This is a genomic window from Kribbella sp. NPDC003557, from assembly GCF_040610805.1.
In the GTDB taxonomy this organism is placed as follows: domain Bacteria; phylum Actinomycetota; class Actinomycetes; order Propionibacteriales; family Kribbellaceae; genus Kribbella.
Genome location: NZ_JBEXMY010000009.1, coordinates 225920 through 278188 on the forward strand (window position 1 = coordinate 225920; position 52269 = coordinate 278188).

General features: G+C 69.5%; 48 protein-coding genes and 2 tRNA genes. 30 read left to right on the plus strand and 20 right to left on the minus strand.

The window, feature by feature from the left end; translation table 11 throughout:
- Positions 1 to 38: 38 nt before the first annotated feature.
- Positions 39 to 112: transfer RNA gene (locus tag ABZW60_RS34660), tRNA-Arg, on the plus strand.
- Between the two features lie 151 nt (positions 113 to 263).
- Here the strand turns inward: ABZW60_RS34660 and ABZW60_RS34665 are convergent.
- A complete protein-coding gene (locus tag ABZW60_RS34665) occupies positions 264 to 1013 on the minus strand; it encodes an alpha/beta fold hydrolase (protein ID WP_355484267.1) in 750 nt (249 codons plus the stop codon).
- A 381-nt stretch (positions 1014 to 1394) separates the two neighbouring features.
- Here ABZW60_RS34665 and ABZW60_RS34670 point away from each other — a divergent pair, with 381 nt between their 5' ends.
- The 5 genes from ABZW60_RS34670 (at position 1395) to ABZW60_RS34690 (ending at position 7480) form a co-directional block, all read left to right on the plus strand.
- Positions 1395 to 2900, plus strand: a complete 1506-nt coding sequence (locus ABZW60_RS34670) for an MFS transporter (protein WP_355484175.1) — start codon at positions 1395 to 1397, stop codon at positions 2898 to 2900.
- 20 nt (positions 2901 to 2920) lie between these two features.
- On the plus strand, positions 2921 to 4057 hold the full coding sequence (locus ABZW60_RS34675) for a Xaa-Pro peptidase family protein (protein WP_355484177.1): 1137 nt from the start codon (positions 2921 to 2923) through the stop codon (positions 4055 to 4057).
- Positions 4058 to 4222: 165 nt separating this feature from the next.
- Complete coding sequence (locus tag ABZW60_RS34680) at positions 4223 to 5686, plus strand: APC family permease (RefSeq protein WP_355484179.1); 1464 nt, start codon at positions 4223 to 4225, stop codon at positions 5684 to 5686.
- Positions 5683 to 6129 (plus strand): hypothetical protein, encoded by a 447-nt coding sequence (locus ABZW60_RS34685; protein WP_355484181.1) that lies wholly within the window; start codon positions 5683 to 5685, stop codon positions 6127 to 6129. Before ABZW60_RS34680 ends, ABZW60_RS34685 begins: the two co-directional genes overlap by 4 nt.
- 1 nt (position 6130) lies before the next feature.
- Entirely contained in the window at positions 6131 to 7480 is a 1350-nt protein-coding gene (locus ABZW60_RS34690) for a dipeptidase (protein WP_355484182.1), read from the plus strand.
- A gap of 6 nt (positions 7481 to 7486) precedes the next feature.
- Here the strand turns inward: ABZW60_RS34690 and ABZW60_RS34695 are convergent, their stop codons facing one another.
- The 3 genes from ABZW60_RS34695 to ABZW60_RS34705 form a co-directional block, all read right to left on the minus strand.
- The gene (locus ABZW60_RS34695; RefSeq protein ID WP_355484269.1) at positions 7487 to 8071 is read right to left on the minus strand and encodes a threonine/serine exporter family protein; all 585 of its coding nucleotides are present in this window, start codon (positions 8069 to 8071) and stop codon (positions 7487 to 7489) included.
- Entirely contained in the window at positions 7954 to 8463 is a 510-nt protein-coding gene (locus ABZW60_RS34700) for a threonine/serine exporter family protein (RefSeq protein WP_355484183.1), read from the minus strand. The genes ABZW60_RS34695 and ABZW60_RS34700 overlap by 118 nt, the downstream gene beginning before the upstream one ends.
- A 112-nt stretch (positions 8464 to 8575) precedes the next feature.
- The gene (locus tag ABZW60_RS34705) at positions 8576 to 10918 is read right to left on the minus strand and encodes a molybdopterin-dependent oxidoreductase (RefSeq protein ID WP_355484185.1); all 2343 of its coding nucleotides are present in this window, start codon (positions 10916 to 10918) and stop codon (positions 8576 to 8578) included.
- A 241-nt stretch (positions 10919 to 11159) separates the two neighbouring features.
- Here ABZW60_RS34705 and ABZW60_RS34710 point away from each other — a divergent pair, with 241 nt between their 5' ends.
- The 7 genes from ABZW60_RS34710 (at position 11160) to ABZW60_RS34740 (ending at position 18179) form a co-directional block, all read left to right on the plus strand.
- Positions 11160 to 12767 (plus strand): ABC-F family ATP-binding cassette domain-containing protein, encoded by a 1608-nt coding sequence (locus ABZW60_RS34710; protein WP_355484187.1) that lies wholly within the window; start codon positions 11160 to 11162, stop codon positions 12765 to 12767.
- Positions 12768 to 12898: 131 nt separating this feature from the next.
- On the plus strand, positions 12899 to 13387 hold the full coding sequence (locus tag ABZW60_RS34715) for a DUF1269 domain-containing protein (protein WP_355484188.1): 489 nt from the start codon (positions 12899 to 12901) through the stop codon (positions 13385 to 13387).
- Between the two features lie 112 nt (positions 13388 to 13499).
- On the plus strand, positions 13500 to 14108 hold the full coding sequence (locus ABZW60_RS34720; RefSeq protein WP_355484190.1) for an AAA family ATPase: 609 nt from the start codon (positions 13500 to 13502) through the stop codon (positions 14106 to 14108).
- A gap of 107 nt (positions 14109 to 14215) precedes the next feature.
- Positions 14216 to 15058: a S1 family peptidase gene (locus ABZW60_RS34725; RefSeq protein WP_355484192.1), complete on the plus strand. Its 843-nt coding sequence runs from the start codon at positions 14216 to 14218 to the stop codon at positions 15056 to 15058.
- Positions 15059 to 15152: 94 nt separating this feature from the next.
- The gene (gene dnaN / locus ABZW60_RS34730) at positions 15153 to 16286 is read left to right on the plus strand and encodes a DNA polymerase III subunit beta (protein ID WP_355484194.1); all 1134 of its coding nucleotides are present in this window, start codon (positions 15153 to 15155) and stop codon (positions 16284 to 16286) included.
- A 40-nt stretch (positions 16287 to 16326) separates the two neighbouring features.
- A complete protein-coding gene (locus ABZW60_RS34735) occupies positions 16327 to 17022 on the plus strand; it encodes a YdcF family protein (RefSeq protein ID WP_355484196.1) in 696 nt (231 codons plus the stop codon).
- Between the two features lie 83 nt (positions 17023 to 17105).
- On the plus strand, positions 17106 to 18179 hold the full coding sequence (locus ABZW60_RS34740) for an acyltransferase (protein ID WP_355484197.1): 1074 nt from the start codon (positions 17106 to 17108) through the stop codon (positions 18177 to 18179).
- Here ABZW60_RS34740 and ABZW60_RS34745 read toward each other — a convergent pair.
- On the minus strand, positions 18161 to 18928 hold the full coding sequence (locus ABZW60_RS34745) for an alpha/beta hydrolase (RefSeq protein WP_355484198.1): 768 nt from the start codon (positions 18926 to 18928) through the stop codon (positions 18161 to 18163). The two genes, ABZW60_RS34740 and ABZW60_RS34745, sit on opposite strands and share 19 nt — an antisense overlap.
- A gap of 167 nt (positions 18929 to 19095) precedes the next feature.
- On the opposite strand from ABZW60_RS34745, the gene ABZW60_RS34750 reads away from it, so the two are divergent.
- The 5 genes from ABZW60_RS34750 (at position 19096) to zwf (ending at position 23096) form a co-directional block, all read left to right on the plus strand.
- Positions 19096 to 20067 carry a LysR family transcriptional regulator gene (locus tag ABZW60_RS34750; RefSeq protein WP_355484200.1) on the plus strand — a complete coding sequence of 324 codons (972 nt, stop codon included), beginning with the start codon at positions 19096 to 19098 and terminating at the stop codon, positions 20065 to 20067.
- 153 nt (positions 20068 to 20220) lie between these two features.
- The gene (locus ABZW60_RS34755; protein WP_355484202.1) at positions 20221 to 20400 is read left to right on the plus strand and encodes a hypothetical protein; all 180 of its coding nucleotides are present in this window, start codon (positions 20221 to 20223) and stop codon (positions 20398 to 20400) included.
- 99 nt (positions 20401 to 20499) lie between these two features.
- A complete protein-coding gene (locus ABZW60_RS34760) occupies positions 20500 to 21255 on the plus strand; it encodes a GntR family transcriptional regulator (RefSeq protein ID WP_355484204.1) in 756 nt (251 codons plus the stop codon).
- Positions 21256 to 21376: 121 nt separating this feature from the next.
- On the plus strand, positions 21377 to 21673 hold the full coding sequence (locus ABZW60_RS34765; protein WP_355484206.1) for a hypothetical protein: 297 nt from the start codon (positions 21377 to 21379) through the stop codon (positions 21671 to 21673).
- A gap of 19 nt (positions 21674 to 21692) precedes the next feature.
- Complete coding sequence (zwf, locus tag ABZW60_RS34770; protein ID WP_355484208.1) at positions 21693 to 23096, plus strand: glucose-6-phosphate dehydrogenase; 1404 nt, start codon at positions 21693 to 21695, stop codon at positions 23094 to 23096.
- 21 nt (positions 23097 to 23117) lie between these two features.
- Here zwf and ABZW60_RS34775 read toward each other — a convergent pair whose 3' ends face one another.
- From ABZW60_RS34775 to ABZW60_RS34820, 10 genes are all read right to left on the minus strand, one after another.
- A complete protein-coding gene (locus ABZW60_RS34775) occupies positions 23118 to 24671 on the minus strand; it encodes a GMC family oxidoreductase (protein ID WP_355484209.1) in 1554 nt (517 codons plus the stop codon).
- 11 nt (positions 24672 to 24682) lie between these two features.
- Positions 24683 to 26026: an NAD(P)/FAD-dependent oxidoreductase gene (locus tag ABZW60_RS34780; RefSeq protein WP_355484211.1), complete on the minus strand. Its 1344-nt coding sequence runs from the start codon at positions 26024 to 26026 to the stop codon at positions 24683 to 24685.
- On the minus strand, positions 26023 to 27879 hold the full coding sequence (locus ABZW60_RS34785) for a glycoside hydrolase family 15 protein (protein WP_355484213.1): 1857 nt from the start codon (positions 27877 to 27879) through the stop codon (positions 26023 to 26025). Before ABZW60_RS34785 ends, ABZW60_RS34780 begins: the two co-directional genes overlap by 4 nt.
- Positions 27880 to 27953: 74 nt before the next feature.
- Entirely contained in the window at positions 27954 to 28994 is a 1041-nt protein-coding gene (locus ABZW60_RS34790; protein WP_355484215.1) for a cytochrome d ubiquinol oxidase subunit II, read from the minus strand.
- A complete protein-coding gene (locus tag ABZW60_RS34795) occupies positions 28991 to 30448 on the minus strand; it encodes a cytochrome ubiquinol oxidase subunit I (RefSeq protein WP_355484217.1) in 1458 nt (485 codons plus the stop codon). Before ABZW60_RS34795 ends, ABZW60_RS34790 begins: the two co-directional genes overlap by 4 nt.
- 133 nt (positions 30449 to 30581) lie before the next feature.
- On the minus strand, positions 30582 to 31115 hold the full coding sequence (locus ABZW60_RS34800) for a hypothetical protein (protein WP_355484219.1): 534 nt from the start codon (positions 31113 to 31115) through the stop codon (positions 30582 to 30584).
- Position 31116: 1 nt separating this feature from the next.
- Entirely contained in the window at positions 31117 to 32613 is a 1497-nt protein-coding gene (locus ABZW60_RS34805; protein ID WP_355484221.1) for an Nramp family divalent metal transporter, read from the minus strand.
- A gap of 64 nt (positions 32614 to 32677) precedes the next feature.
- Complete coding sequence (locus ABZW60_RS34810) at positions 32678 to 34825, minus strand: acetate--CoA ligase family protein (protein ID WP_355484223.1); 2148 nt, start codon at positions 34823 to 34825, stop codon at positions 32678 to 32680.
- A gap of 15 nt (positions 34826 to 34840) precedes the next feature.
- Positions 34841 to 36067 (minus strand): formyl-CoA transferase, encoded by a 1227-nt coding sequence (frc, locus tag ABZW60_RS34815; protein WP_355484225.1) that lies wholly within the window; start codon positions 36065 to 36067, stop codon positions 34841 to 34843.
- A 12-nt stretch (positions 36068 to 36079) separates the two neighbouring features.
- Positions 36080 to 37789, minus strand: a complete 1710-nt coding sequence (locus ABZW60_RS34820; RefSeq protein WP_355484227.1) for a thiamine pyrophosphate-binding protein — start codon at positions 37787 to 37789, stop codon at positions 36080 to 36082.
- A 122-nt stretch (positions 37790 to 37911) separates the two neighbouring features.
- On the opposite strand from ABZW60_RS34820, the gene ABZW60_RS34825 reads away from it, so the two are divergent.
- Complete coding sequence (locus ABZW60_RS34825) at positions 37912 to 38169, plus strand: hypothetical protein (protein ID WP_355484228.1); 258 nt, start codon at positions 37912 to 37914, stop codon at positions 38167 to 38169.
- On the opposite strand, the gene ABZW60_RS34830 is transcribed toward ABZW60_RS34825, so the two are convergent.
- Together ABZW60_RS34830 and ABZW60_RS34835 are read right to left on the minus strand one after the other, a co-directional pair.
- Complete coding sequence (locus tag ABZW60_RS34830; RefSeq protein ID WP_355484230.1) at positions 38121 to 38687, minus strand: hypothetical protein; 567 nt, start codon at positions 38685 to 38687, stop codon at positions 38121 to 38123. The two genes, ABZW60_RS34825 and ABZW60_RS34830, sit on opposite strands and share 49 nt — an antisense overlap.
- Positions 38684 to 40033, minus strand: coding sequence for an MFS transporter (locus ABZW60_RS34835; protein ID WP_355484232.1), 1350 nt, complete (start codon positions 40031 to 40033; stop codon positions 38684 to 38686). The genes ABZW60_RS34830 and ABZW60_RS34835 overlap by 4 nt, the downstream gene beginning before the upstream one ends.
- A 133-nt stretch (positions 40034 to 40166) precedes the next feature.
- Here ABZW60_RS34835 and sucC point away from each other — a divergent pair, with 133 nt between their 5' ends.
- Both sucC and sucD read left to right on the plus strand, forming a co-directional pair.
- Positions 40167 to 41324, plus strand: coding sequence for an ADP-forming succinate--CoA ligase subunit beta (gene sucC, locus ABZW60_RS34840; protein ID WP_355484234.1), 1158 nt, complete (start codon positions 40167 to 40169; stop codon positions 41322 to 41324).
- Between the two features lies 1 nt (position 41325).
- A complete protein-coding gene (gene sucD / locus ABZW60_RS34845) occupies positions 41326 to 42219 on the plus strand; it encodes a succinate--CoA ligase subunit alpha (RefSeq protein ID WP_355484236.1) in 894 nt (297 codons plus the stop codon).
- 67 nt (positions 42220 to 42286) lie between these two features.
- Here sucD and ABZW60_RS34850 read toward each other — a convergent pair whose 3' ends face one another.
- Positions 42287 to 43321, minus strand: a complete 1035-nt coding sequence (locus tag ABZW60_RS34850) for a LacI family DNA-binding transcriptional regulator (RefSeq protein WP_355484238.1) — start codon at positions 43319 to 43321, stop codon at positions 42287 to 42289.
- Positions 43322 to 43454: 133 nt separating this feature from the next.
- Between ABZW60_RS34850 and ABZW60_RS34855 the strand changes: the two genes are divergently transcribed.
- The 3 genes from ABZW60_RS34855 to ABZW60_RS34865 are packed head-to-tail and all read left to right on the plus strand — an operon-like array spanning position 43455 to position 46611.
- Positions 43455 to 44387, plus strand: coding sequence for a sugar ABC transporter permease (locus ABZW60_RS34855; protein WP_355484240.1), 933 nt, complete (start codon positions 43455 to 43457; stop codon positions 44385 to 44387).
- The gene (locus ABZW60_RS34860; protein WP_355484242.1) at positions 44384 to 45247 is read left to right on the plus strand and encodes a carbohydrate ABC transporter permease; all 864 of its coding nucleotides are present in this window, start codon (positions 44384 to 44386) and stop codon (positions 45245 to 45247) included. Before ABZW60_RS34855 ends, ABZW60_RS34860 begins: the two co-directional genes overlap by 4 nt.
- Positions 45248 to 45258: 11 nt before the next feature.
- Positions 45259 to 46611, plus strand: coding sequence for a sugar ABC transporter substrate-binding protein (locus ABZW60_RS34865; protein WP_355484244.1), 1353 nt, complete (start codon positions 45259 to 45261; stop codon positions 46609 to 46611).
- A gap of 53 nt (positions 46612 to 46664) precedes the next feature.
- On the opposite strand, the gene ABZW60_RS34870 is transcribed toward ABZW60_RS34865, so the two are convergent.
- Positions 46665 to 47636: a 2-dehydropantoate 2-reductase gene (locus tag ABZW60_RS34870; RefSeq protein WP_355484246.1), complete on the minus strand. Its 972-nt coding sequence runs from the start codon at positions 47634 to 47636 to the stop codon at positions 46665 to 46667.
- 201 nt (positions 47637 to 47837) lie between these two features.
- On the opposite strand from ABZW60_RS34870, the gene ABZW60_RS34875 reads away from it, so the two are divergent.
- The 3 genes from ABZW60_RS34875 to ABZW60_RS34885 all read left to right on the plus strand — a co-directional run bounded on the left by ABZW60_RS34875 (position 47838) and on the right by ABZW60_RS34885 (position 49498).
- Positions 47838 to 48392: a dihydrofolate reductase family protein gene (locus ABZW60_RS34875; protein ID WP_355484247.1), complete on the plus strand. Its 555-nt coding sequence runs from the start codon at positions 47838 to 47840 to the stop codon at positions 48390 to 48392.
- A 12-nt stretch (positions 48393 to 48404) separates the two neighbouring features.
- Complete coding sequence (locus ABZW60_RS34880; protein WP_355484249.1) at positions 48405 to 49199, plus strand: hypothetical protein; 795 nt, start codon at positions 48405 to 48407, stop codon at positions 49197 to 49199.
- 95 nt (positions 49200 to 49294) lie between these two features.
- The gene (locus ABZW60_RS34885; protein ID WP_184835013.1) at positions 49295 to 49498 is read left to right on the plus strand and encodes a cold-shock protein; all 204 of its coding nucleotides are present in this window, start codon (positions 49295 to 49297) and stop codon (positions 49496 to 49498) included.
- A gap of 24 nt (positions 49499 to 49522) precedes the next feature.
- Here ABZW60_RS34885 and ABZW60_RS34890 read toward each other — a convergent pair whose 3' ends face one another.
- Positions 49523 to 50002 carry a GNAT family N-acetyltransferase gene (locus ABZW60_RS34890; protein WP_355484251.1) on the minus strand — a complete coding sequence of 160 codons (480 nt, stop codon included), beginning with the start codon at positions 50000 to 50002 and terminating at the stop codon, positions 49523 to 49525.
- Between the two features lie 77 nt (positions 50003 to 50079).
- On the opposite strand from ABZW60_RS34890, the gene ABZW60_RS34895 reads away from it, so the two are divergent.
- The 3 genes from ABZW60_RS34895 to ABZW60_RS34905 all read left to right on the plus strand — a co-directional run bounded on the left by ABZW60_RS34895 (position 50080) and on the right by ABZW60_RS34905 (position 51968).
- On the plus strand, positions 50080 to 51129 hold the full coding sequence (locus tag ABZW60_RS34895) for a class I SAM-dependent methyltransferase (RefSeq protein ID WP_355484253.1): 1050 nt from the start codon (positions 50080 to 50082) through the stop codon (positions 51127 to 51129).
- 51 nt (positions 51130 to 51180) lie between these two features.
- Positions 51181 to 51816: an oligoribonuclease gene (gene orn / locus ABZW60_RS34900; protein ID WP_355484255.1), complete on the plus strand. Its 636-nt coding sequence runs from the start codon at positions 51181 to 51183 to the stop codon at positions 51814 to 51816.
- A 79-nt stretch (positions 51817 to 51895) separates the two neighbouring features.
- Positions 51896 to 51968 (plus strand) — tRNA-His (locus tag ABZW60_RS34905).
- Positions 51969 to 52269: the final 301 nt, after the last annotated feature.

Below are 52269 nucleotides of genomic sequence, written 5' to 3' on the forward strand. Positions count from 1 at the left end.
GAGATCACCCGCCGATCTGAGACACTCTTCCGTGCCACGCGCCCGTAGCTCAGCTGGATAGAGCGTCGGACTTCTAATCCGTTGGTCGCAGGTTCGAATCCTGCCGGGCGCGCCGCTCCTGACCAGGGCAGATGCTTCGATCAGCATCTGCCCTGGCCGACGTTCGGAACCAAATTTGGAACACCACCGCGCGGGAGGCCTCATATGCCCGGGCATGGCTGGGGCTCAGCGATAGATTGCCACCGTCGAAGCCAGGGGGACGATCAAGAGGGTGTGCCTGCAAGCCAAGCGATCAATCGCTCTTCGGCCGCCGTGTGGTTTGCGATGTGGCCACCGGGTGACCAGACCGGCTCGGCGTCAGGTATCCCTGCGACAAGCCACTCGGTGTGCTGACGGGGAATGCCTTCGTCTTCGGTTCCGGCCATCACCTTGGTCGGAGCTTTCACCTCGCCGAGCGTGAAGCCCCACGGGACCGACAGCGAGATCAGATCGTCGACGAAGCCACCCGGCCCGTATGCGATGCCCTCTCGAAACGCCTGCAGGAGCATGTCGTGCAGCTCCCCTGACAACTCAGGCACTGGGTCGGGTTCGTTCAACCAGGCGACCAGATCACGAAAGTCATGCTCGGCGAGCCAGTCCGCGTCGTGAGCAGCAGACCGCTCCCATTCGGCCACCTCCGCTTCGGGCATGCCTGCGAAGAAGTCCAGATCGGATGCGGCGTACTCGGCCGGGCAGAGTTCGGTCACACATCGAGTGACCCGCTCGGGCAGCCTGGCAGCCACAGCGAGCGCCCTCGGCCCGCCCGCCGATATGCCCAGTACGGCAAACTCGTCGATCCCGAGCTGGTCCGCGATCAGCGCCACGTCCTCAGCGGCGTCCACGACCCGATGGCCCGGGCGACGCGTCGACAGCCCGTATCCAGGCAAGTCGTAGGTGATCCCGCGCACCTGATGCCGCTCGTAGATACCGCCGATGTGCCGCAGGTACCGACTGCCGGGGCAGCCGTGCAGCACGAACAACGGCCATCCACCAGGCACCCCCCACTGCGCGTACGCAATCGTTCTTCCGTCCGGTGCTGTCACACATTCCGTGTCCACCATCGGTCCCACCCCCGACCTCACGATACGGTCAGATCGCCGTGAGGAGGTCTCCAACCTCGGAGGGCCCGACGATGCCGGCCGCCCGCGACCTCAGGCGTCAGCAACGTATGACTGTCTCGCCATGTCGGCTGGCAACCTGGGCAGTTTCGGATCACCCGTGAATCGCTGCACGAACCGGTGTCCTGCCGGGCGCGCCGCATCACGTCCTCGTGGGCTCGTCCGTGGCGGGTGAGGCTGCTGTGGGGTGCGCGCCCCTACCGTTGGCCCGGTCTCGGTCGGCTGGGGAGGGCGCGTATGAGCGACACCGCGAAGGTCAGGAGCCGGGCGGGAGGGGTGCTCGCGGCTACCTGTATCTCGACGCTCGTGGTGAACGCGAACACCTCGGCGGTCAGCATTCTGCTGCCCGCCATCTCGGAGGACACCGGTACGTCGGTCACGACGCTGCAGTGGGCCGTGACCGGCTACTCGCTGGTCGGCGCCGCGGTCATCGTCACGTCGGGCTCGCTGGGTGACGTGTTCGGCCGCAGGCGGGTCTTCCAGCTGGGCCTCCTGCTGTTCGTGGCGTCGTGTGTGCTCATCGCGCTCGCTCAGACGGGCGGGATGGTGATCGCCGGCCGGCTCATCCAGGGCGCCGCCGGGGCAACCATTCTCGCGTGCGGCCTGAGTCTGCTCACGGTCGCCAACGAGGGTGCCGAGCAACTGCGGGCGGTGTCGTTGTGGGGCGCGGCGGCGGCCGTCGGCGCGGCCGCGGGTCCGTTGGCGGGCGGCGCGCTCGTCGGGGTCACCGGGTGGCAGGGGCTGTTCTGGATCGACGCCGCTGTGGCGGTGCTCTGCATGCTGCTGACCGCGGCGACCGTGAGCGAGTCGAGGGATCCGGATCGGCCGAGGACGATCGATTACGCGGGCACCGTGCTCGTCGCGCTGACCCTGACTCCGCTCATCCTCGGGGTCAGCAAGAGCGGCGACTGGGGATGGATCTCCGTGGCCACACTGGCCTGCTTCGCGATCTCGATCGCGGCCGGGTACGCGTTCATCGCCGTCGAGCGGCGCGTCGCCGTGCCGTTGCTGGACCTCGCGCTGCTGCGCAACCGCGTCCTGGTGGGCTCAACCATCGCGATTCTCATCGGCGCCGGCACGATCAACGCGCTGATGTACCTCCTCAGCCTGTATTTCCAGGATCCCGCTGTCCTGGACTTCAGCCCGCTCCAGGCCGGCTTGGCGACGCTGCCGGCGACGATCGGTCTCGTCGTCGTGGCGCCGCTCGTACCGAAGCTGGCGGCGAAGCTCGGCGGCCGGCAGACGATCGGCGCCGGGTTCGCCCTGACCACGCTGGGATTCGTCATCGTGGGCTTCGTGGACGCTTCGTGGAAGTACGCCGCGTTCCTGGTGCCGCTGATCGCGATCGCGGTGGGGATGGGCCTGTCCAACGGTCCAGCGTCCTCCGCGTCGACGGCGTCGGTGCCGGAGAACCAGGTCGGCGGGGCTTCCGGCGTCTCCAACATGGCCCGGTACGTCGGCGCCGCGGTCGCCACCGCGCTGGCGGCCACCATCTACGGCACGGTGATCGGCAACCGGACCGCCGACGGCGCGTCGCAGGGTGACGCGCTCGCCTCCGGTCTGGCGGCGGCCTCCTGGATGATGGCGATCTTCAGCTTCCTCGGCGTGCTGATGGCGTTCGTGATCGGCCGGCACCGCGAAGCGACCGGAACGCTGAACGACGCCGCCGCGGCAGCGGCCGCGCACACCCACACGCTGCCGACCACGGCAACTACCGGACGAGCGGTCCCCGAGAAGAGCTGACGAGGCTCCGGGAGGAAGCGATGACCACGACCCGGCCGACACCACCGGCCCCCTTCACGACCGAGGACTACGCGGCACGGATGCGACGTGTCGTCGCCGACGCCGTAGCCGCAGGGCTGGACGGGCTCCTGATCACCCCCGGACCGGACCTGGTCTGGCTCACCGGATACCGGCCCACCGCCATCACCGAGCGCCTGACCATGCTTGTCCTGGCACCGGATCAGGAGCCGACGCTGCTGGTACCGACCCTGGAACGGCCGGACGCGGAAGCGGCCCCGGGCGCGCCGGGTCTGGCGATCGTGGACTGGGCCGACGGCGAGGACCCGTTCGCGAGGGCCGCCGGCTATCTTCGTGCGACCGGAACCCTGGGCATCGCGGACTCGGCCTGGGCGATGCATCTGCTCGGCCTGCAGGAGGCGGTGCCCGGATCCTCGTACCGATCGCTCACGCACAGCCTGCCGATGCTCCGCGCGGTCAAGGACGCCAACGAACTCGCCCGGATGGAAGCGGCGGGGGCCGCCGCGGACGCGACGTACGAGCAGATCCTGGAGGTGCGGTTCTCCGGCCGGAAGGAGACCGACGTCGCGGCCGATCTGGCCGCGCTGCTGCGGGAGTTCGGGCACGAGCAGGTCGACTTCACCGTCGTCGGCTCAGGTCCCAACGGCGCCAACCCGCACCACGAGGCCGGTGACCGAACCATCGAGATCGGCGACGCGGTGGTCCTCGACTTCGGCGGCCTGATGGGCGGATACGGATCGGACACCAGCCGGACGGTGTGCGTGGGCGAGCCGTCCGCCGAGATCCGGGAGGTGCACGAGATCGTCCGCCTGGCCCAGCAGGCAGGCGTCGACGCGGTCCGGCCGGGCGTCGCGTGCCAGGAGATCGACCGGGCGGCCCGGAAGGTGATCACGGACGCCGGGTACGGCGAGCGGTTCATCCACCGCACCGGCCACGGCATCGGCACCACGACCCACGAACCGCCGTACATGATCGAGGGCGAGGAGCAGCCGCTGGTGCCCGGGATGTGCTTCTCCGTCGAGCCGGGCATCTACCTCGCCGGGAACTTCGGGGTCCGGATCGAGGACATCGTGACCGTCACCGGGACGGGCGGTCGCCGGTTCAACAACACCGGGCATGACCTCCGCATCGTCCGGTAAAAGTCCCTGCCAGAGGGCAGAGTGAGGTATCCCGGCTACACGTCATCCGGCCAGGATGAGGACCCGGCGGCTGACCCGCTTCCAGACTGTGACGAATGGCCTACCTACTGGGGCCCGCGGGGCGGAGGCTCTGATGCGTGCACGGGCAACACTTCGAGGACGATCATGACGGCCGCGGATCTGCCGGCGGACGGTGCCGAAGCCGCTGCCGCCGGGCGCTCCCGCGCCACCACCACCCAATGGATCTCGTGGGTGGCGCTGGCCATGATGACGACCAGTTCGGTCGCCAGCCTCCGGGCGGCGCCGACGATGGCCGTCTACGGACTGGCCTGCGTCTTCTTGTACCTGCTCCCGGCCATCGTGTTCCTGCTGCCCACTTCGCTGGTTTCCGCGGAGCTGGCGTCTGGTTGGGAGGGCGGGATCTACAACTGGGTGTCGGAAGGCCTCTCCAAGCCGATGGGCTTCCTGGCGGTGTGGTGCCAGTTCGCGATGACGATCTTCTACTACCCGAGCCTGCTGGGCTTCGTGGCGAGCACCCTGGCGTATGTCTTCAATCCCGAGCTGGCCACCAGTGGTGTGTGGACCGCGGCGGTCATCATCGTCGTCTACTGGTCAGGCGTCTGGGTCTCCTCGCGCGGTACGAAGGGCGTGGCCGGGCTCGCCAGCGGCGGCCTGATCATCGGCACGCTCATTCCGGGCGTCGTCCTGGTCACCCTCGGCATCGTCTTCCTCGGCCAGGGCAACCCGTCCGCCGCACCGATGACCGCCGACAACATCTTCCCCGCGTGGGCAGGGCTCTCGAGCCTCGTGCTGATCGTCAACAACTTCCTGTCCTACTCCGGCATGGAGATGAACGCCGTGCACGTGTCCTCGCTCCGGAAGCCTGCCAAGGAGTTCCCGCGAGCGATGTTCCTTGCCATGGGCATGGTGCTGGCGATCTTCATCCTGCCCGCGCTGGCGATCAGCTGGATCGTGCCGGCCGAGGAACTGTCCCTCACCGCCGGTGTGATGCAGGCCTTCGACGCCGTGTTCGCCAACTTCGGCTGGCAATGGCTGACCCCGATCATCGGGATCATGCTGGTCACCGCCTCGCTCGGCGGCATGCTGACCTGGCTGGCCGGGCCGTCCAAGGGCCTGTTGCTGATCTCCCGCAAGGAGGGCTACCTCCCGCCGTACCTGCAGCGCCTCAACAAGAACGGTGTGCAGCAGAACATCCTGGTCGTCCAGGGCCTGCTCACCACCGTGATCGGTCTCGCGTACGCGTTGATCCCGGACGTGTCGAGCGCCTACTGGATCTTCTCGGTGATCACGACGCAGGTGTACCTGATCATGTACCTGCTGATGTTCCTGGCCGCGATCCAGCTGCGTCGCAAGGATCCGGACCACGCTCGTGGCTACCGGGCGCCGATGCTGTTCGGCCTGTGTGGCGTCGGCTTCGCGGCCTCGCTGGCGGCGTTGCTGGTCGGGTTCATCCCGCCCTCGCAGTTCGAGTCGGGCAACTCCGGCGTGTACCTGCTGATCGTCGGCGGCGGCGCGCTCGGTCTCGGCCTGCTCGTACCGTTCCTCTTCTACCGGTTGCGCAAGCCCTCGTGGAAGCAGCCTGAGCCGGAGGAGGTGACTCCGTCATGAGCACGCCTTCCGAGACCGAGCCCCGACGCGAACGTACGTGGATCTACATCACCGCCTGCGTCATCCTCGCCGTACTGCTGCTCGTCAGCCTGCTCACCTTCAGCTCCCACCGGCAGACGAACGAGGCCAACCAGAAAGCCGACCAGCTGATCGCGGCGCTCGCGGCCGCCGGCGCCCGAACTCCCGACAGGGACCAGATCGTGCGCGTGCTCGGTACCGACGGTGGCGCGACCTGCGAGAACCCGAACGATGCGCTGGGCCGCGCGGTGCTGTTCACCCAGCTCGCCAACGGTGCCGCGGGCCCGGGGGCCAGGCCGGTCATCGTCGACAGCAAGGTTCTCAAGGGTCAGCTGCTCATCATCCAGATCTACTGCCCCAACGAGCTGAACGACTTCAAACAGCTCGTGGAGGACCTCAAGACCGACGACGTGGCGAGCGACTGACATGGACGACCTGCAACAGCGCATCGCGGACCTGATGCCGATGGCGCGCGACGAACTCGCCGAGCTCGTCGCGCTGCGATCGGTGGCCGACGCACGCCAGTATCCCGCCGAGGAGTGCGAGCGCACCGCGCGGTGGGTGCTCGAGCGCTTCGCGGACGCCGGGTTCACCGACGCCCATCTCGAAGAGACCAGCGACGGCAGCATGGCGGTCGTCGGATCCAGGAAGTGCTCCCGGGCCGACGCGCCGACCGTGCTGCTCTACGCCCACTACGACGTCCAGCCGCCGCTCGACGAGGCCGCCTGGCGCACTCCCCCGTTCGAGCTGACCGAGGCCGACGGACGCTGGTACGGCCGCGGGTCGGCCGACTGCAAAGGCAACATCGTCATGCACCTGGCGGCCCTGCGTGCGCTCGGGGAGGACGTCCCGGTCGACCTGCGGCTGGTGGTCGAGGGCTCCGAGGAGCAGGGCACCGGCGGTCTCGAGGCGTTCGTCCCCGAGCACGCCGACCTGCTCCGCGCCGATGCGATCCTCGTCTGCGACACCGGCAACGCCGCGGTCGGCCACCCGGCCGCCACCGTGAGCCTGCGCGGCATGGTCAACGTCGTCGTCACGGTCGAGGCTCTCGCCTCGGAGGTCCACTCCGGCATGTTCGGCGGCCCCGCTCCCGACGCCCTCGCCGCCCTGGTGGCGATGCTGGCCTCACTACGTGACGCGAAGGGAAACACCACCATCAACGGGCTGGACAACACCCGTAGCTGGTCGGGCGCGCCGTACCCGACCGACCAGTTCACCGCGGACGCGGGGGTTCTGGACGGAGTCTCGCTGCTCGGGGACGGCAGCGTGTCGGACATGCTGTGGGCCCGGCCGGCGGTCACCATCCTGGGCATCGACTGCCCGCCGGTCGTCGGCTCGGCCGCGGCCGTGGTCCCCAGGACCGCGGCGCGATTGAACCTGCGGATCCCGCCCGGCCTGTCGCCCGAGACCGCCCAGCGGGCCCTCACCGACCACCTGAAGGCGGCCGCGCCCTGGGGTGTGCACGTCACAGTCGACATCGAGGCGGCCGGCGCCCCGTTCGAGGCGGCCACCGACGGCCCGGCGTACCGGGCGATGGCCCAGGCCATGCAGGAGGCGTACGGCCGGCCGATGACCAGTCTCGGACAGGGCGGGTCGATTCCGCTGTGCAACGTGTTCGAGGAGACCTACCCCGACGCCGAGCTCATCCTGATCGGCGTCGAGGAGCCCTTGGCCCTCATCCACGCCCCCAACGAGAGCGTGGATCCTGCCGAGATCGAAGCCATGGCGCTGACCGAGGCCCTGTTCCTCCGGAACTACGCCTCGATGAGCAGCTGAGACAACCTACCTGTTGCCGGCACGGCGATGCCGGAACGCGCCGACCATGCGTGGGCCCGCGAGCCTGGTCTCCAGCCGACGTGCCTCGCGCTTGAGCGGCCGCGCGAGGTACTGACCGAGGATCACGCCGGCCGCGAGCGCGAGTGCGGTGGCGAGCGCCGAACCCCACGTCCGGCCGACCTCGGAGCTGTCGACCGCCAGCAGGACCGCCTGTCCGAGCGCCGCTACGAGGGCCACCGCCACCAGCGAGCGCGGCGGCGCGTACGACGCGAACGCGAAGGCCCCGGCAGCCATTGCGGCACCGAACACGGTGACCCCTACCTCCGCCAGGCCGGCCGCACCGGGTGTGAAGGCGGTCAGGCCGACCCCTAGCAGCTCGCCGACCGTGAGCCCGGCGGCCACCCCCGCGATGATGCCGGCCGTGTTCAGCACGCCGCCGATCAAGCGGGCGCTGGCCGTGACCGGGAAGCCGGTCAGGGCGTCCTGGGTGGCGCCCATGATGCCGACTCCCGCCAGCAGCATGACGATCCCCGCGGTGACGACTCGCGACGGATCCACCTCGAGCTCCGTGGCCGAGGCGAGGACCGCGATGAGCGTGGCCACGAAGCCGCCCGCCGCCTGCTGGTAGAACGTCCGGTGGACACGATCCGGGCGACCTGGTCACGAGCCTCGCGCCGGGTGATGTCCCCGGCGACGAGGCTGTTCACCGTCTCGTCGACCTCGATCAGCTCGGCGTAGTCCACCGGGCGCCAGGTCACCCGGCGGACCTGCAGTGCGGCGGGCACGTCAATGGCCGGTTGGTGGCGCAGCGTCAGATCCACGAACGTCACGTCCGCGCTGACGTTGTGCACCCCGCAGGCGTCGGTCACCGCGAGCATGGCGGCCGTCACATCGGCCGCGCCGGCCCCGGACAGCAGGAGCACCTCGCCGATCCGCAGCGCCAGGTCGAGCGCCTCGTAGACCTCTCCGCGTCGCTCCGTCATGTCCCTGTCCGATCACGGCGTCCTGAGTCACGCGGACGACACTTGTCAGAGGGCCATCGTCGGAGCCTCAGCTCCCTGCGTCATCGTCCGGCACGGGTGAATGGCCTAGGCCTCACAGGCGCGTGATCTCGCAGAGGGATGAGCGGAGTGGGGAGCTGTCGCTGATCGGGTCGCTGGGGTTTTGGGACAGGATGAGGTTGAGGTTGGCGCTGTCGGGGCCCTGGATCGGGTAGGCGGGGAGGTCTAGCTCAGGGCAGGCCTGCCACCAGCCGTGCTGGCCGCAGACGACTGACGGGTCGAGGTTGGCGTTGAACTTCGCTCGGGCCCGGACGCTGCCGGTGGGAGTGGAGATACGGACCCAGTCGCCGGGGCCGATCCCGCGGGCTGCGGCTGTTTCGGGGTGCAGTTCGACCTGCGGGTCCGGTGTGGACTTGCGGAGGGCCGCGATGCCGCGATGCTGCGACTCGCAGAACCACAGCGACTTCGCGCAGGTGAGGACGAGCGGGAACTTCGCGGCGAGGTCGGGTCGCGACCGCGGGCTGGTGGCAGGCTCGGCGTACGTCGGGAGCGGCGGCACGCCTGCGTCGCCGAGCGTCTCGGAGTACAGCTCGACCTTGCGTGTCGGCGTGCGGAAGCCGGTGTCGCGGTACTTGCGGTACGTCGTGGTGAGCGGGACACGGACCCCCGCCGGGTTGTCGCGCAGCTGCTCCAAGGTGACACCCGCCGGCTCGAGCTGGTGCCGGAACGCGGCCTCGATGTCCCCGCCGAAGAACTGGTCCCCGCCCCCGAGGCGCTCGGCCAGGGCGAAGATGATCTGCAGGTCGGACCGGGCCTCGCCGCGCGGCGCTGCGAGCGGAGTACGCAACTGGACGAGCGACTGGGCGTCCTGGCTGGTCTCGAAGCCGATGCGCAGCGCCTCCGCCTCGAACGCGGCGGCGACCGGCAGGACGATGTCGGCGAGTTCGGCGGTCGGGTTCAGGAAGAGGTCCGCGTGCGCCACGAAATCGACCGCAGCGAGCGCCTCCCGGCCGCGCGCGGTGTCGCCGTGCGCCATCACCAGGTTCGCGCCGAAGGTCAGCAGCGCCCGGACGCGACCGTCGAGCGCGGCGCTGTAGAGGGCCGATCCGGTGAGGAAGTCGAACTGCGCCGGGCCGAGCGGGTGATCGCTGAACCCGAGAGCGCGCACACGGTCGCCCGGGGCAACCATCGGCGCCACCGGATTGGCCGGGACCGCGGAGAACAACACATTCCCACCCGGAGCGTCGAGACAGCCGGTCAGCGCATAAAGCACGTCAATGGCACGGACGGTCTGCGTGACGTTGCTGTGCTGCTCGAGCCCGCTCCACGTGTAGAAGGCGACCGGACGGGACTCCCACAGGGTCCGAGCACACGCCTCGATCGCCCCCGCCGGTACTCCCGTCAGAGCTTCTGCCGCTTCCGGCGACATGCGAGCGCACTCCTCAGCCAGTACGGCGAACACCGGGCGGCACACGACCCGCCCGGCCACCGTCGGTACGTCGTGCGTCCCGGCCAGGTCCAACCGCGACTCCTCGCCGTCATAAAGACCAGCCGACGGGTCGTACCGCACCGGCCGACCGTCCCACGCGACGTAGCCGCCAGGCTCGCCGTCACCGAACACCTCGTCCGCCCGGAGCAGTCGCCCGGTGTCGCTGCGGACAAGCAGCGGCGCATTCGTCCAGCGCCGTACGAAGTCCTCGTCGTACCAGCCGCGTGTGATCATCACGTGCGTCATCGCCAGCGCCAAGGCGGCGTCCGTCCCGGGTCGGACCCGCAGCCAGTGGTCCGCCTTGCTCGCCAGCCCGGCGCGCCGCGGGTCGACGACGACCAGCTTGGCCCCGCGGCGCACCGCCGCTGTCGTCGCCGTGGCGTGCGCCAGCCGCGCCACCGACGGGTTGTACCCCCAGAACAGGATGCAGCCGGCGTTGTCGAGGTCAGGCATGTACGACCCCGGCACGGGCGCGCCGAACGTGTACAGCGGCGCACCCATCCGGCCCCACGCGCAGAGCTCCATGTAGACCGCGAAGTTCGGGCTGCCGACGGCGCGGCGCAGCCGGTTCAGCCAGTCGATCGAGTCCGACATCGCCGACGTCGACGGCGACGCGCTGGCGAACACGACCGACTCCGGGCCGTGCTCGCGTACGGCGGCGGTCAGCCTCTCGGCAATCGTGTCGAGCGCCTCGTCCCAGCTGATCCGCTGCCAGCCCGGGTCCGCGGCGCCCTTCGGGGCGGTGCGTCTGACCGGGTACAGCAGCCGGTCGGAATGGTTCAGCACGGCCGGAGCCGCCTTGCCCTTGATACAGACGGCCTGCCCGGTCGGGTGTGACGGATCGGGTTCCAGGGCAACGAACGCGCCGTCGTCGAGGACCGCGGTCGCGCCGCACTTCGAAACACACAACGGGCAGTAGGTCGGAACCCGGCGTACAGCACCGCCCATGGCCGCCACCTCCCCTGATTCGGCCCGATAAGACCGATGGTGGCACCTGTTAAGCTCGCTGTCGTGGAGATCGAGGTCGACAGAATCTAGCCACCGGACCGCCGGTGGCTTTCAGTTGCGTCCGGCCCGTGCTGTCACGAGGTCCGCCTGAGCCACTCCCGGCCTGTCCGCTTCGCGCCGACCTGTTCCCGGGTCCGGGCGTTCCGACGCGCGCGACCTCGATCCACGAAAGCACCCAAGTATGTCTTCCAAGTCCGCAATCACCCTGCGCGAGCTCACCTTCGAGTGGCCGGACGGCGTGGTCGCGCTGTCCGGCGTCAGCGGCACCATCAACGCCGGCCGGACCGGCCTGATCGGCCGCAACGGCGCCGGCAAGTCGACGCTGCTGCGGTTGATCGCCGGCGTCCTGCGACCGACGTCCGGGCAGATCGACGTGAGCGGCGAGGTCGGGTACCTCCCGCAGACGCTGACGCTGCGCCAGGACGCCACGATCGCCGAACTGCTCGGCATCGACGCGATCGTCACCGCGATCCGGGCCATCGAGGCCGGGGACGCCGACGAGCGCCACTTCGACACCATCGGCGACGACTGGGACATCGAGTCCCGGGCCGGCGAAGCCCTCGACCAGCTCGGGTTCTCGGCCGACGACCTCGACCGCCGCGTCGCCGAGGTGTCCGGCGGCGAGGCGATGCTGATCGCGATCACCGGGCTGCGCGTCCGCCGGACGCCGGTCACGCTGCTCGACGAGCCGACCAACAACCTGGACCGGCCGACGCGCGCCAAACTGGCCGAGTTCGTCGACAAGTGGCCCGGCACGCTCGTCGTCGTCAGCCACGACCTCGAACTGCTCGAACACATGGAGAACACCACCGAGCTGTACGGCGGCACGCTGAGCACGTACGGCGGTCCGTACAGCGCCTGGAAGGAGCACCAGGAGCAGGAGCAGGCCGCGGCCGTCCAAGCAGCACGGTCTGCTCAGCAGGCGCTCAAGGTGGAGAAGCGGCAACGGATCGAGGCGGAGACGAAGCTGGCGCGCCGCGAGCGCACAGCCAAGAAGACGCAGCAGCACGGCGGCATACCGAAGATCCTGGCCGGCAACCGCGCGAGCAAGGCCCAGGCGTCAGCTGGTGCGATGCGCTCGACGCTGGACGACAAGGTGCAGTCGGCCCAGGCAGCTGTCGACGCCGCGGACGCCCGGGTGCGCCAGGAGGAGCACATCAACCTTGTGCTGCCCGATCCCGATGTCCCGGGCGGTCGGCGGATCGCCGAGCTGTACGACGACGACCGCACGATCGTGATCCAAGGGCCCGAGCGGGTCGCACTCGTCGGCGCGAACGGCAGCGGGAAGTCGACGCTGATCAACCACCTCGTCAACGGGACGGCTGCGATGCCCGGACGACCGCACGGGAAGCTCTTGACCGACCTGGTCGGCTACCTCCCGCAGCGCCTCGACGGCCTCGACGACGACGCGAGTGCACTGGCCAACGTGCAGTCCGTCGCCACAGAGACGCCTGCCGGCACGATTCGCAACCAGCTCGCCCGTCTGCTGCTCCGAGGCGACAGTCCGGACCGTCCGGTGCGCACACTGTCCGGTGGGGAACGCTTTCGCGTCTCACTCGCCCGGCTGCTGCTCTCGGAGCCGCCGGCGCAGCTTCTCGTACTGGATGAGCCCACCAACAACCTGGACCTCACAAGCGTCGAGCAGCTCGCAGAGGCTCTTGACGCGTACCGCGGTGCCCTGCTCGTCGTCAGCCACGATGTCGCCTTCTTGGAACGGATCGGCGTCGACACGGTCGTCGAGCTGGACGGCGACGGCCGGATGCAGCAGCGGCGCGATCTGCGGCTCTGACCGGAAAGCCGCAGGTCAGAGGGTTGCTGCACGGTCTTCAGGGGCGGTCCACAGCGGGCTACGCTCAATACTGGGCGTAGCCCCTGGGGGCAACGTGTGCTGCGCCGGACCTTCGAGGGGAGAGCGGTGGCATGACCACGTTCACGGTGTGGAAGTTCGATGATCCGGGCGGCGCCGACAAGGCCGTCCGGATACTGAAGGGGGCCAGTGCGGACGGGATCGTGAAGATCCTCGACCACGCGGTGGTCAGTTGGCCGAAGGGCGACAAGAAGCCGACGACGCACCAGAGTCACGAGGAGACCTGGCGAGGGACCGGGTGGGGCGCGTTCTGGGGCCTGCTGCTCGGCGCGCTGTTCTTCGTCCCGCTGATCGGCGGCGCCATCGGGGCGGCCATCGGCGCCATCAGCAAGGCGACGGAGGACGTCGGTATCACGAAGGAACAACTGCACAAGATCCACAGCGAAGTGACGGAGGGGACCTCGGCCCTGTTCGTCGTCACCGACCAGGGTGACCTCGACCGCCTGGGCGAGCGGTTCCACGGCATGGGGATCAAGCTGGTCGACACCAACCTCACAGAGGCCGAGCGCTCGGTGCTGCTGGAGACCTTCGGAAGCCACTGATCGCGCGGTGTTCTCTCAGGGACTTCCTAACGACTTCTCAGCGTTCTTTCGGTGCCTCTGACGGCTCCCGTTCGTCCTACCTGTACCGGCGAGTGCAGGAAGGACGTGTGCGATGCATTCGGGACTTGTCGAGGGAGTACTGCGAGGGCGAGAGCTGCGCTACGCGGTTGATGCCGTCGTGGTGCTGGCCGGCATACCCGGTGCAGGAAAGACCACGCTCCTGCGCCGGGTGTTCGCCGGCAACAACGACGTACGTGTGTACGACTCCGCCCACATCCGTGACCGCTGGATGCCGGTGCTCGGCGTACTCCCCTATGCACTGTGGCGTCCCCTGGTGCATCTCGTGCACTACGTGTCGCTCCTGACCGCGATGCGCCCGGGACGCGGGCCGCTGGTGATCCACGACTGCGCGACCCGCCCGTGGGCGCGGCACCTGATCGGCTGGCGCGCCCGGAACGCCGGGCTGCCTCTCCACCTGGTCCTCCTCGACGTACCGGGCGATGTGGCTCGCTCAGGGCAGTGGGCCCGCGGACGAGTCGTACGGTCGACCAGTATGGAGACGCACTGCCGACGCTGGCCCGACGTGGTCCAGAAGGCGGCGAGCGACCCGGGCAGCGTCGTACCGGGTGCACTGTCTGCAATCGTTCTGAGCAGACGGGAGGCCGACCAGGTGGAGCGGATTACGTTCGGTGATTTGCACGCACGGTCTGGTTGCAACTGACGTCAGGCGGGAACATGCGAGGTGTCGGCGGCGATCAGCCCTGCCCGGTGCCGACGACGTTCCCAGGGACCCCGCCCACTCGGTCCCGTGATGTCGCAGGAGGAACAGTGAGGATCGAACGTACGTCACGCGTGCGCCGTACCGTCCAGCTCCTGGCCGCCGTCAGCGCGGTCGCAGCATCCCTGTACGCCGTACCGGCGCAGGCCAAGGCTCCGTCACCGGCCGCACAACTGGCCGCGGCGCAGTCCGCGGTCGAACGGTCGGGTGTCGGCGGCGTCGCCTGGTACACCGACCCGGCCGCCGGCAAGGTCGTGGTGACAGCCGACAGCACCGTCTCCGCCAAGGAGCTCGCGACGCTGCAGCACGACGGTGTCCTGGTCAAGCGCACCAGCGGGGTCTTCAAGCCGCTGCTCTCGGCCGGTGACGCGATCTACGGCGGGCAGTACCGCTGCTCGCTCGGCTTCAACGTGCAGAAGGGCGGCAGCTACTACTTCTTGACCGCCGGGCACTGCGGCAAGGTCGCCAAGACCTGGTACACGAACTCCAACCACAGCACGCTGATCGGCCCGACCGCGGGCTACAGCTTCCCCGGCAACGACTACGCGCTGGTGCAGTACACGAACACCTCGCTGAGCCACCCGGGTGGCTTCACTGCGGCCAACGCCTTCGTCGGTGAGTCCGTCACCCGCAAGGGCTCGACGACCGGCACCCACAGCGGCACGGTCACCGCTCTGAACGTCACCGTGCGGTACTCGGGCGGTGGCAAGGTCGGTGGCCTGATCCAGACCACCGTGTGCGCCGAGCCCGGCGACTCGGGCGGCCCGCTGTACGACGGCTCGAAGGCGCTCGGCCTGACTTCGGGCGGCAGCGGCGACTGCCGCACCGGAGGAACGACCTTCTTCCAGCCCGTCACCGAGGCCGCGTCGGCGTACGGAGTGACCGTCTACTGAGCGTCGTCCTGTGAAGGACGGCCCGGCGGGCCGTCCTTCACAAACTGTCGGTGGCGGCTGATTGAGTGGTTCCTCTCGATGGGGAGGAGCTGGGATGAAGATTCGGGTCGGTCGTGAGGTGCTGGCCGAGGCTGTCGGATGGGTCGCGCGCGGGCTGCCGAGCCGGCCGAGTGTGCCGATCCTGGCCGGGATGGTGGTCGAGGCGGCCGACGGGCAGGTGACGTTGTCCGGTTTCGACTACGAGAGCTCGGCGCAGGTCAGCGTGCCGGCCGAGGTGGCCGACGAGGGGCGCGTGCTGGTGTCCGGGCGGTTGCTGTCGGACATCTGCCGCAGCATGCCCCGGGAGTCGGTGGACCTGAGCGGTGAGGCGGCCCGGGTCCAGGTCAGCAGCGGCGCCGCGCGCTTCGTCCTGCACACCCTGCCGCTGGACGAGTATCCGCCGCTGCCGGAGATCCCCGCGGCGAGCGGCGTCGTCGACGGTGAGGTCTTCGCGCGCGCCGTCGCGCAGGTGGTGAGCGCGGCCGGCCGGGACGACACGCTGCCGGTCTTCACCGGGATCCGGCTGGAGATCCGCGGCGCGACCATCTCGCTGCTCGCGACCGACCGCTACCGGCTGGCGGTTCGCACCTTCCCGTGGCAACCCGTCGATCCCGCCGCCGAGACGAATGCCCTGGTCCCGGCCAAGCTGCTCGCCGACGTCGCCAAGGCGATGTCCGGCCACGACATCGCCCTCTCCGTCGGCTCGACCCGCACCGGGGACGGCCTGATCGGGTTCGAGGGCGGCGGGCGGCATGCGACCAGCCGGCTGATCGACGGCGAGTTCCCGAAGGTGCGCGGCCTGATCCCGGCCGAGAGCGCGATCACCAGCACCGTCACGGTCCAGACCGCCGCGCTCGTCGAGGCCGTCAAACGGGTCGCGCTGGTGGCGGAGCGGTCGGCGCCGGTCCGGCTGACCTTCGCGGACGGCGTGGCGACACTCGACGCGGGCAACGGCGAGGAGGCGCAGGCGTCGGAGGCGGTCGAGGTCACGCTCACCGGCAATCCGGTGACGACCGGGTTCAACGCCGGCTACCTGCTCGACGGCCTGGCATCGCTGGGCACGCCGACCGCACATTTCGCGTTCACCCAACCCACCAAACCGGCCAACCTGACCGGCCTCCGCTCCCCCGACGAGACACCGACGTCCGACTCCGCCTACATCCTGATGCCGATGCGCCTGCCGACCTGATGCACTGATCTTCTCGAGGGCTGGCGGGAGTGCGTGACCTGTGGATGAGGACGTCATCGCGCGGTGGCTCGCGCGACGGGACCCGGTCGATCGGCGGGTCGATCGGATCGTGCTGATGGGATCGGCCGTGGTGGAGTCGGTGGACGTCGCGGCCGAGGCGCACCGCGCGCACTCCGCGCCGATCGTCGTGAGCGGCGGCATCGGGCACTCGACACAGTTCCTCGACGAGGCCGTCCGGCGGCGCGGGCTCGATCTGGCCACCGGCCGGCCTGAGTCGCACGTCTTCCGCGAGCTCCTCCTGCGCTACGGCGTCCCGGCCGATCAGATCCTCGTCGAGGACCGATCCACCAACTGCGGCGAGAACGCGGCCTTCACCCGCCCGCTCATCAGCCGCCCGCAGACCCTGCTGCTGATCCAGGATCCGACGATGCAGCGTCGTACGCACGCGTGTTTCGAGCGGTCCTTCGCCGACCTGCCCGGCAGCACGATGATCAGCCACGCGCCGGTCGTCCCCTGGATCGGCCCGGATCATGTCGGCGCGGCGCCGGGCGCACCCGAGATCTGGAGCCGCGAGCGCTTCCGGTCCCTCCTGCTCGGCGAGATCCACCGCCTGTCCCCGGACGTCTACGGTCCGCGCGGCCGCAACTTCATCGACCACGTAGACGTTCCGGCCGAAGTACTTGCCGCCTACAACCGTCTGGTCGCCGCGTACCCCGAGTCGGACCGTCATCCGTAGGTCGCACATCCGGATCGTGCTGCGGGCTGACGATCGGAGCGGCCGTCTGCGATGGAGTGAGGGAACCCGACGGAAGGACGGCTGTGGAACCCTCACGGGGCCGGCTCCACGAGATCGACCTGTTGCGGATCCTCGCGGCGGTCTCGGTGATGGCGTACCACTACCTGTTCTCCGCGTACGCCGGCGGTCTCAGCGACCTGCGCTTCCCGCACGTGGACGTCGTCGCGCGCTACGGCTACCTGGGCGTCGACCTGTTCTTCACGATCAGCGGCTTCGTCGTCCTGCTCAGCGCCTGGGACCGTACGCCACGGTCGTTCGTCGTGTCCCGGGCGGTCCGCCTGTATCCGGCGTACTGGATCGCGGTCACGCTCACGGCGTTCGTCTCGGTCGTCTTCGGCCGCGGACGCTTCCCGGTCTCGCTCCCGCAGTACCTGGCGAACCTGACGATGTTCAACTCGCTGCCGAACATCGAGAACGTCGACGTCGTGTACTGGACCCTGTGGGCCGAGCTCCGGTTCTACGCGATGATCCTGGTCCTCACCTGGATCGGCATCACCGCCCGCCGGGTGACGATCTTCCTCTGGGCCTGGCTGGCTGCGACGTTCGCGTTCCAGGCCGGGGTGTTGCCGCACGCAACCGATCTGGTGCTGAACACCCAGTTCTCGCACTACTTCATCGCCGGGATGGCGCTCTGCCTGATCCATCGGTACGGCGCGACGCCGCAGACCCTCGTCCTGGTCGCGGTGTCGCTCGGCAACGCGATCCACCGCGGCATCGGGTTCGCCGACCGCGTCGGTCTCCGGTACCACACCGAGATCCACCGCCCGGCCGTGGTCGCGATCATTGTGGCGATCTTCGCGGTCATGCTGGCGGTCGCGCTGAGACTCACGCACCGCCTGGGCCGGCCGTGGTTCGCGGTGCTCGGCGCGCTCACCTACCCGCTCTACCTGGTGCACGCGCACCTCGGCTTCATCATCTTCGAGCGGCTCGGCGACCAGGTGAACCACGTCCTCCTGGTCGCCGCCACGATGGCGCTGATGACCGGCGTCGCGGCCGCCCTGCACTACGGCGTCGAGCGGCCGCTGGCGCCACGCCTCAAACGCCTCCTGGACCGGAGCCTCCCCGGTCACCGCCCGGTTCACGCAGCCAGGAAGTAGCCCGCCAGCACTCGCGCCAACGTCTCCGAGGCGATGGTGTGGAAGGTTCCCTCGTGGCCCTCGGCCGTGCCGTGCGGCAGCGCGTCCGCCGTCTGCCGGACCGAGTTCTTCAGCCAGTCGGGGCTCGCGTTGCTGTAGAGCGCGAGCGCCGGGATGTCGATCGACGACAGCAGCGCGGCCGGCACCGCGCTGTCACCCATCTGCAGCGCGTCGTACACGAGGGTGTGTGCGATCGCCTCCAGGCCGGCCCACATCGGCGTCTGCCGGATCTGGTCGACCACCTCCTTCGGCTGGCCGACGGCCTCGACCATGAACAGCTCGGCCGCGCCACCCGGGTTCCCGGCCGCGACGAACTCCTGCAACCGCTCGAGGTACCGCTCCGGTGCCGGCGGGGCGCCCTCCACCCGGAACGGCGGTTCGACCACCGCCAGCTTCTCGAACGGCACCCCCGACTGCAGCAGCACCATCGACCCCGACGAGTACGCGCAGGCGAACCGCGCGCCGGTCGCGTCGCGCACGGCGGCGAGGTCCTCCCACTCGCGCTCGACCGCGTAGGGCAGCGTGTCACCGGAGTCACCGCGACCACGCCTGTCGTAATTCACCACGGTGAACGCCGACGCCAGTGCCTCGGCATCCTGGACGTACCTCGACCGGTCGGTGAACGCGCCGGCGACCAGCACGAGTGCGGGTCCGCTGCCGGTCACGTCGTACGCGATCTCGGTGCCGTCCTTCGAGACAACCTTCTCCATCACAGCTCCTTCGCCAGAACGATCTCTGCCTAACCGTCGAACGGCGCGGTCCACACCAGACATTATGTGACCCACATCACAGTAGGCCGGGATCTTTCCGTGCGCGACCGGTCTCACTACAGTTGGATTATGTATACAGGCGACTGCACACCGGCCCGGGGACATTGATGCTGCTCCGCCAGCTGGAGTACCTCGTCGCCCTCGCCCGCGAGCGGCATTTCGCCCGCGCCGCGGACGCCTGTTACGTCTCCCAGCCGTCACTGTCCGCCGCGATCCGCAAGCTCGAGCAGGAGCTCGACGTACCGATCGTGCGCCGCGGCCGGCGCTTCGAGGGGCTGACCCCCGAGGGCGAACGGGTCCTGCTCTGGGCGCAGCGGATCCTCGCCGAGCAGGACGCGCTGCGGCACGAGCTGTCGATGATGCGCGGCGGCCTGAACGGCACGCTCCGGCTCGGCGCGATCCCGACCGCGATGCCGGTCGTCTCGCTGCTCACCACCCCGTTCTGCGAGCGGCACCCGAACACCCGCGTCACGCTCGAGTCGCTGTCGTCGCGCGACATCACCCAGAAGCTCGCCGAGTTCGAGCTGGACGTCGCGATGACGTACCTCGACGACGACACGCTCGGCCAGGTGCGCAAGACGCCACTGTACGAGGAGCGGTACCTACTGCTCACCCCGAAGGACACCGCCCTGGCCGACCTGCCGGTCGCGACCTGGGCGCAGGTCGCCGAACTGCCGCTGTGCCTGCTCTCCCCCGACATGCGCAACCGCCGGATCATGAACGGCTACTTCACCGACGACGGCGTCACCGCGACACCGTCGATCGAGAGCGACACGGTCTCCGGTCTCTACAGCCACCTGCACGGCAACCACTGGTCGACGGTCATCTCACACGCCTGGCTGCACATGTTCGGCGTACCCGACGGCATGCGCGTCGTCCCCCTGAAGCGCCCGGCGCACGGCCCGCGCGTCGGCCTGGTGATCGCCGCCCGCAGCCCCGAGCCGGTCCTCGCCCGCGCGCTCCTCGACGTCGCACGCCAGGCCGGCGTACAGAAGGCCCTCGACGACCTGCTCGACGTGCACCTGATGGATTCGGGCTATCTCGACATAGCAACCAAGTCTTTGACCACCGGCATCTGACCGGGGAACCGTAGTACTACGCGGCCGGTCGTCCTCGACACGGTGTAAGCCGGATCACGGCGTACGTAACGGGGATCACGTGAGACGTGGGCATAACCGGTGAGTACGGCTGGTTGAATGTATACAGAAGGCAGAATTCAGGAAAGGATAGCAATGATCTTCACGCGTAGGTTCGGTGCTCTGGCGGCGCGGCCGCAGTTCCCGGATGCCCCGGAGCTGCAGGAGCTGAGCACCCCGCTCGATCTCGACGCGGAGCTCGCCAAGTTGACGGCCGGGGACGCCCGCGGCACCCACGACGACGACCGCCGGGCGGCCGGCGAGTCGGCCGCCTGACTCCGGCACAGAACATCTGCTGCCGGATCTATATGTCAGGTCATGGCACTTGGTAGACTGTCTACCAAGTGCCATGACTGTAGGACCGGAAGGGACCTCATGACGACCATCAGCGCAGGCCCAGGGGCGGGTGCGGAACCGGCCGGTGTGCGGCACGTCAAGCGGCCGCAGCCGTTGCGGGAATCGGTGTACGAGGCCCTCACCGAGATGATCATCGACGGCACTCTGGAGCGCGGCCGGCACCTGGTCGAGGTCGAGCTCGCCGGCATGCTCGGCGTCTCGCGGCAGCCGGTGCGCGAGGCCCTGCAGCGGCTGAACAACGAAGGCTGGGTGGACCTGCGCCCCGGGTTCGGCGCGATGGTGCATGTGCCGGCCGAGGACGAGGTCGACCAGTTGCTCGCCGCCCGCGCCGCCCTGGAGTCGGAGTCGGCGCGCCTCGCGGCCCGGCACGCGTCCAAGGACGACGTGGCCAAGCTGCGCGAGCTGTGCAAGGTCGGCACGGCGTACCAGGAAGCCGGCGACATCGACGGCACGGTCCGCACCAACGCCGAGCTCCACAGCCTGATCACCCAGATGTCCGGCAACCGCTTCCTGGTCGACTTCGCCGCCCAGGTCGACCGCCGTGTCCGCTGGTACTACACCCCCGTCGCCCCCGTCCGCGGCGCCGCCTCCTGGCGCGAACACAACCGCCTCGTCAAGGCCATCAGCGACGGCGACGAGGACAAAGCCGCCCAGATCATGCGCGAACACACCGAACACACCCGCAAGGCCTACCACGACCTCCAGGCCGCGACGGAGCCCGCGGAAAGTCCCGACGAAGCCGCTCCCCGCCGGCGCCGCCGCACGGTGAACTGACGTCGCTGCCGGCCGGACGGTGTCGAATCACCCGTCGCGGATGATTCGGGCGGGGCGGGTGGCGGCGAGGATGGTTCGACGTCTGGCCGGGTGGCGGTCGGAGGGCGTCAGGGGGGATCTGATGGGGTGCTTGTTCGCGTTGATGGCCGGACTGTTCCCGCGGCTCGGGGTGTTCATCGTCTGGGTCGCTCGGCCGGAGCGGGTCGACGCGGCGTTCAGTACCTGGCTGTGGCCGCTGCTGGGCATCATCTTCCTGCCGTTCACGACCCTGATCTACCTGTTCCTGTGGGCTCCCGGGGGGCTCCACGGATTCGACTGGTTCTGGATCGGGCTGGCCGCTCTTCTCGACATCGGGCACTGGGTGGCGAGTGCGACTCAGCGCAACCAGATCCCGGGCCGGCAGCCGCGAGCGGCCTGAGAGCGGAGGCGAGGTAGTCATGGCACAGACGGCAACCGACGCGAACGCCGCTGACGTCCTGGTGATCTTCGGGATCACCGGTGATCTGGCCAAGGTGATGACGTTCCGCTCGCTGTACCAACTCGAAGCGCGCGGTCTGCTCGACTGCCCGATCGTCGGGGTGGCGGCCGACGACTGGACCGTGGACCAGCTGGTCGAGCGCGCCAGGACGTCGATCGAGGGCACGGGCGTCACGATCGACAAGGCGGTCTTCGACAGCCTCGCCGATCGGCTGTCGTACGTCGGTGGCGACTTCACCGACGCGCAGGTGTACGAGCGGGTCGGCGCGGCGATCAAGGGTGCGCGGACACCGGTCTTCTACCTCGAGATCCCGCCCTTCCTCTTCAGCCGGGTGATCCAGGGACTGTCCGAGGCAGGGTTGACCACCGGCGCCCGCGTCGTGGTGGAGAAACCGTTCGGCCACGACCAGCAGTCGGCGCGCGAGCTGGCCGCGACGCTGCACGAGTACCTCGACGAGTCGCAGCTGTACCGGATCGACCACTACCTCGGAAAGATGGGGCTGGAGGAGATCCTGTACCTGCGGTTCGCCAACGCCGTCCTCGAGCCGCTGTGGAGCCGCAACTATCTGGACTGTGTGCAGATCACCATGGCGGAGAGCTTCGGGGTCGAGGACCGCGGCCACTTCTACGACCCGGTCGGCGCGCTGCGCGACGTCGTGGTCAATCACTTGATGCAGGTGGTCGCGGCGGCCGCGATGGAGCCACCGTCGCGCGGCGACCCGAGCACCCTGAAGGACTCGCAGGTCGCGCTGTTCCGCGCGGTCGAGGATGCCGATCCGGCGCACTACATCCGTGGTCAGTACGACGGCTACCTCGCGATCGACGGGGTCGCGAACGGCTCGGCCACCGAGACGTACGCCGCGCTTCGGCTCGACATCGAGAACTGGCGCTGGGCCGGCGTGCCGTTCTTCATCCGCACCGGTAAACGGCTGCCGGCGACCCAGACCGAACTCCGGCTGGTCTTCAAGCGCCCGCCGCGGCTGGGGTTCGGACCGCGCGGACACGTCGCCGAGCCGAACCAGGTGGTGATCAAGCTGGACCCGTTGACCGGGGTCCGGGTCCAGATCGACGCGCACCGTGCGGACCGGGCGCGGATCGCGCCGATCGAACTGGAGACGGAGTTCGTCGACGAGGGCGGCGAGGGTCCGACGCCGTACGAGGTGCTGTTGCACGCGGCGATGACGGGCCAGAACACCCGGTTCACGCGCCAGGACGCCGTCGAGGAGCAGTGGCGGGTGATGCAGCCGTTGCTCGACGCACCGACGCCGATCCACACGTACCAGCCCGGAACCTGGGGCCCGGCCGCGGCCCGCGAGGTGCCGGCCGGGTACGGCGGTTGGCGGCAGCCCTGGATCCCCAGCTGATCCCGGACTGATTCCGGAGGGTCAGCCGAGGCGCTCCAGCAGGTGGTCACCGACTCGCAGCGCGTTCGCGATCGCGGTCAGCGCCGGATTCACCGCGCCGATGCTCGGGAAGAAGCTGGTGTCGACGACGTACAGGTTGTCGACCTCGTGCGCCCGGCAGTTGGTGTCCAGCACCGAGGTCGCCGGATCGTGCCCGAACCGGACCGTCCCGGCCTGATGCGCGCACCCTGCCAACGGGATGTCGTTCTTCATGTAGACGTTGCGGGGGATCAGGTGGTTCGGGTGCATGCCGAGGCGGCCCAGATTCCTCTTGACCCGCCGGTACAGCTGCGTCATCGGCTCGGTGTTGTTCGGCGTGTAGCTCAGGACGACGGAGCCCTCCTTGTCGAGCGTGACCCGGTTGTCCGCAGCGGGCAGGTCCTCGACCGAGAGCCAGAAGTCGACGGCGTGCTCGGCGACGTCGCGCAGCGCGAACCGGGGCGCGAGCAGTGTCTCGACCGGCTTCTCGCCGCGGTACATCGGGGCCGAGGACTTGCCGACCATCTGCAGGTTGCCCATCGGGTAGTCGAAGTCGGCGTCGCCGAAGTAGTAGTCGTTCAGCCCGAGCGTCTTCTGGAACCGGGTGTCGTTCTTCTCGGTCGAGACCGCCAGGAACGCCCGGCTGTTGTGGAACACGTAGTTGCGCCCGACCTGGTCGGACCCGTTCGCGAGCCCGTTCGGATGCCGCTCGCCTGCACTCGCGAGCAGGATCCGTGCGGAGTTCACCGCGCCCGCCGACAGGACGACGATGTCGCCGTGGAACAGCTGTTCCTCGCCGTCGACCTCGGCGACGACCGCGGTCACCGTCCGGCCGGCGGCGTCGGTCTCGAGGCGCCGTACGAGGGCGTTGCGTAGCAGTGTCACGTTGTCGTGCGCGATCGCCGGCCGGACCGCGATCACGTCCGCGTCCGACTTCGCGTGCACCAGGCACGGGAACCCGTCGCAGGTCGCGCACCGGACGCACGGGCTGAACGCGGGCCGGCTCTCGTCCAGCATCACGCCGCACGGCGCGTGGTACGGGTGCAGCCCGACCGCGGCCATGTCGTCGAACAGCTTCTGGATCCGCGGCTCGTGCGACACCGGCGGGAACGGGTACGGCGCCGAGGCGGGCGGATCCGTCGGGTCCTCGCCGCGGGCACCGTGTACCTGGTAGAGCTGTTCGGCCTGGGTGTAGTACGGCTCCAGCTCGTCGTAGGAGATCGGCCAGGCCGGCGAGACACCGCCGTGGTGCTTGAGCTCGCCGAAGTCCCGCTCGCGCAGCCGGTACAGCGCGGCGCCGTAGAACTTGGTCGCACCGCCGACGAAATAGTGCACCTGGGGCTGGAACGGCTTGCCCTCGCGGTCGAACCACCGTTCCGTCGAGACGTACCGGTTGGCGACGAAGACGGCCTCGGCGTCCCAGTTCTCGGCCTCCCGCGGGAGCCAGTCCCCGCGCTCCAGGACGAGGATCCGCCGGCCCGACGGCGCGAGCCGGTGTGCGAGCGTGCCGCCGCCCGCTCCTGATCCCACGATGACGACGTCGTAGTGCTCGGACATGGCTGTTCTCCTCAGTCGCGGCGAGCGGCGACGGTCGGGTCGCCCCGGTCCAGGACGATGTGCGGAACGTCGGCGGACTCGTCACCCCAGGCGATCCGCTCCGGTCTGGTCTCCCATTCGACGGTCGCGGCGTGGTCACGGTCGAAGTAGTCCCAGGCCCAGGACAGGAACGCGTCGGTCCTGCTGTGCGCACCGCTCAGCAGCATCGCGTGCACGCCGAGCCACGCCGCGAACGCGACCGGGCCCTCCACCTGGTGCCGATGCCGGCCGACCTCGGCGACGGCCGCGTTCCGGCCGATCATCGCCATGATGCCTTTGTCCTTGTAGTGGAACGGCTTGGCCTTGTCCCCGTGCAGTTCCCGCAGGATGTTGGCAGCGGCCCAGGCACCGGACTGCTGCGCGACCGAGCCCAGCTGCGGCAGGATCGTGCCGTCCTTGCCCGGGATGTTCGCGACGTCGCCGACCGCGTAGACGTGCGGATGCCCCTCGACCGTGAGGTCCGGCAGTACGTCGACGCGGCCGCCGCGGCCGGTCGGGAGCCCCGGCACGTCCGCCACCACCGAAGCGGCCGACTCGCCGCCGCCCCAGATGACCGTCCGGGTGCGGATCGACGACCCGTCGTCGAACTCGACGCGGTCCGCGTGCACGGCGGACACCCCGGTCCCGAGTCTGGGCTCGGCGCCCTGTTCGGTGAGCCGCTCGTGTGCGTACTCGTGCGACTTGTCGGAGAACGCACCGAGCAACGCGTCGCCGCGGTCGACCAGCGTGATCCGCCCCGGCCGCGGGATCCGTTCCGTCGCCGCCAGTGCGGCCATCAGCTCGGTGAGCGCCCCGGCGATCTCGACACCGGTCGGGCCGCCGCCGACGACCACGATGTCGAGTTCGCCCTCGTCCGCGTCCGGCTCGGCGCCGGTCCGGACCAGCGACTGCACGTGGAGCCGCAGCCGCTCGGCGTCGGCGACCGAGTACAGGGCGAAGGCGTGCTCGGCCGCGCCCGGAACCCCGAAGTACTCCGGTCGCGCCCCGGCCGCGACGACCAGATGCGATCCGGTGATCCGGGTTCCGTCGGTCAGCGTCAGGCTCAGGCCGTCGGCGTCGATCTGCGCGACCTCGGCGGTGCGGACCTCGACCGTCGGGTGTTCGCGGAAGATCGTCCGGTGCGGCCGGGCGATGTCCTCGGCCGGCAGCTGCGCGGTGGCGACCTGGTAGAGCAACGGCTGGAACTGGTGGTAGTCGTTGCGGTCGACCAGCGTCACCCGGACCCCTTCGTCCCCGAGGCGGTGCGCGCACGCGACCCCGCCGAGCCCGCCGCCGAGGACGACGACGTGCGGGCCGTCCTGCGCCTGCTCGTTCACAGCGCCAGCTCCTGCCGGATGTCGGAGAGGATGATCCGGCCCGCCGCGCCGATCAAGGCGAGGTGCGAGAAGGCCTGGGGGAAGTTGCCCAGGTGCCGCGCCCGGTCCACCTCGAACTCCTCGGCATACAGGCCGAGCTTCGACTCGATCCGTAGCAGCCGCTCCAGCTGGCTGCGGGCCCGCTCGGTCTCGCCGATCATCGCGAGCGCCGAGACCAGCCAGAACGAGCAGATCAGGAAGGTGCCCTCCTTGCCGGACATCCCGTCATCGGTCTGGTCGGTCTTGTAGCGCAGGACGAACCCGTTCTCGGTCAACTCGTTGTCGATCGCCTCGACGGTCGCCCGGATCCGGTCGTCGCCGGCCGGCAGGAAGCCGAACAACGGCGCCAGCAGGGTCGAGGCGTCCAAGGCGTCGGTGTCGTAGTGCTGGCGCAGGACGCCGCGGTCGCTGACCCCGTGCTCGAGGATGTCCTCGCGGATCTCGTCGGCCGTTTTCGCCCACAGCTCGGCGAGGTCGTCGTCGTTGCGGATCCGGGCCAGCCGGGACGCCCGGTCCAGGGCCACCCAGCCCATCAGCTTGGAGGACACGTAGTGCTGGGGTTCGCCGCGGGCCTCCCAGATGCCCTGGTCGGGATCGCGCCACGACGACATCGCGCACTGGGCCTGCGACTCGACCAGCGGCCAGAGCCGGCGGGGCAGTCGCTTGCTCCGGACGCTGTGCAGCAGCACCGAGTCCAGGACCGCGCCGAAGACATCGTTCTGCCGCTGGTTGTAGGCGCCGTTGCCGATCCGGACCGGGCTGGCGCCCTCGTAGCCGGTGAGGTCGTCGCGGGTCGACTCGGCCAGGTCACGCCGGCCGTCGATGCCGTACATGATCTGCAGCGCGCCGTCCGGGTTGGGCTCCAGGTCGGCGACGAACTGCATGAACTCGTTGGCCTCCCAGTCCAGGTTCAGGTAGTGCAGCGCCTGCAGGGTGAACGTGGTGTCCCGGATCCAGGTGTAGCGGTAGTCCCAGTTGCGTTCGCCGCCCGGCGTCTCCGGCAACGAGGTGGTCAGCGCGGCGATCGTGGCTCCGGTCGGCATGTAGGTCAAGCCCTTGATGGTCAGCGCCGAGCGCTCCAGCGGATGCCGGTACCGGTGGTCGGGGATCCGGGCCCGGGCCAGCCAGTTGCGCCAGAACCGGACCGTCGCGGCGATCCGGGCGTCCGCGTCGGCCACGTCGGCCGGCGAGGCCAGGCCGTCGGCCCACGAGAGCACGCAGTACGCCTTCTCGCCCTTGGAGATGACGTGCCGGGCCCGGGCGGAGCCGCCCTCGATCCCGATCAGCATGTCGGTGCGCAACCGGAACGTCCGGCCGGCCCCGGACGCGTCCGCGGCGTGCGCGTCGTCGCCGACCATCGCCCACTCGGCCGGGACCCGCCCGTAGTCGAAGGCCGGTTCGCAGACCAGCTCGATCTCGACCGATCCCTCGAGACACTCGACGGTCCGGACCAGCAGGTGGTCGGCGTCGTCGTCGGCCGGCGGGCGGGTGTGCGGGGTGACCGTGTCCGGGCCGTGCGAAGGGCCCATCGTCAGCGCGTCGTGGACGAGCAGCCACCCGGCCGGGGTGTGCCACGTGGTCGTCATGACATTCGTGCCCGGGACGTACGTGCGCGCGGTCGGCTGGTTGATCCCGTACGGACCGAACCGGAACGACCCGGCGCCGCGGTCCAGCAGATTGCCGAACACGCTCGGCGCGTCGAACGACGGCAGGCACAGCCAGTCGACCGACCCGTCCGGGGCGACCAGGGCACCGGTGTGACAGTTCGAGAGAAACGCGTAGTCGGCGATCGGTGGGAACGGCGACGAGGACATGGCAAGGCCTCCTTCACAGTCGGGATGCGTCGCGGGCCTATCTCCCACGATCTGCGGCCGGACGGAACGACGAATCACCCGCCAGAGGTGATTGGCCGGTCACCGGCGTCCTCGGCGCCTTCCTCGGGAAGCAGCGCACGCTGGTCGAGCACGTACAGCAGGACGAAGCCCGGCACGACGATCAGCACCGCCAGCCCGACCGCCACGAGCAACGTGACCAGCGTGCCGTGCGGTGCGGCGGCCGCCGAGACGGTCAAGCTGTCCGGCAGCAGGTACGGCCACTGGGCGATTCCCCAGCTGACGATGATCCCGGCCACCGCGAGGACGGCGAGGACCCGCGCGCCGCGGGCGGCGTACCGCATCAACAGGACCAGCGCGCCGAATCCGCACAGCACGCTGAGGATCACGGCCGGCAGCGCTCTCGACATCAGACCGTCGAAGACGTGCGGCGCCTCGGAGTTCAGGACGAACAGGCCCGCCACCGCGACCACCGCCGCGACGATCGCACTCCCGACGGCCCGGCGGCGGAAGTATTCGGCGAGCGCGAACTCGCGGAAATGCCGTGCGTCCCAGACCAGGTAGACGGCCGCCAGGTACGCCGCCACCGCGACGGCGAGGACCCCGGTCACCAGGGACGCCGGGTTCAGCCAGCTGTCCACCGGGTCGCCGGCCTCGCCGCCGGACGGCACGTGCCCCGACGCGATACCGCCGGCGATCGCCCCCATGCAGAACGGCACGATCACCGACGACGCCGCGAACGCCCCGCCGAAGATCCGCCGGTACCGCAGCGACACGACCCCCTTACGGAAAGCGAAACTCGCACCCCGCAGCACGATCCCGAGCGCGGCCAGGGTCAGCGGGACGAACAACGTCAGCATGATCGACTGGTACGCCGCCGGGAACGCGGACCAGGTGACGACGAAGACGAAGATCAGCCAGACGTGGTTGGCCTCCCACACCGGACCGATCGAGCGCTCGATCACCGCCCGCGGTTCCGCGCCGCGGTGATGTCCGCCCGCCACGAGGTCCCAGAACCCGGCGCCGAAGTCGGCGCCGCCGAACACGGCGTACGTGGCCAGCGCGACGAGCAGCACGACCGCGATCGTGGTACTCACGGCGTCCGCTCCTCGACGGGCTTCCCGGCGGCCTCCTCGACCTGCTCGCTCGCGTCCTCCGTGGGTCCGTACGGCGTGTCACCCTCGACGAAGCCGCCCGCCCGGCGGAAGCGCCGGCTCATCCCGCGCAGCACCAGGATCAGCGTCACGCCGAGCGCGGCGTACAGCACGAACACGCCGATGAAGGTGATCCAGACACCGGTGTTCGCGGTCGCCGCCTCCTCGACCTTCATCCGCTGGTAGACGATCCACGGCTGCCGGCCGACCTCGGTGACGATCCAGCCCGCCTCCATCGTGATCACGGCGAGCACGCCGGCGCAGGCCGCGGCACGCAGGAACCACTTCCCCCGGGGCATCCGGCGACGGAACATCCAGACCACGCCGTACCACACCGACAACAGGAACAGCGCGGTGCCGAGCCCGACCATGACGTCCCACGCGGTGTGGACGACGTTCGTCTCCCGGACGGTCGGGCGCTCGTCGGCCGGCACACTGTCCAGCCCCTGGACGACGGTCGCCCGGCCGGTGCTCGGATCCGACAGCCAGGACGCGAGCCCCGGGATCGGGATGCCGCCGGAGACCGTGCCGCCCGGAGTCAGCCGGCCCAGCAACCTCTCCGGTACGTCGGAACCCGTCGCCGGCACCAGCTCGATCGCGGCGAACTTGACCGGCTGGTTGTTGTACACCCACCGGGCCAGCGCGTCGCCGACCCCCATCTGCACCGGAGTCGCCACCGCAGCGACCGTGAACGCGATCGTGAACCCGAGCCGGTGGTACCGGTCGGACCGGCCGCGCAGCATCCCGGTCGCGTACACCGACGCGACCAGGAACCCGCCGACCAGGTACGCCGCGATCACCATGTGCGCGGCCTGCAGCGGCATCGAGTCGTTGAAGATCACCCCGACCGGATCGACGTCGGTGATCTCGCCGTTCGCGTTCATGGTGAAGCCGGCCGGCGCGTTCATCCACGCGTTCGCGGCGACCACCGAGATCGAGCCGAAGACGCCGGCGACCGGGATCGGCACCCCGGTCCAGAAGTGCGCCCACGGTTTCAGCCGGCGCCAGCCGAAGATGTAGATCGCGACGAAGATCGCCTCGGTGAAGAAGAACAGGCCCTCGAACGCGAACGGGATCCCGAACGCCTCGCCCCAGGTGCCCATGAACCGCGGCCAGAGCAGGCCGAACTCGAAGCTCAGCACGGTCCCCGTGACCGCGCCGACGGCGAACGTCACGGCCATGTACTTCGACCACCGCTGCGCGAGCACCAGCGCGTCGTGGTCGTCGTGCCGTACCGCCCGGTAGTTGGCGATCAGGGTCATGAACGCCCAGGACACCCCGAGCGGCACCAGGATGATGTGGAAGGCGAGCGTGAATGCCATCTGGGCCCGCGCCCACGGCACCGGGTCCACGGCGGCCGCCACCGCCAATCCGACTGCGGTCTCCCCCATGGTCATCCGAGGCTCCCCCTGCCCGCCAGGCTGGTCGCCCGGCCCCGGCCCCGACTCTGTCCGATCCGGGCCGCTTCGGGATCACCCGGCGGGAGTGATTGGCCGGATCACTCCCGCCGGACGAGCACCGCCTCGAGCGTCAGGTGGCGCGTTTCCTGCGCAGCCGGCCGGTGGCCGCCTTGCGGGCTTCCAGGGCAGCGGCCAGGTGGGTGTACTGCTCGACGACGCGCCGGGCGTAGATGTTGCGGTCGAGGATGTGCGGCCACCACAGGCGGCCGATCTGTTCGTGCATCCAGAGGAAGCCGATCGCGAATCCCATGCTCACCAGGGCACGGAAGGCGAGGAACTTCCACGGTTCCGGGGGCAGACCGGGGGTGCCGGCGACCACCCATTCGGTGACGACCGCGTGCACCAGCAGTGCGAGCGGGAACGCGATCACCCAGTAGACCGCCGCCGGCGCGAACACCCCGGCGGGGACCTTGCCCAGCGCGACCAGGACGGCGTACCCGGACCCGAACAGCATCAGCGGTACGCCGAGCCCGAGCCCGGTGAGCACCGCCCAGCCGGCGGGCTGGCCGACGAACACGGCCAGTCCACCGGCGATCAACCCCGCCGCGGCACCGACCGCGAGGGCCGGGACCGAGTACTCCGCCAACTGCTTCGGATCGGCCATGTCAGCCCACAGCCACGCCGAAGCGGAACAGGCAGTAGAACAGCATGCCGAGGTAGAACACCGCTCCGAAGCCGATGATCACGTTCCGCACCGGGCCGGGACGGATCTTCTTCGGCAGCAGCATGTTGTTGGTCAGCAGCAGCACGATGCAGTACGCGCCCATCGCGAAGGTGGACAGGAACGCGAGCGTGTCCAGGATCCCGGCCGGGCCGTCGGCGGGGCCGAACAGCAGGATCAGGATGCCGAACAGGATCACGCCCCACAGGAACCCGGCGTACAGCCGTGACATCGAGAACCGCTTGGCGCCCGGCACGAAGTAGTACGTCATGTCCGCCTGCCCGCGGGAGAACGAGTCGAACAGACCGAGGGTCGCGTTCAGCCCGATCAGCGCGATGAAGGCGAAGAACAACGTGCCGAGGATCGGCGAGCCGGCCGACGCGAACGCGTCCGACATCGCCTTCAGCGCCGCCTCCCGGTCGCCGCCCTCGATCAGCGAGGCGACGTTCGGGTTCGTCCGGGCCGCCGACATGGCGAGCACGGTGAACGAGATCGTGACCAGCATCGTGATGCCCCAGAAGAGCAGCAGCGCGTCGAACGTCACCCATTTGCGCCAGCCCTTCCACTTCGCCAGCTCGGCCGGGTCCTCGGTGTCGAACATGAACCCGCGCGACGGCATCGACTCCGCCTCGTCCGCCGCCCGCAGGCCGCGGATCTTCGGGATGTGCGCGCCCATACCGGCGCCGCTGTCGCGCAGTTGCAGCGTGTACCACATCTGCTGCATCCCGGACGGCCCCGCGAACGCGATCGAGCCGACCACGACCGGGAACCAGGCCGACGTCATCGCCTCGTCCGGGAAGTACCCGAACGCGAACATCCCGGACACCGTCCGGCCGAGGTCGTCCCAGCTGCCGACGAGCGCCGCGATCACCGACGTACCGACGACCAGCAGCCCGATCAGCAGGCCGAGCAGTTTCTCGAGGAAGTTGTAGATCACCGACAGCAGGCTGAACAGCACACCGACGAACACCAGAGCCACGCACGCGGTGACCTGCCAGGGTATGCCGGAGATCTCCTCGAAGGCGGCCGCGCCGGCGGACAGATGGCCCGGCCACATGTAGATCAGGATCGCCGCCGCGTAGAAGAACCACATCAGCGGTTTGAAGATCCGGGCCGCGCCGAAGAAGATGCTCTCCCCGGTGGCCATCGCGTACCGCGCCATCTCCAGCAGCACGAACGCCTGCAACGTGACACCGACCATGAACAGCCAGCGGATGTCCGGCCCGAACACCAGGACGAGCCGGGGCCACATGTACGACTCCCCCATACCCACCCCCAGCGCGACCAGGAAGACGGTCGGGCCGAGGATGTGCAGGGAGGGCGGTGCGTCCGGAAGCTTCCGGATCGGCATCGGTTCGAGCCGGCCTGCTTTCCACACCTGTTCGGTGACCGCGGCCGCCGGCTCTTCGGGTACTTCTGAGGTCTTGCTCGTGACGTCCAAGGCGGACTCCTTAGATCGACGCCAACTAGCGGACTACCACACCCCCGCGGACTGCTTCCTCCAATCAACTGATGCCGAGCGGCCCGGCGTTGCGGGCCCAGCGGTACTTGGCACCGAGGACCTGGACCGGGGTCTCGGTGGTGTACGGGTACGCGACCACACCGTGGTCGAACAGGTACTGGCTGGCTTCCTCGACCTGGACGTCGCCGGACAGCGAGGCGACCACGGGCTTGTCGATGCCCTTGGCCCGGAACTCCTCGACCACGTCCGCGACCAGCTCCGCGAACACCATCGGCGGCGTCACGATCGTGTGCCAGTACCCCAGGATCAGCGCGTGGATCCGCTCGTCGGACAGCCCCAGCGCGATCGTGTTCCGGTACGTCGAGGGCGGCTCGCCCCCGGTGATGTCGACCGGGTTGCCGGCCGCGCCGAACGGCGGGATGAACGTCCGGAACGCCGCGTCCAGGTCGGACGGGATGTCCATCAGCGTCAGCCCGGCGTCCACGCAGGCGTCCGACAGCAGGACGCCGGAACCGCCCGCGCCGGTGATGATGACGACGTTCTCGCCCTTCGGCGTCGGCAGCAGCGGGATGCCGCGGGCGTACTGGAGCATCTCGTTCAGCCCCGGCGCCCGGACCACACCGCTCTGCCGCAGGATGTCGTCGTACACCTTGTCGTCGCCGGCCAGGGCGCCGGTGTGCGAGCTGGCCGCCCGCGCGCCCAGGGAGGTACGGCCGGCCTTCAGGACGACGACCGGCTTCTTCTTCGACACCCGGGCCGCCGTCTCGGCGAACGCCCGGCCGTCCTTCAAATCCTCAAGATGCATGGCGATCAGGTTGGTGTTGTCATCACTCTCGAAGAACGTCAGGAGGTCATCCTCGTCGATGTCGGCCTTGTTGCCTACCCCAACGATCGCGGAAACTCCCATCCGGCTGGACCGGCTGAAGCCGAGGATCGCCATCCCGATGCCGCCGCTCTGCGACGACAGCGCGACGCCGCCCTTCACGTCGTAGGGCGTGCAGAACGTCGCGCAGAGGTTCTCCGGCAGGTAGTAGTAGCCGTAGATGTTCGGTCCCAGAATGCGGACATTGTGTTTGCGGGCGATCGCGACGACCTCGTCCTGGAGCTCCTGCTCGCCGGTCTCGGCGAAGCCGGACGGGATCAGGATCGCGCCGGCGACACCCTTCTGGCCGCACTGCTCGAGCGCCCCGCCGACGAACTTGGCCGGTACGGCGAACACCGCGACGTCGACCTCGCCCGGTACGTCCAGGATGCTCGGGAACGCCTTCAGCCCGAGCACCTCGCCGCCCTTGGGGTTGATCGGGTAGATGTCCCCGGCGTACCCGCCGTTGACCAGGTTCTTCATCACCGAGTTGCCGATCTTGCCGTCCTCGCTGGACGCCCCGATCACGGCCACCGCGCGCGGCTTCATGATCCGGGTCATCGCGGCCAGGATCTCCTCGGAGCTGTACCGCTCGACCGGCTTGCCGGCCTCCGCGTCGACGATGATCCGGACGTCCACCGCGGTGGCGCCGTCCGGCCCGGCGAGCACCGGGTTCAGGTCGACCTCGGCGAACTGCGGGAAGTCGGTGACCAGGTCGGACAGTCGCCGGACCAGGTCGGCGAGAGCGTCCTTGTCGACCGGCCGGGCGCCGCGGACGCCGTCGAGCATCTCGTGCGCGCCGATCCCGTCGATCATCGCCCGGGCCTCGTCGTCACCGAGCGGAGCCAGCCGGAAGGTGACGTCCTTCAGTACCTCGACGAGGACGCCGCCGAGCCCGAACGCGACCACCTTGCCGAACGTCGGGTCGGTGACCGCGCCGACGATCACCTCCTGCACGTCACCGCCGGTGACCAGCATCTTCTGGACCTGGACGCCGGTGATCTCGGCGTCGGCCCGGTACGCCCGCGCGTTGGCGAGGATCTTGTCGAAGGCGTCCCGGGCCGCGTCGGCGCTGTCGACGCCGACCACCACGCCGCCGGCGTCGGTCTTGTGCAGGATGTCCGGCGAGACGATCTTCAGGACGACCGGGAACCCGATCCCGGCCGCGAGGCCGGCGGCGTCCTCGGCAGTCGTGGCCAGTCCCTCGCCCGGCGTCGGGATGCCGTACGCGTCGGCGACCAGCTTGGCCTCCGGCGCGCTCAGCGAGGTGCGGCCGTCCGCCAGAGCCTGGTCGAGGATGGTCCGGACTGCTGCCTTGTCATAGGTCATTGCGGAACTCTCCCTTCAGATGACGCCGGCGGTCTTGAGGTCGTCGAGCTCGGCCGCGGAGATGCCGAGCGAGCCGTAGACGACGGAGTTGTGTTCGCCGAGGCCCGGCGAGGTCTGCACCTCGACCGGCGAGTCGGACAGCTTGATCGGACAGCCGACGGTCTTGAACGTGCCGCGCTGCGGGTGCTCGACCTCGACCACCGCGCCGAGGTCGGCGAGCGTCTCGTCCGCGATCAGCTCGGCGGTGGACATGATCGGCCCGCACGGCACGTTCAGCGCGTTGAGCTTGTCCATCACCTCGAACTTGGAGTGCTGCTCGGTCCACTGCTCGATCAGCGCGAACATCTTGTCGAGCTTGTCCAGCCGCGCGACCGGCGTCGCCCAGTCCGGGTCCTCGGCCAGCTCCGGCTTGCCGATCAGCTGGGCGATCGGCGCCCAGCCCGGCGGCTGGACGATCACGTAGATGTAGTCGTTCGGCCCGCCCGGAGCGCAGCGCAGCGCCCAGCCGGGCTGGCCGCCGCCGGACGCGTTCCCGGACCGCGGCACCTCGCCGTTGAAGTTGTCGTTCGGGTACTCGCGCAGCGGGCCGTGCGTCAGCCGCTGCTGGTCACGCAGCTTGACCCGGGTCAGGTTGAGGACGGCTTCCTGCATGGCCACGGTGACCCGCTGGCCCTTGCCGGTGCTGGTCCGCTGGAACAGCGCGGCGAGGATGCCGGCCACCAGGTGGATGCCGGTGCCCGAGTCGCCGATCTGCGCACCGGTCGCGGTGGGCGGTCCGTCCTCGAACCCCGTCGTACTCATCGCGCCGCCCATCGCCTGGGCGACCACCTCGTAGGCCTTGAAATTCTCGTACCGGCCGGGTCCGAAGCCCTTGATCGACGCGAACACCAACCCGGGGTTGATCTCCTGCAGGCGGTCCCAGGTGAAACCCATCCGGTCGATCGCGCCGGGCGCGAAGTTCTCCACCAGGACGTCGGAGTTCTTCACCAGGTCGGTGAAGATCTCCTTGCCCCGGTCGGACTTCATGTTCAGCGTGATGCTGCGCTTGTTGCAGTTCAGCATCGTGAAGTAGAGGCTGTCGACATCCGGCAGGTCGCGCAGCTGCTGGCGGGTGATGTCGCCGGTCGGAGCCTCGAGCTTGATCACGTCGGCGCCGAGCCAGGCGAGGATCTGGGTGCAGGACGGTCCGGACTGCACGTGAGTCATGTCGAGAACACGGACACCTTCGAGGGCCTTGGTCATGACGGGTCCCCTTTACTTGTACATGGTCTGGTTCATGGTTCCGGGGGCGTAGGCGTCCGGGTCGACCCAGACGTTGATCAGCGACGGCAGCCCCGACTCGCGGGCCCGGAGCAGCGCCGGCCCGATGTCGGCGGGGTCGCGAACCTCCTCGCCGTACCCGCCGAGCATCCGGGCGAACTCGTCGTACTTCACGTCGCCGAGAGTGTTGCCGATCCGGCCGCGGTCCTTGCCGTACTTGGCTTCCTGGCCGTAGCGGATCTGGTTCATCGAGGAGTTGTTGCCGACGACACCGACGAACGGCAGCCGGTAGCGGACCAGCGTCTCGAAGTCCCAGCCGGTCAGCGAGAACGCGCCGTCACCGAACAGCGCGACCACTTCCTTGTCCGGTCGCGCGTACTTCGCGGCGAGCACGAACGGGATGCCGACGCCGAGGGTGCCGAGTGGGCCCGGGTCCATCCAGTGGCCGGGCGACTTCGGCTGCACGACGCCGCCGGAGAACGTGACGATGTCGCCGCCGTCGCCGATGTAGATCGAGTCTTCGGTGAGGAACTCGTTGATCTCGTGCGCGAGTCGCAGCGGGTGGATCGGGTTCGCGTCCGACAGCTGCCGCGGCAGCCGCTTCTGGTACGCCGCGTCCTCCTCGGCGCGCAGCTCCGCGAACCAGGCCTTGCGGTCCGTCTTCCGGACCCGGCCCGAGGCCGCCTGCGTGACGGCGGCCAGGATCGCTCCCGGGTCGCCGACCAGGCCGAGGTCGATGTCGCGGTTCTTGCCGACGGTGCGGTAGTCGAGGTCGATCTGGACGACGGTCGCGCTCTTCGGGAGCCGGCGTCCGTAGCCCATCCGGAAGTCGAACGGCGTCCCGACGATCAGGATCAGGTCGGCGTTGTTGAAGCCGTACCGGCGGGCCAGGTGGAAGTGGTGCGGGTCGCCGGGCGGCAGGGTGCCGCGGGCCGAACCGTTCATGAACGCCGGGATGTCGAGCGTCCGGACGAAGTCGACCGCCGCCTCGCTGCCGCGCGACGTCCACACCTGGCTGCCGAGCAGGACGACGGGCTTCTCGGCCCGCACCAGCAGATCGGCCAGCGCCTCGATGCTCGCCGGGTCGCCGATGCTCTTCGTCGAGGCCCGGTAGTGCCCGGCCTCGGGGACGGTCGCGGACTCGACCGGGACCGAGTTGTCCAGGATGTCGCGCGGGATCTCGAGGAACGACGGGCCGGGCGCGCCGTTGTAGCACTCGCGGAACGCCATCGAGACCATGTCCGCGGCCCGCGCGGTGTGCGGCACGGTCGCGGCGAACTTGGTGATCGGCGTCATCACGTCGACGTGCGGCAGGTCCTGCAGGGACCCCATCTTGTGCTGGTTCAGCGCGCCCTGGCCGCCGATCAGCAGCATCGGGCTCTCGGCCCGGAACGCGTTCGCGACACCGGTGACCGCGTCGGTGGTGCCGGGGCCGGCGGTGACGACCGCACACCCGGGCTTGCCGGTGACCCGCGCGTACCCGTCGGCCGCGTGCGCCGCGACCTGCTCGTGCCGTACGTCGACCACTGCGATGCCTTCGTCGACGCAGCCGTCGTAGATGTCGATGATGTGACCGCCACAGAGCGTGAAGATCACGTCGATGCCCTCGGCCTTCAAGGCCTTCGCGACGAGGTGACCCCCGGAGATCGTCTCCGGCTCCTTGACTTCCGCGACGGGGTGGGTCTCCGACACTGTCTGCGCCATCTGCAGTCACTCCTCGGAAAGGCCGGTTAGCGGCTTGGATGTAGATTGCATACCGTATGGTGTAGTCGTAGTCTTATCCCAGGCCGCGGTGGTTGTCCAGAGTTCGCACCCAGGAGGCTGTGATGACGATTTCCGACGAACTCGACCGGACCCGCGCCGCGCTGCTCGCGCTGGAGAAATCCCTTATGACGTTGAGGAATCGCCTCGGTCCGCACCTCGACGTCCTGCGGTTGCTCGACGATCTGGAGCGCTGCACGGCGGACCTGCGGCGGCTCGAGCAGCAGGTCCGTGCCCCACGCCGGCACGACCTCGTGGTGATCCCGGACGACGACTACGACCATGATTTCTGGGCCGACGCCGAGCACGAGGGCTTGGGCTGACTTGCGAGACACAGCTTCAGCAGGCTTCGCAGGCGGACGTCGGGATCGGCCGCGCGGGCGGTGATCGCCACCGCCTCGGCCGCATGTTCCGTGGCGACGAACGAGCGGTAGAACGGCTCGCTCCACTTCAACGGCGAAAGCACCGGCAACCACCACCGCGCCGGTCCCCCAGGACTGTCGCGTGAACCGAGCAGGTGCAATGCCGTCTGATGTGCCGTGGTCAGGCGGCGGCGCTCGTCACGCAGGAGCTCGCCGCTCGTCAGCGCGGTGGACACACACAGCGCGACCAACCGGGCGGACGACTCGTAGCCCACCCGGTTGGTGTCGAGGAAGCGCGGCGCGAGCGCCAACAGGTCGCGGCGACCGGCGCGAGTGCTGTGATCATGGGCGACCCGCGCCACTGCACTCAGTACTGGATGTACGCAGGCAGGACGATCGGTCCACGGCTCGCGTGCCAGACGGGAGACAAGTTCCATCACGCACGGATCGGGTCGCCGGACCTTTTCGTAGCCGTTCACTCGCCCGCCACCGGCGTGCCGAGCTGAGGGCGGACGGGCAGCGCGGGACGACCGGGTTGTTTGAGGAGCCGCACACTCAGTGCGGTCAGTACGCCGAGCAGGCCCGCACCGAGGAACAGCGGCCGGTACCCGACCACGGCGATCACCGAGGCAGCGACGCCGATACCGACCAGGCCACCGGCGGCCTTCGCGGAGTACAGGATCGCCTGGTTCTGGAGCAGGCTGTTCTCCCCGAAGAACTCGAGCACCAGGTTGGCCATGATCGCGTAGAACGCGCCGCCACCGAGGCCGGCGAACATCGCGCACACCACGAAGGCCCACCCAGGTCCTGCGACCACCAGTCCCATGTGCGCGAATCCCTCGACCATCAGGACGGCGGCGAGCACGCGACGGCGACCGAACCGGTCGGACAAGTGGCCCGCCGACGACCGCCCGAGACCGTTGACGGCAGCAAGCAGTCCGGCCGCGCAGGCTGCCGTCGCCATCCCGAGGCCGGTGTCGACCGCATAGCCGGCGACGAAACCGATGCCGAGCAACGACAACGCCGTACTGATTGCCAGCAGCAACCACATGAGCGGGAGTGCGCCGGTCTTCATCGCCTCCGCCGGACGATAGTGCCGGACCGCGGGCGCATTGTTCGGGATGCTGCGGTTGAGCTTCCGGTCGACGGCCCACGCCTGCGCGTCGATGTCCGCGGGCCACCAGTGCCGCGGCGGATCCTTCAGCAGGCCACCGGCGACCAGCACGACCAGTACCGCCACCAGAGCGGTCAGGTCGAAGACGAGCGACTCGTCCAGCCAGGTCAGCAGGAAGATGCTCGGTACGGCGCCGACCGCGAAGCCGCCGGTGACGAATCCGATCGTCGCCGTCCGCCGGTCCGGGAACCAGCGCGCCGACGTGGTGATGCAAGCGGCGTACACGAGGCCGGCCCCGGTGCCGCCGAGGAGCGAGTAGCCGGCCACCACCGCGGCGTACGCGTCGACGTGGGCGAGCGAGACGAGGCCGATCGCCGACAACACCCCGCCCCCGACGACGAGCTGCGTGGGCGTGGCCCGCCGTGCCCTTTGAGCCCACGCCGCCGGGACGGCGACCAGAGCCTGGCACGCGACGAAGACGGCAAGCAACCAGAGCGTCCGCGCCGTACCCCAGCCGCGGTCCGACGACAGGCCGAGCGCCGCGGTGCCGAACGAGTACTGCAAGGGACTGATCGCGACCATGCAGGACCAGGCCGCCCAGAGCTGCCAGCGGCGCGAGTGGCCGGTCAGTTCGCGGGCGTCCTCGCCGATCCGGTACCGCCGGCCGTAGACGTCACGGACATCGCGCGGAGTGGGCTTCACGTGATTCATGTCGCCTCCTGACTACTGCATACCGTATGAAGTCTGTGGTACTCCTCCCGTCCCGGCCTGTCCAGACCTGGGCGGGTCTTGTGAGCAGATTGCATACCGCATACAGTCGTCACCACACTTTCAGGGAGGCGACGTGGACCTCATGGAGTACCAAGCGAAGGAACTGTTCGCCCGGCACGGCGTCCCGGTGACGCTCGGACGGGTGATCGAGGACCCCGCCGACGCGGCGGACGCGGCCCGCGAGCTCGGCGGGCGCGTGGTGGTGAAGGCACAGGTGAAGACCGGCGGCCGCGGCAAGGCCGGCGGCGTGAAACTGGCCGCCGCCCCGGACGAGGCGACGGCCCGGGCGGGCGAGATCCTCGGGATGGACATCAAGGGCCACACCGTGCGGCGGGTCCTGCTCGCGCCGGCCGCGGACATCGCCGAGGAGTACTACCTCTCGTTCCTGGTCGACCGCGCGAACCGCGAGTACCTCTGTATCGCCAGCACCGAAGGCGGCGTGGAGATCGAGGAGGTCGCGCACACCACTCCGGACGCGATCGCAAAGGTGCGGATCGACCCGGCCGTCGGGGTCGACGACGCGAAGGCCGCGGAGATCGTCGCGGCGGCCGGCTTCCCGGCCGGGGCGGCGACCGTCGTACGGCGGTTGTGGGACGTGTTCGTCGCCGAGGACGCCTCACTGGTCGAGGTGAATCCGCTGGTCAAGCTCGGCGACGGATCGCTGGAGGCGCTCGACGGCAAGGTCACGCTCGACGACAACGCGGCGTACCGGCACGCCGATCACGCAGGCTTCGACGACAAGACTTCCGCCGACCCGCTCGAGGCCGAGGCACACGCCAAGGGCCTGAACTACGTGAAGCTGGACGGCTCGGTCGGCATCATCGGCAACGGCGCGGGCCTGGTGATGTCCACGCTCGACGTGGTCGCGTACGCGGGCTCGCCGTACGGCGTGCAGCCGGCCAACTTCCTGGACATCGGCGGCGGCGCGTCGGCCGAGGTGATGGCGAACGGGCTCGGGATCATCCTGTCCGACCCGCAGGTGCGCAGCGTGTTCGTGAACGTCTTCGGCGGGATCACCGCCTGCGACGCGGTCTCGAACGGCATCGTGCAGGCGCTCTCCGTGCTCGGCGACCGGGCCGACAAGCCGCTCGTCGTCCGGCTGGACGGCAACAACGTCGACGAGGGCCGCGCGATCCTCACCAAGGCCGGCCATCCACTGGTGACCGTGGTCGACACGATGGACGGCGCCGCCGCCCGGGCCGCCGAGCTCGCCGCAGAGAAGGGAAACTGACGTGGCGATCTTCCTGACCGAGAAGAGCCGGGTCGTCGTGCAAGGCATGACCGGGTCCGAGGGACAGAAGCACACCAGCCGGATGCTCGCCGCGGGCACCACCGTGGTCGGCGGCGTGACGCCCGGCAAGGGCGGGCAGTCCGTGGACTTCGCGAAGCGGTCGATCCCGGTCTACGGCTCGTGCGCGGACGCGGTGCAGGCGGCAGACGCGGACGTGTCGGTGGTGTTCGTCCCGCCGCGGTTCACCAAAGGTGCCGTGCTCGAAGCAATCGACGCCGGGATCCCGCTCGTCGTGGTGATCACCGAGGGTGTGCCGGTGCACGACACCGCCGCGTTCTTCGCCGCCGCGCAGGCGTCCGGAACCCGCGTCATCGGGCCGAACTGCCCCGGCATCATCAGTCCCGGACGCTCCAACGCCGGCATCATCCCGGCCGACATCGCCGGGCCCGGCCGGATCGGACTGGTCAGCAAGTCCGGCACGCTGACGTACCAGATGATGTACGAGCTGCGCGACTTCGGGTTCTCGACCGCGATCGGGATCGGCGGTGACCCGATCATCGGGACCACGCACATCGACGCGTTGCAGGCGTTCCAGGACGACCCGGACACCGACGCGATCGTGATGATCGGCGAGATCGGCGGCGACGCCGAGGAGCGGGCGGCCGCGTTCATCAAGGAGAACGTGACCAAGCCGGTCGTCGGGTACGTCGCCGGCTTCACCGCGCCGGAGGGCAAGACGATGGGCCACGCGGGCGCGATCGTCTCCGGCTCGTCCGGCACCGCCGCCGCCAAGCAGGAAGCCCTGGAGGCCGCCGGCGTCCGCGTCGGCAAGACCCCCACCGAAACAGCGGCCCTGATGCGCGCCGTCCTGGCCGGCGACGCCGTCGCCGTCTGACCTTGGACAAGCAACGGGGACCTTGAACAGCTCATAAGGTGTGCAAGGTCCCCGGAGGGTGTGCAAGTCAGCGGCCGGGGGCCGGGCCCGTGCTGCTGCGGTGGACGAGCTTGGCGGCGACGGCGACCGGTTCGTGGTGGTGCTCACCGGCGTGGATCTCGCGGATCAGCGCATCGACGCTCAACCGGCCGACGTCGACGAAGTTCTGCCGGATCGTGGTCAGCGGCGGCCAGAAATGCGCCGCCTCCTCCATGTCGTCGAAGCCCACCACGCTCACGTCGCCGGGCACATCCCGGCCGTGCTCGTGCAGCGCGCGGAGGAGCCCGAGCGCCATCTGGTCGTTCGCGACGAACACCGCGGTCACCTCCGCGTTGACGGCCAGCTGCCGACCGGCCTCGTACCCCGAGGTCGCCGTCCAGTCCCCATCGAACACCGGCGGCACCTCCCGGCCGTGATCGAGCAGGGTCGCCTCCCACGACCGCCGCCGCCGGTCAGCGGCGAACGAGGTCGGCGGGCCGCCGAGATGCCAGACCGTCGCGTGGCCCAGGCCGAGCAGGTGCTCGGTCGCGAGCCGCGCCCCCTGCCGCTGGTCGGTGTCGACGATCGGGTAGTCGTAGTGGGCGCTCGAGTCGACCACCACGACCGGGAGCCCGTGCGGGAGCCGTACGCCGGCCTCGTCCAGCGTGTGCGCCTCGATCAGGATGATCACGCCGTCCACGGCCTGCTCGCCGAGGCGGCTGAACGCGCTCGTCACCGCGCTCTGCGTGACGTCGAGCACGGGGACCAGGTTGATCGCGTACCCGCTGATCGTGGCCGCGGTGGCGATCGCGTCGAGCGTCCGCGTCGTACCGAAGCTGTGCAGCTCGAAGACGATCACGCCGATACTGCGGTACTCGCCGTTGCGCAGCGCGCGGGCGGCGCTGTTCGGGCGGTACCCGAGCTGGCGCATCGCGGCCTGCACCCGGTCCCGGGTGACCGCGTCGACGTTGTTCCGGTCGTTCGCGACCCGCGACACGGTCTGCCCCGAGACCCCCGCCAGCCGCGCCACGTCCGCCATCGACGGGCCGCGCCGCCGGCGGCCCGCTGAATCCTCCGCTGGCATCCGCACCTCCTGGTCTTGCGTCGGAGTGTAGACATGTTGACGTAAACACGTTAGCGTCGCGCCGTCGATGTTGACGTCAACATCGCGCGTCGCGTCCACTCCGGGCGCGGAAAGCGAGAGGAGGTCCCCGGACATGGCGGAGTCCGTGGCCCATCAGCACGTGGTGCGGGCCGGCGCGACCGGCAGGCGCCGCCGGCGGGTGTTCAAGGACGGCAAGGGGTGGCTGTTCGTCGGCCCGTTCCTGGCGGTCTTCGCGCTCACCTTCCTGGCCCCGATCGGGTACGCGATCTACCTGAGCCTGTATCGCAACCAGGCGTTCTTCGGCGGCACCGTGTTCGTCGGGCTGGACAACTACACCCAGGCGCTGCAGGACCCGAAGTTCTGGGAGGCGTTCGCCCGGGTGGCGGTCTTCCTGGTCGTCCAGGTGCCGGTCATGCTCGTGCTGGCGCTGCTCGCGGCGCTCGCGATCGACAGCGCGCGGCTGCACGCGGCCGGCTTCTTCCGGATCGTGATCTTCCTGCCGTACGCCGTGCCGGGCGTGGTCGCCGTCCTGATGTGGGGCTACATCTACGGCGACAACTTCGGCCTCGCGGCGAACCTCAACGACCTGCTCGGCACGACCGCGATCCAGCCGCTCAGCAGCAGCTGGATGCTGCCGTCGATCGCCAACATCGTGACCTGGGAGTTCGTCGGCTACAACATGCTGATCTTCTACTCGGCGCTGCGCACGGTGCCGGGCGAGCTGTACGAGGCGGCCGCGATCGACGGCGCCGGCACGTTCCGGACCATCCTCGCGGTCAAGCTGCCCGCGCTGCGCGGCGCGATCGTGATCGCGACGATCTTCTCGATCATCGGCAGTTTCCAGCTGTTCAACGAGCCGAACATCCTGCGCACGCTCGCGCCGAACGTGATCACGACGTACTACACGCCGAACATGTACGCCTACAACCTGTCCTTCGCCGGCCAGCAGTTCAACTACTCGGCCACGATCGCGATCGTGATGGGCGTCATCACCGCGATCATCGCGTACGTCGTCCAGCTCCGCGGATCCCGGGAGTCACTGTGAGTGCCCTGACCTCTCCCCTGCGCCCGAAGCGCTCCAAGCTGCTGACCGGCGTGATGGTGCTGTACCTGCTCTACACGATCGTCCCGCTGGCCTGGTTGTTGCTCAGCACAACCAAGACCCAGGACGACCTGCTCTCGACGCCCGGGCTGTGGTTCGGGAAGAGCTTCGCGTTCTTCACCAACATCAAGGACACGCTCACCTACAACGACGGCATCTTCCTGCGCTGGCTGGGCAACACGGTGCTGTACGTCGTGGTCGGCGCGGGCGGCGCGACGCTGCTCGCGACCGCGGCCGGCTACGGACTGGCCAAGTACAAGTTCGCCGGCCGCCGGGCCGTCTTCGCGGTGCTGCTCGGCGCGGTCGCGGTCCCGGGCACAGCGCTCGCCGTACCGACGTTCCTGATGTTCTCGAACCTCGGCCTGACCAACACGGTGTGGGCGATCATCATCCCGTCATTGGTGAGCCCGTTCGGGCTGTACCTGATGTGGGTGTACGCGACCGACGCCGTACCGGGGGAACTGCTCGAGGCGGCCCGGATCGACGGCGCCGGCGAGGTCCGGACGTTCTTCACCGTCGCGCTGCGCCTGCTGGCCCCGGGCATCGTCACCACGCTGCTGTTCGCCATGGTCTCGACCTGGAACAACTACTTCCTGCCGCTGATCATGCTCAGCAAACCCACCCTCTACCCACTCACGGTCGGGCTCACCCAGTGGAGCAACCAGGCGACCGGCGTGGGGGCCCGCCCCATCTACAACCTGGTGGTCACCGGATCGTTGCTGACGATCGTTCCGCTGGTGGTCGCCTTCCTCCTTCTCCAGCGCTTCTGGCAGTCGGGCCTCAGCGCAGGGAGCGTCAAGTGAAAGGGACACAGATGAAGTCACAGTGGCGCCGGGTCCGGCAGCTGGTGGTTGCCGGAACCGCCCTCACGGCCCTCGCGGTCGTGGCCGCGTGCGGCGGCGGGTCGTCCAACGACAGCGCGAGCGGAGGTACGACGACCGGCTCGGCCGACGCCGTCGACGCCGCACTCAAGGCGGGCGGCGAGATCACCTACTGGAGCTGGACGCCGTCGGCGCAGGCCCAGGTCACCGCGTTCATGAAGCAGTACCCGAACGTGAAGGTCAACTACGTCAACGCCGGTACCGGCAACGACCACTACACGAAGCTGCAGAACGCGATCAAGGCCGGCTCCGGCGCACCGGACGTGGCCCAGATCGAGTACCAGGCCCTCCCCCAGTTCGCGCTGCCCGGCTCGCTCGTCGACCTGAACCAGTACGGGTTCTCGCAGTACGAGTCGGCGTACACGGCCTCGACCTGGGGCGCAGTCCACGCCGGCAGCGGTCTGTTCGGCCTGCCGCAGGACTCCGGGCCGATGGCGCTGTTCTACAACAAGGAGGTCTTCGACAAGTACGGCATCGCCGTGCCGAAGACCTGGGACGAGTACGTCGCGGCCGCGAAGAAGCTGCATGCCGCGAACCCGAAGGCCTACATCACCAACGACTCCGGTGACGCCGGCTTCACCACGAGCATGATCTGGCAGGCCGGCGGGCAGCCGTTCAAGACCGACGGCAAGAACGTCACGATCAACCTGCAGGACGACGGCTCCAAGAAGTGGACCGGGATGTGGAACCAGCTCGTCTCGGGCGGCCTGGTGTCGAACATCCCGGGCTGGACCGACGAGTGGTTCAAGGCGCTCGGCGACGGCACGATCGCGACGCTGCCGACCGGTGCGTGGATGCCGGGCGTGATGGAGTCCTCGGTCAAGGCGGGCGCCGGCAAGTGGGCGGTCGCCCCGATGCCGACGTACGACGGCCAGCCGGCCACCGCGGAGAACGGCGGCAGCACCGAGTCCGTGATCAAGCAGAGCAAGAACCCGGCCCTCGCGGCGGCGTTCGTGCGCTGGCTGAACCACGACGAGGGCGTGAAGCCATTCCTGGCCAGCGGCGGCTTCCCGGCGACCACGGCCGACCTGAAGGACCCGGCGTTCGTCGACAAGGCGAGCGCGTACTTCGGCGGTCAGAAGATCAACCAGGTGCTCACCGCCGCGGCCGGCCAGGTCGTGAAGGGCTGGAGCTACCTGCCGTACGAGCTGTACGCGAACAGCATCTACGGCGACACCGTCGGCAAGGCGTACCAGTCGAAGTCCGACCTCAACGCCGGCCTCACGTCCTGGCAGGACGCGCTGGTCAAGTACGGCAACGAGCAGGGCTTCCAGGTCAACGGCTGATCCCGAGCTGGAACAGGTGGGTCCGGCGTCGCTGTGGCCGGACCCACCTGGCTCTACACGCCGACCTTGCTGGCGAGGAGGTCGGCCACCGCGTGGACCGCGCGGAGAGTCGGGGCCGTGACGCCGGTGAGGTCGGCGAGCTCGACGACCGCGGCGAGGATGACGTCGAGTTCGAGCGGCTTGTCCTTCTCCAGGTCCTGCAGCATCGACGTCTTGTGCTCCCCGACGCGTTCGGCGCCGTCGAGGCGTTTGTCCACGGAGATCTCCGGATGACAGCCGAGCGCGGCGGCGATCTCCAGCGACTCCTCCATCATCATCCGGACCATCTGCCGGGTGCCCTGGTGTGTCGCGATCTCCACCATGGTCGCCCGGGCCAGCGCGCTGATCGGGTTGAACGCGGCATTCCCCAGCAGCTTGATCCAGATGTCCTTGCGGATGTCGTCCTCGACCGGGCATTTCAGCCCGCCGGCGATCATCGCCGTACTGAACTGGGTGCAGCGGCCGGACTGCCCGCCGCCCGGCTCGCCGATCGAGAAGCGGGTGCCCTCGAGGTGCCGGACGACGCCCGGCCCGTCGAGCTCGGTGGAGCAGTACACGACGCACCCGATCGCACGGTCGAGGTCGAGCACCTCGGTGACGGCGCCGCCGGGATCGACCGATTCGATCCGGCGGCCCTCGTACGGTCCCTTCAGGCCGTGGAAGTACCACCAGGGGATGCCGTTCTGCGCCGCCACGACGACCGTGCGGTCGTGCAGCAGCGGCTGGAGCAACGGGCCGGCGCTCGCGTACGAGTTCGCCTTGAGCCCGAGAAAGACGTAGTCGACCGGGCCGATCGCGGCCGGGTCGTCCGTGGCCGGAGTACGTGCGGTGAAGTCCCCGCGGGGACTGCGCACCGTCACGCCGTTCGACCGGATCGCGTCCAGGTGCGCGCCGCGGGCGACCAGGTGGACCTCAGTCCCACCGCGGTGCAGCGCCGCGCCGACGTACGCACCGATCGCACCGGCGCCGAGAACCGCAACTCTCATAGGGGTCCCTGCCTTCCGAGGAGGCTCGATGAGGCTAGATGAGGTTTGGTATACGGGATACAGTAGGCTGGAGGCTGAATGCGGTCAAGATCACATTCCCCGGCAAGCGCTCGCCGAAAAAGTTCCTGGCCGACCGATGAATCGGCGCCTGCCCGGCGGTAAGTACCTGCGTCAACCCACTCGACGCAAGGAGCAGGAACCATGGGCCACGTCATCGTCACCGGATTCGTCAGCCTCGACGGCATCGTCACCGACCCCGACGGCTCCGGCGGCACCCCGGCCGGCGGCTGGGCGTTCCGGCACGGTCCCGAGACGGTCGGCGGCGACAAGTTCCGCCTCGGCGACCTGATGGACACCGGCGTCCTGCTGCTCGGCCGGACCACCTGGGAGCTGTTCAGCCGGCTCTGGCCGAACCGCACCGACGAGTTCTCGACCCGCATGAACAAGATGGCCAAGGTGGTCGCGTCCCACTCGCTGACCGACCTGTCCGCCTTCCCGAACTCGACGCTGATGGAGGGCTCGCTGGCCGACTACGTGCGCTCGGAGCCGCGCACCATCGCCGTCACCGGCAGCCTCAGCGTGATCCGTGCGCTGCAGGCGGCCGATCTGGTCGACGAGTACCGGCTGATGACCTTCCCGTCGATCGTCGGCACCGGCGAGAAGCTGTTCGGCTCGTCGGACACGCCCGTGCACCTCCGGCTCGACTCGGTGGCACAGACCGGCGCGGCGTCGCTGGCGACGTACGTGCGGCCCTAGCAGGATGGCCGGATGACTGTGCCGGCGATGGTGTGGATAGGCGGGGCCCCGGGTGCGGGGAAGTCGACGATCGCGCGGGGTCTTGCGCGGCGCGCCGATCTGCCTCTGCACCCGGTGGACCTCTGGACGTATGCGCACCTGGAGCGGCTGCCGCCGCTCCGGCCGCTGGCAGAGGATCTGGCTAAGGGGCCTCTCTACGCGGCGGGAGCGTTCGCGGACATCGCACGGCTGCGGGTGGAGCTTGTCTTCGCGGACGTCCGTGAACGCGGACTGGGCGACGTCCCCGCGGTGGTGGAAGGACCGCAACTCTTCCCGTCGATGGCTGATTCGGTTCCGGCAGCGGTGTGGTTGCTGCCGGACGCCGAGCAGACACGGAGAGCGCGGGAGGAGCGGCTGGCCCATGCGGACGACCCGGCCGGGCGCGCACGTCTCGAGAGCCTGCTGGCGCGGGACGCCGTACTGGCTGACCTGGTACGGCGAGAGGCGCTGGAGCGCGGACGGCTCGTCATCGAGGTGCCCGCCGAACCGGACTGGCCAGGTATCACCGCAGCGGTCGAGGACGCGCTGGGCGTGCAGCCGGGTCTGCAGCCCGGCGAAGAGCTGAGCCGCCAGCGACAGTACGAGAACCTCGCGGCGTGCCGGCAGGGACGGTTGTGGCAGGCGGACATCGGGCTGGCCGAGCTGCCGCCGTACCCGTTCGCCTGCGAGTGCGGGACCTCCGGTTGCGCCGCCACGTGGGAGGCCACGCCGGACGAGTACGACGTCCGGCGTGATCAGGGGTGGCTGACGGCTCATCCAGCGTGCTAGGGTTCTGGACCGATGCAGTTGCAGTTCCACGTTCGTGTCGAAGCGCCCGCGGATTTGTGATCCGCCGGGCGTTTTGTCGTATCAGGAGAAGAAAAATGGCTTTGGGAACAGTGAAGTGGTTCAACGGCGAGAAGGGCTTCGGCTTCATCTCCCAGGAGGACGGCGGCGCCGACGTGTTCGTGCACTACTCGGCGATTCAGACCCAGGGCTTCCGCTCCCTGGACGAGAACCAGCGGGTCGAGTTCGAGATCGCCCAGGGCCCGAAGGGCCTGCAGGCGGAGAACGTTCGCCCGCTCTGATCTGAGCTTGGCGGCAGACCCGGTTCAGGCCGGGTCTGCCGTGCTCCACAGGTACTCGCCGTCCTCCAGCACGTCGGTGCGCGCGAGACCTGCCGCGGTCGCGATCGCGGCCGATGCACCGTGGTCCGGATGGACGTGCGCGACGATCCGGACGATTCCCCGAGCCCGTAACCAGGTGACCAGCCCCTGGGCGGCCTCCTTCGCGAGACCCCGGCCCTGCCAGGCGGTGCCGATCACCCATGCGATCTCCGCCGTACTCCCCGTGACGGTGGCCTGGACGTAGCCGACCAGCGCGTCGTCGTACTCGATCACCCAGTTGAGCCACTCCTCGCCCGGACGTCCCGGACCGGCCAGTTGGCGGCGGTAGCGTGCCTCCAGTTCCCCGGCCGACGGCGGCTCCCCGCCGGTGAAGGTGTAGAGCGCGGGGTCGGACAGCACCTCCGCCATCGGTTCGGCGTACTCGACCCGCAGCGGCAGCATGGTCAGGCGGTCCGTGGCGATCACCCGCGCAACGGTAGTGCCATTTGCCGGAACGGCAACCTGGGATCGGCAGTGTCCGGCGGTGGCGCGAGACTGTCGGCATGATCGAGATCGACTGGGCGGGAGAGGCCGGACGGCTGCGTGCGTCGGCCGAGGGAGAGACGGACTGGAACGCGGCAGTCGCCCGCAGTCTGGTGCGCGACGGCGACAAGGTCCTGGCGGACGTCGGCTGCGGAGGCGGCGGGATGGCCAAGGCGCTCGCCGAGGCACTCCGCGAGGCACTCCCCGGAGCCCCCTCCGAGGCGCTCCCCGAGGCGACCCCCGAGGCGCTCCCCGAGGCGACCCCCGAGGCGCCCTCCGAGGCGCTCTCCGGTGCGAGCGCCGGTGCGCTCCGCGGCGCGACGGTGGTGGCGATCGACGCGGATCCCGACGTACTGGAGCAGGCGCGCGAGCACACCGCCGGTCTGGTCCGCTGCGAACTCGCCTCGATGGACGACGGCGCCGAACCGTTGCGCCGGGCAATCGCCGCGCCCGCCGACCTGATCTGGGCATCGGCCTCGGTGCACCACGCGGCCGACCAGCAGGCCGCGGTCGACGCTCTGGCGTCGCTGCTCGCGCCCGGTGGACGGTTGGCGCTCGCCGAGGGCGGCCTGCCGGCGCGACACCTCCCGTGGGACCTCGGGATCGGCGAGCCCGGACTCGAACTGCGGCTCGATCTCGCGCAGGACCGGTGGTTCAAGGTGATGCGGGACTCGCTGCCGGGATCGGTGCCGATGCCGTACGGGTGGACCGAGGCGCTGACGCGGGCCGGGCTGACCGGGGCGACCACGCGGAGCGTGCTGACCGAGACACCCGCGCCCTTGTCGCCGGAGCGGCTGGACGGGGTCGTGCAGGGGTTCCGGACGCGGATCGAGCGGCTGACCGGCGGCGACAGCGGCCACGGTCATGGGCATGGGCATGGCCATGGCCATGGGCATGGGCACGGGCACGGGCACGGCCACGTGGTGACCGACGAAGAGTGGCTGACGCCGGACGACGTCGAGGTCTGGCGGCAGTTGCTGGACCCCGACGAGCCGCACTACCTCGGGCGGCGCTCCGACCTCGCCGTACTGTCCGTCCGCAGCGTCCACCTGGGGCACGCGCCGCGCTGACAAGGCACGCCGTCGCCGCACTGTCGGCCCGTCGCCGTAAGGTGGGTGCCCATGAACGACCGGCTGGTGTGGATCGACTGCGAGATGACCGGCCTCGACCTGGCGAACGACGCCCTGATCGAGGTCGCGGTGCTCGTCACCGACTACGAACTGAACGTGCTCGGTGACGGGATCGACCTGGTGATCGCGCCCCCACCGGCCGCCCTCGACCAGATGGGCGACTTCGTCCGCGACATGCACACCGCGTCCGGGCTGCTCGAAGAACTCGCCCACGGCATCCCGCTCGCCGACGCCGAGCAGCAGGTCCTCGACTTCATCACGTCGTACGTCAAGGAACCGCGCAAGGCCGCCCTGGCCGGCAACTCCGTCGGCACCGACCGGACCTTCCTCGTCCGCGACATGCCGCGCGTCGAATCCCACCTGCACTACCGCAACGTCGACGTCAGCTCGATCAAGGAACTCGTCCGCCGGTGGTACCCGCGGGTTTACTACGCGACGCCCGCCAAGACCGGCAACCACCGGGCGCTCGCCGACATCACCGAAAGCATCGACGAACTGCGGTACTACCGGGAGACCGTCTTCGTGCCCCAGCCCGGGCCCGACTCCAGCACCGCCCGCGCCGCCGCCGCCGGCCTCGTCGCCGCCCCCGCCGACAGCACCCCCGAGGACACTCCGACCGGCGCCTGACCTGGGGATTCACCCTCGATTTCAGGTCCTGACAGTTCATCGCTATGATTGCTCAGCCGTCGCGGTTCGGACGGCAATGGTGGGTGTAGCTCAGCTGGTAGAGCACCTGGTTGTGGTCCAGGTGGTCGCGGGTTCGAGTCCCGTCACTCACCCGATGGCCGGCCATGCCCGCGGAGAGCGCGGGTTTGGTCGGCTTCGTCATTTTGTGCGGCTGCGCTTCGCTTGCCGCCGGCGGGGGCTCCGCCACCCGCACCCCCTGCGCCTTCGCTTCGCTCGGCTCCCTGGGTTGGGTTTGTCGGGCCGTCACCTGCTGGGGTTGGGTTTGCCGGGGCCGTCACCTGCTGGGGTTGGGTTTGTCGGGCCGTCACCTGCTGGGGTTGGGTTTGCCGGGGCCGTCACCTGCTGGGGTTGGGTTTGCCGGGGCCGTCACCTGCTGGGGTTGGGTTTGCCGGG

Coding starts and splice junctions, on each gene's coding strand:
- orn (WP_355484255.1), top strand. CDS start 51,181: ATGAACGACCGGCTGGTGTGGATCGACTGCGAGATGACCGGCCTCGAC.
- dnaN (WP_355484194.1), top strand. CDS start 15,153: ATGAAGATTCGGGTCGGTCGTGAGGTGCTGGCCGAGGCTGTCGGATGG.
- ABZW60_RS34895 (WP_355484253.1), top strand. CDS start 50,080: ATGATCGAGATCGACTGGGCGGGAGAGGCCGGACGGCTGCGTGCGTCG.
- ABZW60_RS34885 (WP_184835013.1), top strand. CDS start 49,295: ATGGCTTTGGGAACAGTGAAGTGGTTCAACGGCGAGAAGGGCTTCGGC.
- ABZW60_RS34800 (WP_355484219.1), bottom strand. CDS start 31,115: ATGGCCGATCCGAAGCAGTTGGCGGAGTACTCGGTCCCGGCCCTCGCG.
- ABZW60_RS34880 (WP_355484249.1), top strand. CDS start 48,405: ATGACTGTGCCGGCGATGGTGTGGATAGGCGGGGCCCCGGGTGCGGGG.
- ABZW60_RS34865 (WP_355484244.1), top strand. CDS start 45,259: ATGAAGTCACAGTGGCGCCGGGTCCGGCAGCTGGTGGTTGCCGGAACC.
- ABZW60_RS34755 (WP_355484202.1), top strand. CDS start 20,221: ATGATCTTCACGCGTAGGTTCGGTGCTCTGGCGGCGCGGCCGCAGTTC.
- ABZW60_RS34745 (WP_355484198.1), bottom strand. CDS start 18,928: ATGGAGAAGGTTGTCTCGAAGGACGGCACCGAGATCGCGTACGACGTG.
- ABZW60_RS34720 (WP_355484190.1), top strand. CDS start 13,500: ATGCATTCGGGACTTGTCGAGGGAGTACTGCGAGGGCGAGAGCTGCGC.
- ABZW60_RS34715 (WP_355484188.1), top strand. CDS start 12,899: ATGACCACGTTCACGGTGTGGAAGTTCGATGATCCGGGCGGCGCCGAC.
- ABZW60_RS34705 (WP_355484185.1), bottom strand. CDS start 10,918: ATGGGCGGTGCTGTACGCCGGGTTCCGACCTACTGCCCGTTGTGTGTT.
- ABZW60_RS34825 (WP_355484228.1), top strand. CDS start 37,912: ATGACGATTTCCGACGAACTCGACCGGACCCGCGCCGCGCTGCTCGCG.
- ABZW60_RS34670 (WP_355484175.1), top strand. CDS start 1,395: ATGAGCGACACCGCGAAGGTCAGGAGCCGGGCGGGAGGGGTGCTCGCG.
- ABZW60_RS34835 (WP_355484232.1), bottom strand. CDS start 40,033: ATGAATCACGTGAAGCCCACTCCGCGCGATGTCCGTGACGTCTACGGC.
- ABZW60_RS34765 (WP_355484206.1), top strand. CDS start 21,377: ATGGGGTGCTTGTTCGCGTTGATGGCCGGACTGTTCCCGCGGCTCGGG.
- ABZW60_RS34675 (WP_355484177.1), top strand. CDS start 2,921: ATGACCACGACCCGGCCGACACCACCGGCCCCCTTCACGACCGAGGAC.
- ABZW60_RS34820 (WP_355484227.1), bottom strand. CDS start 37,789: ATGGCGCAGACAGTGTCGGAGACCCACCCCGTCGCGGAAGTCAAGGAG.
- ABZW60_RS34850 (WP_355484238.1), bottom strand. CDS start 43,321: ATGCCAGCGGAGGATTCAGCGGGCCGCCGGCGGCGCGGCCCGTCGATG.
- ABZW60_RS34680 (WP_355484179.1), top strand. CDS start 4,223: ATGACGGCCGCGGATCTGCCGGCGGACGGTGCCGAAGCCGCTGCCGCC.
- ABZW60_RS34690 (WP_355484182.1), top strand. CDS start 6,131: ATGGACGACCTGCAACAGCGCATCGCGGACCTGATGCCGATGGCGCGC.
- zwf (WP_355484208.1), top strand. CDS start 21,693: ATGGCACAGACGGCAACCGACGCGAACGCCGCTGACGTCCTGGTGATC.
- ABZW60_RS34760 (WP_355484204.1), top strand. CDS start 20,500: ATGACGACCATCAGCGCAGGCCCAGGGGCGGGTGCGGAACCGGCCGGT.
- ABZW60_RS34810 (WP_355484223.1), bottom strand. CDS start 34,825: ATGACCTATGACAAGGCAGCAGTCCGGACCATCCTCGACCAGGCTCTG.
- ABZW60_RS34795 (WP_355484217.1), bottom strand. CDS start 30,448: ATGACCATGGGGGAGACCGCAGTCGGATTGGCGGTGGCGGCCGCCGTG.
- ABZW60_RS34875 (WP_355484247.1), top strand. CDS start 47,838: ATGGGCCACGTCATCGTCACCGGATTCGTCAGCCTCGACGGCATCGTC.
- ABZW60_RS34785 (WP_355484213.1), bottom strand. CDS start 27,879: ATGTCCTCGTCGCCGTTCCCACCGATCGCCGACTACGCGTTTCTCTCG.
- ABZW60_RS34700 (WP_355484183.1), bottom strand. CDS start 8,463: ATGACGGAGCGACGCGGAGAGGTCTACGAGGCGCTCGACCTGGCGCTG.
- ABZW60_RS34870 (WP_355484246.1), bottom strand. CDS start 47,636: ATGAGAGTTGCGGTTCTCGGCGCCGGTGCGATCGGTGCGTACGTCGGC.
- ABZW60_RS34775 (WP_355484209.1), bottom strand. CDS start 24,671: ATGTCCGAGCACTACGACGTCGTCATCGTGGGATCAGGAGCGGGCGGC.
- ABZW60_RS34750 (WP_355484200.1), top strand. CDS start 19,096: ATGCTGCTCCGCCAGCTGGAGTACCTCGTCGCCCTCGCCCGCGAGCGG.
- frc (WP_355484225.1), bottom strand. CDS start 36,067: ATGACCAAGGCCCTCGAAGGTGTCCGTGTTCTCGACATGACTCACGTG.
- ABZW60_RS34710 (WP_355484187.1), top strand. CDS start 11,160: ATGTCTTCCAAGTCCGCAATCACCCTGCGCGAGCTCACCTTCGAGTGG.
- ABZW60_RS34685 (WP_355484181.1), top strand. CDS start 5,683: ATGAGCACGCCTTCCGAGACCGAGCCCCGACGCGAACGTACGTGGATC.
- ABZW60_RS34855 (WP_355484240.1), top strand. CDS start 43,455: ATGGCGGAGTCCGTGGCCCATCAGCACGTGGTGCGGGCCGGCGCGACC.